57 protein-coding genes and 2 pseudogenes (1 of these 59 only partly in view) are annotated in these 56,508 nt (G+C 58.3%); 24 read left to right on the top strand and 35 right to left on the bottom strand.

Annotated elements, in window-relative coordinates:
- Positions 1-853: the 3' portion of a hypothetical protein gene (locus tag FJ145_17810; protein MBM4263272.1), read on the top strand. The gene continues 164 nt to the left of window position 1, outside the view; 853 of the gene's 1,017 nt are visible here — the last part of the coding sequence; its start codon lies beyond the left edge, outside the window; its stop codon occupies positions 851-853.
- 13 nt (positions 854-866) lie between these two features.
- Entirely contained in the window at positions 867-1,904 is a 1,038-nt protein-coding gene (locus tag FJ145_17805) for an ABC transporter substrate-binding protein (GenBank protein MBM4263271.1), read from the top strand.
- A 39-nt stretch (positions 1,905-1,943) separates the two neighbouring features.
- Here FJ145_17805 and FJ145_17800 read toward each other — a convergent pair whose 3' ends face one another.
- The 5 genes from FJ145_17800 to FJ145_17780 all read right to left on the bottom strand — a co-directional run bounded on the left by FJ145_17800 (position 1,944) and on the right by FJ145_17780 (position 7,488).
- On the bottom strand, positions 1,944-2,711 hold the full coding sequence (locus FJ145_17800; protein ID MBM4263270.1) for an ABC transporter permease: 768 nt from the start codon (positions 2,709-2,711) through the stop codon (positions 1,944-1,946).
- On the bottom strand, positions 2,708-3,652 hold the full coding sequence (locus FJ145_17795) for an ABC transporter ATP-binding protein (GenBank protein ID MBM4263269.1): 945 nt from the start codon (positions 3,650-3,652) through the stop codon (positions 2,708-2,710). The genes FJ145_17800 and FJ145_17795 overlap by 4 nt, the downstream gene beginning before the upstream one ends.
- A gap of 401 nt (positions 3,653-4,053) precedes the next feature.
- A complete protein-coding gene (locus tag FJ145_17790) occupies positions 4,054-5,034 on the bottom strand; it encodes a hypothetical protein (protein ID MBM4263268.1) in 981 nt (326 codons plus the stop codon).
- Between the two features lie 85 nt (positions 5,035-5,119).
- Positions 5,120-6,109, bottom strand: a complete 990-nt coding sequence (locus FJ145_17785) for a c-type cytochrome (GenBank protein MBM4263267.1) — start codon at positions 6,107-6,109, stop codon at positions 5,120-5,122.
- Positions 6,110-6,177: 68 nt separating this feature from the next.
- Positions 6,178-7,488 (bottom strand): MFS transporter, encoded by a 1,311-nt coding sequence (locus FJ145_17780; GenBank protein ID MBM4263266.1) that lies wholly within the window; start codon positions 7,486-7,488, stop codon positions 6,178-6,180.
- 132 nt (positions 7,489-7,620) lie between these two features.
- Between FJ145_17780 and FJ145_17775 the strand changes: the two genes are divergently transcribed.
- Both FJ145_17775 and FJ145_17770 read left to right on the top strand, forming a co-directional pair.
- On the top strand, positions 7,621-7,947 hold the full coding sequence (locus FJ145_17775; GenBank protein MBM4263265.1) for a hypothetical protein: 327 nt from the start codon (positions 7,621-7,623) through the stop codon (positions 7,945-7,947).
- 61 nt (positions 7,948-8,008) lie between these two features.
- Entirely contained in the window at positions 8,009-8,236 is a 228-nt protein-coding gene (locus tag FJ145_17770) for an FAD-dependent oxidoreductase (GenBank protein ID MBM4263264.1), read from the top strand.
- 160 nt (positions 8,237-8,396) lie between these two features.
- Here the strand turns inward: FJ145_17770 and FJ145_17765 are convergent, their stop codons facing one another.
- The 7 genes from FJ145_17765 to glpE all read right to left on the bottom strand — a co-directional run bounded on the left by FJ145_17765 (position 8,397) and on the right by glpE (position 14,714).
- Entirely contained in the window at positions 8,397-9,461 is a 1,065-nt protein-coding gene (locus FJ145_17765; GenBank protein MBM4263263.1) for an agmatine deiminase family protein, read from the bottom strand.
- Positions 9,462-9,632: 171 nt separating this feature from the next.
- On the bottom strand, positions 9,633-10,514 hold the full coding sequence (locus FJ145_17760; protein ID MBM4263262.1) for a carbon-nitrogen hydrolase: 882 nt from the start codon (positions 10,512-10,514) through the stop codon (positions 9,633-9,635).
- A gap of 92 nt (positions 10,515-10,606) precedes the next feature.
- Positions 10,607-11,326 (bottom strand): dienelactone hydrolase family protein, encoded by a 720-nt coding sequence (locus tag FJ145_17755; protein ID MBM4263261.1) that lies wholly within the window; start codon positions 11,324-11,326, stop codon positions 10,607-10,609.
- A gap of 72 nt (positions 11,327-11,398) precedes the next feature.
- Entirely contained in the window at positions 11,399-12,367 is a 969-nt protein-coding gene (locus FJ145_17750) for a hypothetical protein (GenBank protein ID MBM4263260.1), read from the bottom strand.
- Between the two features lie 81 nt (positions 12,368-12,448).
- Positions 12,449-13,261 (bottom strand): DUF427 domain-containing protein, encoded by an 813-nt coding sequence (locus FJ145_17745; protein MBM4263259.1) that lies wholly within the window; start codon positions 13,259-13,261, stop codon positions 12,449-12,451.
- A 100-nt stretch (positions 13,262-13,361) separates the two neighbouring features.
- Positions 13,362-14,309: a hypothetical protein gene (locus FJ145_17740; GenBank protein ID MBM4263258.1), complete on the bottom strand. Its 948-nt coding sequence runs from the start codon at positions 14,307-14,309 to the stop codon at positions 13,362-13,364.
- Between the two features lie 96 nt (positions 14,310-14,405).
- Positions 14,406-14,714 (bottom strand): thiosulfate sulfurtransferase GlpE, encoded by a 309-nt coding sequence (gene glpE, locus FJ145_17735; protein ID MBM4263257.1) that lies wholly within the window; start codon positions 14,712-14,714, stop codon positions 14,406-14,408.
- Positions 14,715-14,855: 141 nt separating this feature from the next.
- Here glpE and FJ145_17730 point away from each other — a divergent pair, with 141 nt between their 5' ends.
- Complete coding sequence (locus tag FJ145_17730; GenBank protein ID MBM4263256.1) at positions 14,856-16,118, top strand: MFS transporter; 1,263 nt, start codon at positions 14,856-14,858, stop codon at positions 16,116-16,118.
- A gap of 60 nt (positions 16,119-16,178) precedes the next feature.
- Here the strand turns inward: FJ145_17730 and FJ145_17725 are convergent, their stop codons facing one another.
- Positions 16,179-17,030: an isochorismatase family protein gene (locus tag FJ145_17725; GenBank protein MBM4263255.1), complete on the bottom strand. Its 852-nt coding sequence runs from the start codon at positions 17,028-17,030 to the stop codon at positions 16,179-16,181.
- A 180-nt stretch (positions 17,031-17,210) separates the two neighbouring features.
- Between FJ145_17725 and FJ145_17720 the strand changes: the two genes are divergently transcribed.
- Positions 17,211-17,591 carry an Hpt domain-containing protein gene (locus FJ145_17720; protein MBM4263254.1) on the top strand — a complete coding sequence of 127 codons (381 nt, stop codon included), beginning with the start codon at positions 17,211-17,213 and terminating at the stop codon, positions 17,589-17,591.
- A gap of 4 nt (positions 17,592-17,595) precedes the next feature.
- Complete coding sequence (locus FJ145_17715) at positions 17,596-19,836, top strand: response regulator (GenBank protein ID MBM4263253.1); 2,241 nt, start codon at positions 17,596-17,598, stop codon at positions 19,834-19,836.
- 261 nt (positions 19,837-20,097) lie between these two features.
- Here the strand turns inward: FJ145_17715 and FJ145_17710 are convergent, their stop codons facing one another.
- Positions 20,098-20,526, bottom strand: a complete 429-nt coding sequence (locus tag FJ145_17710) for a hypothetical protein (protein ID MBM4263252.1) — start codon at positions 20,524-20,526, stop codon at positions 20,098-20,100.
- Between the two features lie 146 nt (positions 20,527-20,672).
- Here FJ145_17710 and FJ145_17705 point away from each other — a divergent pair, with 146 nt between their 5' ends.
- The 6 genes from FJ145_17705 (at position 20,673) to FJ145_17680 (ending at position 27,207) form a co-directional block, all read left to right on the top strand.
- The gene (locus FJ145_17705) at positions 20,673-21,188 is read left to right on the top strand and encodes a 3-hydroxybutyryl-CoA dehydratase (GenBank protein ID MBM4263251.1); all 516 of its coding nucleotides are present in this window, start codon (positions 20,673-20,675) and stop codon (positions 21,186-21,188) included.
- A gap of 125 nt (positions 21,189-21,313) precedes the next feature.
- A complete protein-coding gene (locus FJ145_17700) occupies positions 21,314-22,090 on the top strand; it encodes a hypothetical protein (GenBank protein ID MBM4263250.1) in 777 nt (258 codons plus the stop codon).
- Positions 22,087-22,938: a hypothetical protein gene (locus FJ145_17695; GenBank protein ID MBM4263249.1), complete on the top strand. Its 852-nt coding sequence runs from the start codon at positions 22,087-22,089 to the stop codon at positions 22,936-22,938. Before FJ145_17700 ends, FJ145_17695 begins: the two co-directional genes overlap by 4 nt.
- Positions 22,939-23,107: 169 nt before the next feature.
- Positions 23,108-24,241, top strand: coding sequence for a hypothetical protein (locus tag FJ145_17690; protein ID MBM4263248.1), 1,134 nt, complete (start codon positions 23,108-23,110; stop codon positions 24,239-24,241).
- A gap of 70 nt (positions 24,242-24,311) precedes the next feature.
- Positions 24,312-25,367: a hypothetical protein gene (locus tag FJ145_17685; GenBank protein ID MBM4263247.1), complete on the top strand. Its 1,056-nt coding sequence runs from the start codon at positions 24,312-24,314 to the stop codon at positions 25,365-25,367.
- Positions 25,368-25,692: 325 nt separating this feature from the next.
- A complete protein-coding gene (locus tag FJ145_17680) occupies positions 25,693-27,207 on the top strand; it encodes an AsmA family protein (GenBank protein ID MBM4263246.1) in 1,515 nt (504 codons plus the stop codon).
- An 8-nt stretch (positions 27,208-27,215) separates the two neighbouring features.
- On the opposite strand, the pseudogene FJ145_17675 reads toward FJ145_17680, so the two are convergent.
- Positions 27,216-28,295, bottom strand: a pseudogene (locus tag FJ145_17675) (cupin domain-containing protein).
- A 134-nt stretch (positions 28,296-28,429) separates the two neighbouring features.
- Entirely contained in the window at positions 28,430-28,774 is a 345-nt protein-coding gene (locus FJ145_17670; GenBank protein ID MBM4263245.1) for a hypothetical protein, read from the bottom strand.
- Positions 28,775-28,938: 164 nt separating this feature from the next.
- Here FJ145_17670 and FJ145_17665 point away from each other — a divergent pair, with 164 nt between their 5' ends.
- On the top strand, positions 28,939-30,633 hold the full coding sequence (locus FJ145_17665) for an NAD(P)/FAD-dependent oxidoreductase (protein ID MBM4263244.1): 1,695 nt from the start codon (positions 28,939-28,941) through the stop codon (positions 30,631-30,633).
- 381 nt (positions 30,634-31,014) lie between these two features.
- A complete protein-coding gene (locus tag FJ145_17660) occupies positions 31,015-31,497 on the top strand; it encodes a nucleoside deaminase (GenBank protein MBM4263243.1) in 483 nt (160 codons plus the stop codon).
- On the opposite strand, the gene FJ145_17655 is transcribed toward FJ145_17660, so the two are convergent.
- Complete coding sequence (locus FJ145_17655) at positions 31,487-32,404, bottom strand: ABC transporter substrate-binding protein (GenBank protein ID MBM4263242.1); 918 nt, start codon at positions 32,402-32,404, stop codon at positions 31,487-31,489. The genes FJ145_17660 and FJ145_17655 overlap by 11 nt on opposite strands.
- Before the next feature lie 111 nt (positions 32,405-32,515).
- Between FJ145_17655 and FJ145_17650 the strand changes: the two genes are divergently transcribed.
- Entirely contained in the window at positions 32,516-32,905 is a 390-nt protein-coding gene (locus FJ145_17650) for a cupin domain-containing protein (protein ID MBM4263241.1), read from the top strand.
- Positions 32,906-32,922: 17 nt separating this feature from the next.
- Positions 32,923-33,888 carry a TIGR03619 family F420-dependent LLM class oxidoreductase gene (locus tag FJ145_17645; protein MBM4263240.1) on the top strand — a complete coding sequence of 322 codons (966 nt, stop codon included), beginning with the start codon at positions 32,923-32,925 and terminating at the stop codon, positions 33,886-33,888.
- Here FJ145_17645 and FJ145_17640 read toward each other — a convergent pair.
- Complete coding sequence (locus tag FJ145_17640; GenBank protein ID MBM4263239.1) at positions 33,853-34,107, bottom strand: hypothetical protein; 255 nt, start codon at positions 34,105-34,107, stop codon at positions 33,853-33,855. The genes FJ145_17645 and FJ145_17640 overlap by 36 nt on opposite strands.
- Before the next feature lie 125 nt (positions 34,108-34,232).
- Between FJ145_17640 and FJ145_17635 the strand changes: the two genes are divergently transcribed.
- The 3 genes from FJ145_17635 (at position 34,233) to FJ145_17625 (ending at position 36,925) form a co-directional block, all read left to right on the top strand.
- Positions 34,233-35,450 (top strand): Rieske 2Fe-2S domain-containing protein, encoded by a 1,218-nt coding sequence (locus FJ145_17635; GenBank protein MBM4263238.1) that lies wholly within the window; start codon positions 34,233-34,235, stop codon positions 35,448-35,450.
- Positions 35,451-35,460: 10 nt separating this feature from the next.
- Positions 35,461-35,973 (top strand): 3-phenylpropionate/cinnamic acid dioxygenase subunit beta, encoded by a 513-nt coding sequence (locus FJ145_17630; GenBank protein ID MBM4263237.1) that lies wholly within the window; start codon positions 35,461-35,463, stop codon positions 35,971-35,973.
- 163 nt (positions 35,974-36,136) lie between these two features.
- Complete coding sequence (locus tag FJ145_17625) at positions 36,137-36,925, top strand: SDR family NAD(P)-dependent oxidoreductase (protein MBM4263236.1); 789 nt, start codon at positions 36,137-36,139, stop codon at positions 36,923-36,925.
- Positions 36,926-37,176: 251 nt separating this feature from the next.
- Here FJ145_17625 and FJ145_17620 read toward each other — a convergent pair whose 3' ends face one another.
- Together FJ145_17620 and FJ145_17615 are read right to left on the bottom strand one after the other, a co-directional pair.
- A complete protein-coding gene (locus FJ145_17620; protein ID MBM4263235.1) occupies positions 37,177-37,935 on the bottom strand; it encodes an MBL fold metallo-hydrolase in 759 nt (252 codons plus the stop codon).
- Between the two features lie 48 nt (positions 37,936-37,983).
- The gene (locus FJ145_17615; GenBank protein MBM4263234.1) at positions 37,984-38,349 is read right to left on the bottom strand and encodes a hypothetical protein; all 366 of its coding nucleotides are present in this window, start codon (positions 38,347-38,349) and stop codon (positions 37,984-37,986) included.
- Positions 38,350-38,631: 282 nt separating this feature from the next.
- On the opposite strand from FJ145_17615, the gene FJ145_17610 reads away from it, so the two are divergent.
- On the top strand, positions 38,632-39,738 hold the full coding sequence (locus FJ145_17610; protein MBM4263233.1) for a Gfo/Idh/MocA family oxidoreductase: 1,107 nt from the start codon (positions 38,632-38,634) through the stop codon (positions 39,736-39,738).
- A 184-nt stretch (positions 39,739-39,922) separates the two neighbouring features.
- Positions 39,923-41,386: a hypothetical protein gene (locus FJ145_17605; GenBank protein ID MBM4263232.1), complete on the top strand. Its 1,464-nt coding sequence runs from the start codon at positions 39,923-39,925 to the stop codon at positions 41,384-41,386.
- Between the two features lie 127 nt (positions 41,387-41,513).
- On the opposite strand, the gene FJ145_17600 is transcribed toward FJ145_17605, so the two are convergent.
- Entirely contained in the window at positions 41,514-42,662 is a 1,149-nt protein-coding gene (locus FJ145_17600; protein MBM4263231.1) for an extracellular solute-binding protein, read from the bottom strand.
- A 120-nt stretch (positions 42,663-42,782) separates the two neighbouring features.
- A complete protein-coding gene (locus tag FJ145_17595; GenBank protein ID MBM4263230.1) occupies positions 42,783-43,412 on the bottom strand; it encodes a glutathione S-transferase family protein in 630 nt (209 codons plus the stop codon).
- 154 nt (positions 43,413-43,566) lie between these two features.
- Here FJ145_17595 and FJ145_17590 point away from each other — a divergent pair.
- Positions 43,567-44,323: pseudogene (locus FJ145_17590) on the top strand (SDR family oxidoreductase).
- 87 nt (positions 44,324-44,410) lie between these two features.
- Here FJ145_17590 and FJ145_17585 read toward each other — a convergent pair.
- The 7 genes from FJ145_17585 to truB form a co-directional block, all read right to left on the bottom strand.
- Entirely contained in the window at positions 44,411-44,887 is a 477-nt protein-coding gene (locus FJ145_17585; GenBank protein ID MBM4263229.1) for a hypothetical protein, read from the bottom strand.
- Between the two features lie 25 nt (positions 44,888-44,912).
- Positions 44,913-45,389, bottom strand: coding sequence for a hypothetical protein (locus FJ145_17580; protein MBM4263228.1), 477 nt, complete (start codon positions 45,387-45,389; stop codon positions 44,913-44,915).
- Positions 45,390-45,604: 215 nt separating this feature from the next.
- Positions 45,605-46,243 carry a nitrile hydratase subunit alpha gene (gene nthA, locus FJ145_17575; protein ID MBM4263227.1) on the bottom strand — a complete coding sequence of 213 codons (639 nt, stop codon included), beginning with the start codon at positions 46,241-46,243 and terminating at the stop codon, positions 45,605-45,607.
- A gap of 13 nt (positions 46,244-46,256) precedes the next feature.
- Positions 46,257-46,559 carry a nitrile hydratase subunit beta gene (locus FJ145_17570; protein MBM4263226.1) on the bottom strand — a complete coding sequence of 101 codons (303 nt, stop codon included), beginning with the start codon at positions 46,557-46,559 and terminating at the stop codon, positions 46,257-46,259.
- On the bottom strand, positions 46,556-46,867 hold the full coding sequence (locus tag FJ145_17565) for a nitrile hydratase subunit beta (GenBank protein ID MBM4263225.1): 312 nt from the start codon (positions 46,865-46,867) through the stop codon (positions 46,556-46,558). The genes FJ145_17570 and FJ145_17565 overlap by 4 nt, the downstream gene beginning before the upstream one ends.
- 25 nt (positions 46,868-46,892) lie before the next feature.
- Positions 46,893-48,665, bottom strand: a complete 1,773-nt coding sequence (locus tag FJ145_17560; GenBank protein MBM4263224.1) for a phosphoenolpyruvate carboxykinase (GTP) — start codon at positions 48,663-48,665, stop codon at positions 46,893-46,895.
- 173 nt (positions 48,666-48,838) lie between these two features.
- A complete protein-coding gene (gene truB / locus FJ145_17555) occupies positions 48,839-49,738 on the bottom strand; it encodes a tRNA pseudouridine(55) synthase TruB (GenBank protein ID MBM4263223.1) in 900 nt (299 codons plus the stop codon).
- 296 nt (positions 49,739-50,034) lie between these two features.
- Between truB and FJ145_17550 the strand changes: the two genes are divergently transcribed.
- The gene (locus FJ145_17550; GenBank protein MBM4263222.1) at positions 50,035-50,511 is read left to right on the top strand and encodes a hypothetical protein; all 477 of its coding nucleotides are present in this window, start codon (positions 50,035-50,037) and stop codon (positions 50,509-50,511) included.
- A gap of 151 nt (positions 50,512-50,662) precedes the next feature.
- On the opposite strand, the gene rbfA is transcribed toward FJ145_17550, so the two are convergent.
- The 6 genes from rbfA to FJ145_17520 are packed head-to-tail and all read right to left on the bottom strand — an operon-like array spanning position 50,663 to position 56,268.
- Complete coding sequence (rbfA, locus tag FJ145_17545) at positions 50,663-51,004, bottom strand: 30S ribosome-binding factor RbfA (GenBank protein MBM4263221.1); 342 nt, start codon at positions 51,002-51,004, stop codon at positions 50,663-50,665.
- An 11-nt stretch (positions 51,005-51,015) separates the two neighbouring features.
- Entirely contained in the window at positions 51,016-51,303 is a 288-nt protein-coding gene (locus FJ145_17540; GenBank protein ID MBM4263220.1) for a DUF503 domain-containing protein, read from the bottom strand.
- 21 nt (positions 51,304-51,324) lie between these two features.
- Entirely contained in the window at positions 51,325-54,171 is a 2,847-nt protein-coding gene (gene infB / locus FJ145_17535; GenBank protein MBM4263219.1) for a translation initiation factor IF-2, read from the bottom strand.
- Positions 54,172-54,177: 6 nt separating this feature from the next.
- Positions 54,178-54,435, bottom strand: coding sequence for a YlxR family protein (locus tag FJ145_17530; GenBank protein ID MBM4263218.1), 258 nt, complete (start codon positions 54,433-54,435; stop codon positions 54,178-54,180).
- A 29-nt stretch (positions 54,436-54,464) separates the two neighbouring features.
- Positions 54,465-55,799: a transcription termination/antitermination protein NusA gene (nusA, locus tag FJ145_17525; protein ID MBM4263217.1), complete on the bottom strand. Its 1,335-nt coding sequence runs from the start codon at positions 55,797-55,799 to the stop codon at positions 54,465-54,467.
- Between the two features lies 1 nt (position 55,800).
- Positions 55,801-56,268 (bottom strand): ribosome maturation factor RimP, encoded by a 468-nt coding sequence (locus FJ145_17520; GenBank protein ID MBM4263216.1) that lies wholly within the window; start codon positions 56,266-56,268, stop codon positions 55,801-55,803.
- Positions 56,269-56,508 lie beyond the last annotated feature (240 nt).

The raw sequence follows: 56,508 nt of genomic DNA, 5'->3' as shown, positions 1-56,508 counted from the left end.
CAAGCACATCCCCGGCAACCCAGCCGTGCTAGTCGACAACATGCCGGGCGCCGCGAGTTTGTTGGCCACCAATCATCTCTACAAAGTCGCCAAGCCCGACGGCCTCACCATCGGCAACTTCGTCGGCGGCCTGGTTATGCATCAACGCTTCGGCGCGCCGGGAGTGGATTTCGACGGCGTTAAGTTCGAATACTTGGGCGCGCCGGCGCAGGACAATTTCATGATCGGCCTGGCGAAGTCAACCGGCATCACCAGCTTGGAGCAGTGGATGCGGTCGGGCACAGTGATCAAGTTCGGCGGCGTATCCCCCGGCGGCGGCACCGATGACCTGCCTAAAGTCCTCAAGGCCACCCTCGGCTTGCCGCTCCAGTTGGTCACCGGCTACAAAGGCACCGGACCGATCCGTCTGGCCTTCAACGCCGGCGAGGTGCAGGGGATTTCCAACTCCTGGGAGTCGTTCAAATCGACTTGGCCCAACGAAATGGAAAAAGGCGAAGTGACCATCGTGCTGCAAGCGACCGTGAAGGCCCATCCCGAAGTGCCGAAAAATATTCCGGTCGCTTACGATCTCGCGAAGACTGACGAAGCGCGCCGGCTGATTCGCACCCAGGCAGTGGTCAACGGCGTCACCAATCGGGTCTACGCGCTGCCGCCGCGCACGCCAAAGGACCGGGCAGCGCTGCTGCGCAACGCGTTCGACGCGACTTTGAAAGATGCGGAGTTTCTCGCCGACGCCCAGCGCGCGCGGCTGGATATCAACCCCATTTCCGGGACGGAGATTGAAAACGAAGTGAAGAGCATCTTCAGACTAGAACAACCTTTGGTCGACAAGCTTAAAGAAATCCTAAAGTAGACTGGAATCGGCTGTGAACAAATTTGGTCGCTCGCTCGCATTACTATGGTTGGCGTTTGACGCCGCCTTGGCCTCAGCTAATCCGTATCTCGCAAAACCAGGGGAAGCCCCCATCCCAGTTCGGGTCGCCACCTGCGCCATCAGCGGCGGCTTCATGCATCTCTACACTGCCATTGACAACCGTTTGTTCGAAAAGTACGGCCTCAAAGTCGAGTTTCTGCTGGTGCGCGGCGCCGGTGTTTCGGTGGCGGCGCTGGCCTCCAACGAACTCCAGTTTCTGTATTGCACCGCAGATGCCATCATTCCCAGCCTCGCCGCCGGCGCCGAAGCCAAGATGATCGCCTCGCCGCTCGTCGGCTTGCCCTGGGTCATGATCGCGCGCAAAGAGATCCGCCGCATTGAAGACCTGAAGGGGAAGATTTTCATCGCCACCCGTCCCGGCGGCACGCCGGACACGCTGATCAGAGTTTTAATGAAGCGGCTCAATTTCAGCGCCAACGACTTGAGCATTCGCCACATCGGCGGCGCCGGCCAAACCGAAGTCTACAACGCTTTGTTGCAGGACCTGGGGCACGCCACCATGGTCACAGCGCCACTCGACGCTCGCGCCAAGCGCGACGGCTTGAACGTGATCTATCAACTCGACGATCTCAACCTGCCGGCAATCTACAGTAGCCTGTTCACCAACCAGCGCCTGCTCAAGGAACGGCCGGAGGCGGTGCAGCGATTCACCGCCGCCATGGCCGAGGCGATCCACTTCGTCGAGAAAAATCCCGAACGGGCGAAAGCCTCGGTGGGTAAAGTTTTAGCGCTCAAAGATTCCGAGTCGCTACAAGCCGCCTACGACGCTTACGCCAAACAGCTGGTCAACCGGCGCGTCACGGTGCCGGTTTCTCGCGTGGTTGAGACAATTGAGGCGGCCCGTCAGGCGGGGGCCCAAGTGCGTCGCAAAGCCAACGAAACCTACGACAACAGCTACGCCGAACATCTGGAAAAGAGCGGCTTTTTGAAAGACCTCTGGGGCGGTGAAGTGCCGGGCAAGAAGTGGTGAGGCATGACGGATCGGACCGAACGGTCGGTTCTGACTTCGCTAATTGGTGAGTCTTCGCCGCACGCTGTAGCGCCCCCACCAGAGCAGCAGCGCCGACAAGCCCAGCGTGTAAACCAAATCCCACAAAACCACAAGCGACCACTGACCGCTAAACGCCGCGCGCGCTAGGCGCACCGGGTGGAGCAATGGCAATATTTCGGCCACCCACAGCCACACGCCCGAGAGTCTTTCCTTGAGAGGAAAGAAAACGTCGGAAAACAAGAACAGCGGCGTCACGAACAAAGTGAAGTAGAAACTGAACATGTCGATGTTGGGAATGCGCAGCGAAAAGACAATGCCGATGGCGGCGAACAGCAAGCCGGCGATCGGAATGACGAACAGAGCCAGCAATGACGACGGCCACGGCGTCAAACCGAACAGGGCCAGGACGATGAAGAAACAGCCGCCGTAGATGCAGGCCCGCGTTACCGCCCACAGCACTTCGCCTGCTAGTACATCGTCGGGCTCGATCGGCGTTGTCAGCATCGCGTCGTAGGATTTCTCAAACGTCAGTCGCACAAAAATATTGTAAGTCACCTCGAAACTGGCGCCATTCATCGCCGCGACGCAAACTAACCCTGGCGCGAGAAACTGGATGTAGCTCATACCCCCCATCTGTGAGACGTAGGCGCCGACGCCGAGGCCGATCGAAAAAAGATAGAACACCGGCTCGAAAAAATTCGGCAAAATATTCCACTTCCAGGTCCGCTTGTACATCGCCGCGTTGCGGCGCCAGACCGACAGCGCGTAAGGCAGCGAGAGGCTCATGGATTATTCTCCAGACCGGTGCCGGTGAGCGAAAGAAAAACATCTTCCAAATTGGTCGGCCGCACGATCAATGACCGGCGGTCGCCTTGGTCGTGGCGGCGAATATGATCGATCAGCGGCGTGGCGTCATTGAGGTAGACCATCAGGCGCTTGCCGGCGCGCAGGCGTTTTTGCGAATACGCGGCGCCGTCCAAAAGCGATTCTTCTTCATGCGGCGTCGCGTCGAACTCGACCGTTTCCGCCGCCAGGCGCGTCTCGATCAGCTCTGCCGGCGCTCCCTGGCCGATCATTTTTCCCGCCGCCATGATTGCCACCCGATCGCATAGCCGCTGCGCTTCGTCCATGTAATGCGTCGTAACAAGCACCGTGGTTCCTGTGGCGCGCAGCTCGCGGATGCGCGACCAGAGGGCGAGCCTGACCGCAGGATCGAGCCCGGTCGTCGGCTCGTCGAGAATCAATAAATCCGGACCGTTGATCAGGGACTGGGCAATCGCCAGCCGCCGCTGAAACCCGCCCGACAACTGCCGCACTGGCACGTTGGCGTGCGAACGCAGCTCAAGGAAATCAAGCAACTCCCCAGCGCGGCTCGACAAGTCCGGCTCGCGTAAAAGATGATAGCGGCCAAATACCCGCAGATTTTCTAGGGGCGAGAGCGCGTCAACCAAGACATTTTGTTGCAGGGTTACACCGAGACGCTTGCGAATCGCGCGCAACTCTTTGGCAATATCCAACCCAAAAACATGAATAGTCCCGCTGGTCGGCGCCGTCACGCCATAAATCATGCGCAGGGTAGTCGTCTTGCCGGCGCCGTTGGGCCCCAACAGACCGAAACAAGTATGCGGCGGGACTTGCAGGTCGACACCATCGACGACCGAACGGCTGCCGAACCGCTTCGTGACCGCCCGCACACCGACAACAGGAGAGTTATCTGGAGACTCCATCGAGGATGATCAACCTTCTTCGGCTTTAAAGAAAAATCTGACGCAATCGCTGAGCAAGTGCAAGATCGGCAGCGAGAAGAGCTTTGAGATTTGAACCTAGCCCGAATTATTCATGCGACCGGCAAAACCCATGACACTGTGTCGATCGAAGTGGAACTCTGGAGGAGCGAAGGCATCAGCGCAAATCGTTCGGTTTAATTCGCCGATGCTGGGCATCTCTTCGACCTTTTCACTGCGATTCGCAGAGCAGGGCGACGCCGGTCGCCTCTACAAGGCGGCGTCGAAGCGGATGTCTGTTGCCTTCGCTCCGGAAGAGTTTCACTTCGATCGCGCCGCAGCGATGAATAATCCGGGCTAGAGATCGGAGTTCGCATCCCGGCTCCAGGCAAGATTCAATCGGCTCAATGTTTCGGCAATACCGCGCGGAGCACGCGCAGAATATTGCCGCCGAGAATCTTTCCCGCGTCGGTGTCGGAATAGCCGCGGCGCTTCAATTCCACCGGCAGATTCTCCGGATCGAGCAGACCGGCGCCAATACCCGGGCGGCGATAGCTGCGGTCTTCGCTCCAGTCGCGGTTTTTCAGCTCCTTCTCATAGTTGGGCACGTAGGGAGCAATCCGCTTGGTGTCTTTGTAAGAGCGATGGAAATCGTCCTGCGCCGAGACGCCGACGTGATCGATGCCAACCAGCTTTACGCAATAGTCGACCCAGTCGACGTAGTCGGCGACGCTCGTGTTAACCCGCACGTCCTGGCAAATCACGCCGCCCTTTTTGGCCGCGGCGACGATCAACGGATCGGGCGCGCTGCGCGGCCGCTTGAATAATGTCCGGCTGGTCGAGTGGCTGAAGATCACCGGCTGCTCGGAGAGATCCAAAGCCTCTTGCGCGGTGCGATCGCCGGAGTGGGAAAGATCGACGATGATCCCCAGTTGATTCATCCGCTTGATCGCTCGCCGGCCGAGTGTCGTCAACCCGGTGTCGACCTCACAAGCATGGCCGCAACCGTAGTAGCTGTTCTCGCTAAAGGCCAAGGACAAGCAGCGCAGACCGAGATCGTAGAAGGCTTCGAGAAAATTCAAACTATCGCTCAAGGCTTTTGGATTCTGCAGGCCGAGTAGCACGCCTACTTTGTCGCGATTCTCCGGGCGGTCGAGATCCTCGGCGTTGCGAATGAGATAAGCCTTGGGATGATCGCGCACCACCGCCTTGACGACCTCGAAGTTCTCGAGGCTCTCCATCGTGTCGTCCCAAGTCTCGTTGGCCGTGCAGCCGGCGACTCGAATGCCTTGCTTGTGCATACGATCGATAAACGCGGCCGACAAATCCTCGGGCCACGGCGCGCCCAAACAATTAACGACGGGCAAATTTCCAGTTGCTTCCATCAACGCACCTCTATGTAGAAAATTCTCTAGCTCAAAAAACGCCGTTCATCCTGAGTAGCCCCGAAGGGGCGAATCGAAGGACGCCCTACGGCAGCCGCGGCGGACTGGAGATCTCCGGATCCACGACTCCCGTCAGCGATTTCAAAAACTCGATCAGATCTTTCTGCTCCGCGGCAGTCAAGTTCAGTGGCCGGATCGTCTCCGAAAGCCATGGATTTTTCTTACCGCCCTGATTGTAGAATGCGATGACCTCTTCGAGAGTCTTGATGCTGCCATCATGCATGTACGGCGGCCGCGGCGCCACGTCACGCAGGGTTGGAGTTTTGAACTTGCCGCGGTCCGATTCCACTTTGGTCGTGGTAAACAGCCCCCAATCAGTCTTTTCCTGCTCAATGCCGACGCCCAGGTTGTGGTAGCCCTCGTCGGTGAAATTGAAACCCGCGTGGCACGGCTGGCAGTTCGCTTTGCCCTTGAATAGCGCCATGCCGCGCTGCGCGGCGGGAGACAGCTCTTTTTTATCCCCGGCCTGGAAACGGTCATAGGGAGAATTCCCCGAAAGGATCATCCGTTCATAAGCGGAGATCGCTTTGGCAACCCCCTCGGGATTCAAATCGGTGCCGAAGACTTTACGAGGGCGCTCTTGATACTCTGGGATGGCGCCGAGATTTTTCACCAAGAGATCGGGCGATTGGTCCGAGGCTTTCATCGCCTGGTCTTCAAGCGAAGTGCGCGCGCGCGCCCACTGCTGCACATCGCTAAACAGGCGATTGACCAGCGTCGGCGAATGGCGCAGCGTAGGGTTGCCGTCAAAGCGCACGGAAAATTGCCGTGGGTCAGCCCAACCATGCTCGGGCAAATGGCAAGTCACGCAGGCTATCGTGCCGTTGCGCGACCAGCGCTTGTCCCAAAAAAACATTTTACCGAGTTCGACTTTTTCTTTGGTGATCGGATTATCGTCGGGAATGTAGGCCGCCTGTTCTTGCAAGCCTAGCGGTAGTTTGAGGTTGAACTCCGCGGCATAGTTGACGGCTGGTAAAGCAACAACTAAGAGGAATAACAGCAAGCTAAACTTCACATTGCCTCCAACGACAAACAAGTCACCCCACCCGTAATGAACAGCGACAACTCTGTCAAGATGGGGAGTCAGGTAATTTTCCACGCCCGCGGGAGCGTCCAGTGAATCGCCAACACCGACAGGATGCCGGCTCCGGCCATCAGCGCTGTGGCCCAAGTGGCGCCGCAGAAAGCAGCCAGGGAACCGATGATCATGCTGCCAACCGTCATGACCACCTGGCTCTGTTGAAAAAGCGATACCACACGGTCGCGAAATTCTGACGGCGAATACGTCTGAATCACCGTCTGCACCAGCGCGTGAGAACAGACGTTGGTAAAGCCGACGATCACCATCAGTGCCAACGACACGCCGAACCACGGCGACAGCGCAAAGCCCGCCACGCTGAGGCCGTAGACGGCGAGGCCGCCGAGCATGAACAAACCGCGCGGCATGCGATCGCCGAAGCTGGCGATCGCCAGCGCGCTGCCCAGCGCGCCGATGCCCATGGTAGTTAATAACAAACCCTGCCCAGTGGCTCCGACTTTGAGAATATCGCGGGCGAACACCGGTAATAATGTGACGAACGGCACAATGAACAGCGACGCCAACATGACAACGAGTAAGCCCGTGCGCACCGTCTCGTTGCGCCAACTAAACTTCCACCCCTCGACAATGTTCCGACGCAGCGACTCCCGCTGTGCCGTAGTTGTGCCTGCCTCCGTCCTGCCGGCACGCAGGCGCGTAGTCCAGAAGGTCGCAAGAAAATAGAAGCCCGCTTGAACGCCAAACGCGCAGCCGGTGCCAACACTGGCGATCAACACCCCGGCCAGTGCCGGCCCGGTGCTGCGCGCCACATTGAAGATCATCGAATTGAGCCCAATGGCATTGGCCAGCCGATCGCGCGGCACCGCGTCGGCGATAATCGCCGCGCGCGCCGGTTGATGAAACGTGTCGCTGATCGCCACCAACACGGCGGTCACATAAACATGCCAAGGTTGGACTTGGCCCACGATCACCAGGAACGCGAGAATGGCGTAAAGGACACCGTTGGCAACTTGTGTCGAAATGATCTGCAACTTGCGCGAATAGCGATCGGCGATACTGCCCGCTATCGGCGACAAAAGAAAAATCGGAATCGCTTGGACGCCGCGCACCATGCCCAACTGAACGGTCGAATTGGTGATTTCATAGATCAGCCACCCCCGCGTCACCTGGTCCATCCAGAACGCCATGGACACAAACACATGGCCCGACCAAAGCAAGCGAAATTCCCGGTAACCAAGCGCTTCGAGCGCGCGCAGGCGCAGTAAAACGGCCCGCGCACCGCTGGTCGCGGTGCGTGATTCACTCGCGCCGGCACGCCGCGGTGGCGCGTCCTCTTCTAGGTTTTTCGGCGTCACGCCGCCATCCGATCTAAAGACAGCATATTTACTTCACGAGTTTCTTCCATATCACGCGATTTTTGCGCAGGTCTACCATTGCGGCGTGCAGCCTCTCTTGACACCACAAGTTGTAAACCGTAAATCAACCAAATGGCACCGTTGCTTCCACTGCACACCGGCTATTTTGTCTTGAACATTTTACTGCAGATTTTCGACGGGCTATTCACCTATCACGTTTTGTCGCGCGGCGTGCCGGAGGCCAATCCCATCGTCCGCATGGCGATCATTGAGTGGGGCGCTTTGTGGGGATTGTTGTACTGGAAGGGCATCGCTTGCATGCTGCTGGTGTGCATTTTCGCTTTGCGTCACCGGCGTCGCAAACTCACGATTCGCGCCTTCAAGATTACCGGCGCGGTCTACGGGTGCCTGGCCGCTGCCGGCATGTACGCACTCACCATCGAACTCCTGCACTACTAAGGCGAACCGCGGCTCCGGGCGTGCGCTTCCGACGAGCGAAATAAATCTCGGCATAAATTCTATGGCGGAACCGAGCCACTTTGACGTTGCGATCCTTGGCGGCGGGCCCGGCGGCATGGCCGCCGCCATGAGCGCGGCCACTCGCGGCATGCGAGTCGTCCTCGTCGACGGCGGCAACTTTCTTGGCTACGGTCTGCAAGGGGCGTTCAAATCGAAGGCGTTGTGGGAAGCGGCGCGCGACTGGCTCAGCGCCCGGGTGATCGCCGGGATCTTGCCGCCAACAGTGTAGAATCGCCAAAAGCCACGGCAGCGGTGCGCACGGCGCACCCTACGGACTTCTGAATTGCATGGAGTTGTCATTCTGATGAGCCAACGGCGAAGAATCTGCTTCCTGCAGGTGCGCGAAAAGCAGATCCTTCGCTGGCGCTCAGGATGACACTAAGGCTTGGCTAGAGCACCGCCGGCTCCTGCTGCGTCACACAGTGGATCGCGCCTAGTCCGGCGACAACTTCGTTGCAGCGCAGGCCGATGACTCTCCTTTTTGGAAAACAATCCTGCAGCGTGCCGAGCGCCGCCTTATCGTTCGGATCGTCGAAGATCGGCACGAGGACAACTTCGTTGCCAATATAAAAATTTGCATAGCTGGCGGGCAATCGAACGTCCTCGTAATAAACCGGTCGCGGACAGGGCAAGGTGATGAGATTGAACTTGCCGCCATCGAGATCGCGCGCGCGCTGCAACCGCTCACCGTTGTCCTGCAAAAAATGATAATTATCGTCTTTGGCATCGCTTTCCAGAATAGCAACCACCGTGCGCGCATCGACGAAGCGGGCGATGTCGTCGATGTGGCCGTCTGTGTCGTCGCCGACAATGCCCTCGCCCAGCCAGATCACCTGTTTTACTCCCAGCGTACCTTCGAGAAACGTCTCAAGCTCGCTGCGGCTTAGATGCGGATTGCGATTCTTGTTGAGCAGACATTGCTCGGTCGTCAAACAAGTGCCGGCACCGTTCACTTCGATCGAACCGCCTTCGAGGATCAGCTTGTGGTCGAAAACTGGCACCTTCAGCAATGCGGCGATGTCGCGCGCGATGCGGTCATCTTCTTCGTAAGCTTTGTACTTCCCGCCCCAGCCGTTGAAGATCCAGTCGTTGAAGGCCAGCGGAGCGTCTTGGGAACTGCGCGTGACAAAGGTCGGGCCGTAGTCGCGCATCCAAACGTCGACGGTGGGAAAGCGCAAGAACGTAACGTTCGCCATCGCCGCCTTCGCCGCACGCAAACGGCTACGCACTTCCTGCTCCACCGATTCGTCGTTGACCAGCAGATAGACTTGCTCGCCCGGCGCGAGAGCGCAGATCATCTGAATCCAGATTTCTCGGACTCGCTCCAAATACGTCGGCCAGGTGTCCAGATTGTGCGGCCACGAAAGCCATGTGGCGCGGTGCGGCGCCCATTCGGCGGGCATCGCATAGCCAAGCGCTGCTGGCGTAGTGGAGCGAGGAGGAGCGTGGGCCATAGGTTTCAACTTGAGTCTATTCGCAAACCCCGGAATGCTTCGACAAGCTCAGCATGACCGGACCTTTTCGCGAACCGGCGCGACTCCGATTCCGTTCGTCCTGATCTCCTCGAAGGACTCCGAATGGGCTTTCAGTGGAGCCTCCTATTTTCTCAAATGTTTTTACCGTTGTCAGTCGATGGCGCGGCTTAATAAAGAGCCGTAGGCATCGATGCGCCGATCGCGCAGAAACGGCCACGCTTGCCGCGTCTCTTCGATCTTCGCCAGATCGCAGTCGGCGACGACAATTTCGTCTTTCTCGCCCTTGGCGCGCGCGACGATCTCACCAAACGGGCCGGCGACAAACGAGTTGCCCCAGAATTTGATCTTGCCTTCGTTGCCGACGCGATTGACCGACGCAACGAAAACACCGTTGGCCACCGCGTGTGAACGCTGGATCAACTCCCAGCCGTTGCGCTGGTTGAGCGCCACGGACTTAGGCTCGTTGGGAATCCAGCCAATCGCCGTGGGATAGAACAAGATCTGCGCGCCGGACAGCGCCGCCAGCCGCGCGCCTTCGGGGAACCATTGGTCCCAGCAGACCAGCACGGCGATCTTGGCGTAGCGCGTCTGAAAACTCGGGAAGCCCAAATCGCCCGGCGTGAAATAGAACTTCTCGTAATAAAGCGGATCGTCGGGGATGTGCATCTTGCGATATTTGCCGGCGACAGAACCATCGGCGTCGAGCACCACCGCCGTGTTGTGATAGATGCCGGCGGCGCGCCGCTCGAACAGCGACGCGACGATCACGACATTTTCGCGCCGCGCCACATCGCTCAAAACCTCAGTGCTCGGCCCGGGAATCGGCTCGGCAAGCGCGAACTTGCGATGATCCTCGCTCTGGCAAAAATAGCGCGAGCGAAATAGTTCCTGCAGACAAACAATCTGCGCCCCTTTGCGCGCCGCGGCTTCGATCCGGTTAACAGCCTTGGCCAGATTGGCGTCGAGGTTGTCGCCCGTGCTCATCTGCACCAGGCCTACCTTGGCACCCGTCGCTGATTTTCGTTGCGCCATGAAGTCACTTTAGCGGAAATGTTTTGCCGACACAAAAAAGGGAGAGGGAAAGCACACGCTCCTCCTCTCCCTGATGCTAACTTTAGATCGAACTATTTCAGATGTTGGGCGAAGAACGATTTGGTCTTGTCCCACGCATCGGTGGCCGCTTTTTCATTGTAGCTGCCGCGCTCGTCGCAGAAAAAGCCATGGCCCGCGTCCGGATAGATTTTCATCTGGAACGCAACCTTCTTCGAGGTCAGCTCAGTATTGATCTGTCCCACTTGATCCATCGGAATCAGCTGGTCCTTGGCGCCGAAGAACAGATACATCGGGCACTTGATCTCACCGGTGCGCGCGAGCGGGCTCGGGTTGCCCATCGGAATGCCGCCACCATAATAGGGCACCGCGCATTTTACGTCATTGGCGTGGTGCGCCGCGGTCAAATAGGTCAAACGACCACCCATACAGAAGCCGATGACGCCCAGGGAGCCGGCTTTAACGTTGCTCTGCGATTTCAGTTGAGCAATCGCCGCGCCGACGTCTTCCATGGCCTTCGGGTCTTGCACGCGCTGCAAAGTCGCGATCGCCTTCTGCATGTCGGAAAACGGAATCACGCGCTCGCTTTCACGATGATAGATATCCGGGCAGATCGCCACGTAACCTTCAGCGGCGATGCGATCGGTAACCTTCTTCATGTGTTCGTTAACACCGAACGCCTCTTGAATGACCACAACGCCTGGATAGCTGCCGCCGTCTTTGGGCTGGGCAACATAGGCCTCCATCTTGCCGTCCGACGTGTTTAGTTGAACGGTTGAATTTGTAACGTCCATTACAAACCTCCTAGGAATCTTTTTCGCACGATTTTGAGTGAATTTTCCTCTATCAGATTTTCCGGTCTTGGTTCAAGGCCGCAGCAATATCTTGCGCGCACCGGGCCGGGAAGCGCTCGCCACTGCGTCAACGCCATCCGCCAACGGGAAAATTTTCTCGATCAACGGCGTTATCGATACCTGGCGCTTCGCTAAAGCTGCTAATGCGTCGGAAAACGGCCCGCAGCGCGAGCCGATTAGATTGATCTCGTTGATGACGACGGGTGCCAGCGAGACCTGATGGGCGCCGGCAATCGTGCTTTTGAGCACGAGCGTGCCGCGCGGCCGAGTCGCTGCGAGCGCCAGTTCCAAACCGGATGCTGAACCGCTGGCTTCGACGACCATTTCGAACTGGCGTGTTTGCCAATCCTTCAAGAGAAGCGTCCGCACGCCGGCTGGCTTAATCAACTTGAGTTTGTCCTCGTGCTTGCCAAGCGCAGTTATCTTGGCGCCGGTGCGTGCCAGGACCTGGGCACAGAGGTTCGCGAGCTTACCGTCGCCAATGACTAGAACTTCATGACCGTGATCGACCTGCACTTGCGTCAAGATTTCAAACGCCGCAGCCAAGGGCTCGGTGAACACCGCATCTTCGTCGACAACGCCATCGGGCACAACATGAAGATTGCTCAGCGGCACCGAGACATATTCCGCATAAGCCCCGTCGGCGTTGAGAATGCCCATAACGCTGCGCGTCGGGCAATGGCGCCCCAGGTCGCGCGCGCAGTAATCGCAGCGGCCGCAGGCGAAATTGATTTCACCGACGACGCGCTTGCCGAGCCAATCTTTCGGTCCCTCGCTCACTGTGCCGACGAACTCGTGGCCGGGCACACCGGTGAAGCCCATGTAGCCTTTGAAGATTTGCAAATCGGTGGAGCAGATGCCCGAGAGGTGGACTTTGACGAGGGCTGTTGATGACGAGAATGAAGGATCGAGGATGGAAGATGGCGTCGGATAGGAAGATTCCAGCGCCAGTGTTTTGCCGTTCCAGTGCAGGGCTTTCATTGTTGCGAGGTCGGGCGCGATGAATCGCGCCGCTACGGTCACACCCCTTTGCGTTCTCTGCGTTTTTTGCGGCTATGCCGATCAGCTCCGCAGCGGCCGCGCCCATTTATTTTGTGGCTGCGCCACCAACTCACCATCGACGTAAATATCGCAGCCGCGCTCATGCCAGAAGCAGACGAGCCCTTTGATCTTGGGACACTCTGGAATGGTGTCTAGATAGCCCCAGACAAGATCGTTGAAGGTCTCGTTGCCAAGCTGCACCGACCAATAGGACGCCGGTCCTTTGTACGGACAGCGCGATTTGGTCGCAGACCGAATCAGCAAATCCATCCGCACGTCGCCCTGCGGAATGTAGTAGCGCACCGGATGGTTAGTCTCGAAAACCAGGCACGGCCGGCGCGTTTCGGCGACGGTCTGGCCGTCGATCACGACGCGCACATGGCGCGCGCTCGGAATCGCATCGACCCGCTTGTACGGGTCGCGGGCGTGGATGTAAAGTTCTTCCTCTTCTTCCATCCACTTGTCCATCTTGGGCCAAACGAAAGCAAAATGATCTTTGATAGCGCTCGCAGCCGGCGACGGATTTCGGTAACTCCATGCCCCGGCTTCTTCGACTTTGCTGCCGGCGCGAATCGAATAGTAGTTTGCCGTGCCCTTGTGCGGGCACTCACTAATCTCGGTGGCCAGCGATAGCAGTTCGGTCCGCACATCTTCCTTGGGAAAGTAATAACAGGGCAAAACTTCCGCCTCGCGCACGAGTTTGGCGCGCTTGCTGCTGGCAATCGTCTCCCCGCCGAGGAACACCCGCACATGACGCGGGCTCTCGCTCACGTGCACCCAGTGGCCCTGATCGCCATGCACCGGCACGCGTTGTTGTGTGACGTTGCTTTGCATACGGCAGCTCCTTTCTGACACGCGGAACGCGGGCGGGTTGCAAACCTGCCCCTACGAATCAAAATCCTCTGCGGCCTCCGCGCCTCTGCGCGAGATATTCTTAACTTAACTTTTTCAATTTCTGCAGACTGCGCAGCTCGCGCGGCGGCTGCAGGCGCTGACCCATGATGGTCCACGACACCTCCGCGACAAAGATGTCGCCGCCGGCGCTGAGCGCGATGCCATGCGGCGCGATGAACTGGCCCGGTTTTTCGCCGCCGCGAATGTCACCCAGGCGCGCCAGCCGCTTGCCGCGTTTATCGTAAATGTCGACCCGGTTGCCGAGATTGGGCGCTTCCATGTTCACACCCAAGCCCGGTCCCAGCTCACCGATGTAGCAGATCGGTTCTTGCTTGGTCGTATCCATGTAGAGCGCGCAGGGCCGGTGCATGTTGTTCCACTGGGTTTCGTACTTGCCGTTGCCATCAAACACTTGCACGCGATTGTTCTCGCGATCGGCAACGTAAACCCAGCCGTCTTTGTCGGTGCAGATATTGTGCACGATGTTGAACTGCCCGGGATCGGAGCCGGACTCGCCCCACGACAATAGTAACTTTCCGTCGGGCGAATATTTGTGCACCCGCGAGTTGCCATAGCCGTCGGAGACGTAGATATCACCGCGCGGCGAAAACGCCACGTGGGTGCAGCGGTTGAAAGGCTCGCCGCCTTGATAGGTCGCCGGCTTGCCGGGAATGCCCAGCGTCATCAGGACTTCGCCGTCAAACGTGCACTTGCGCACCGTATGATCGCCATCGTCGGTCAGAAAGATAGTGTCGTCCGGTGCCATGGTCACGCCGTGGGCGCGCTTAAACGTCCCCTCGCCCCACGAGCGCACAAAGTTGCCGTTCTTGTCGAAAACAATCACCGGATGAATGCCGCGGGTAAAGCAATAGACGTTGTCGTGATTATCGACGCCCACCGCCGCAACTTCTTTGAAGTGCCAACCGTCCGGCAGCTTGCCCCAGCTCTCGATCACTTCATAGCGGTAATCGCCGCTGCCTAATATCACCGACGTAAATTTCTCCCTTCGGTCGAAGCCGTTTCGAGTTTCGCGTTCCGAGTTTCGGGTTGGAACACGAAACCCAAAACTCGAAACCCGAAACCCCTATTCCGACTCATACACCTGCCGCCACGCCTCAAAGCCGCCGGCCATGCTGCAAACGTTCTTGAAGCCGTTCTCCATGAAATAGGCCGTCGCGCCCATGCTGCTGTTGCCGTGATAGCAATAGACCACCACCGGCTTTTCTTTATCGGTCTGCTGCAAAAACTCCTGCACGTTGCCGTCGCTCAGATGTATCGCGCCGGGAATATGCGCGGACTGGTAAGAACCGGGATCGCGGATATCGACGAACAAACAGGTCTTCTCGTCGAGCTTTTTCTTGGCGTCTTGGATTTGGATCTGCGGAATCTCCATGCACAGGCTCCTTCCCTACGGTTGCCGTTTTATCAACCTCGCTCGGAGCTGTCTACATGATTGTTGTCATCCCGAGCGCCGCGCGAGGCATCTCGTCCCCTGAGCCGGATTCGACGAGGAGATTCTCGGCAAAGCCTCGGAATGACAACTTTGGGCGCCCTCTGTAGGCGCGCCCAATTTCCACTGCTATACTTCGGCGCGATGAAACTCTCGCCGATCGCTTACTACGTTACCGCCGCGGTTTGTCAAACCGCGGGCTCCTCCGGCGCTGCCATGCTCGCGCCGTTCTTTATGAAAGAACAAGGCTATTCGATCGCCCTGGCCGGCATCCCTCTGGTCGCCAACGGTGTCGGTCGCGTCTGTTCCGACCTTTTCTCCGGGGTGATGGCGACCTATTTCAGCTCGGGCACACTGCTGATCGCCGCGGTGAGCATCGGCTTCTTGATGAGCGTGATCGGCTATCTGTTTCTCGACAGCATGCCGGTGTTTCTTTTCGTTTTTGCCGTTTACGGCCTCACCGAGGCGATGTTTGCGCTGTCGCTGAGGAAAATCGGCTTCGACCAATCCGCGCCGGAGCAACAGGGAAAAGTTCAAGGCCAGATGGCATCGGCCTTGGGCATCGGCTTTACACTCGGCCCGCTGCTGGGAGGTTTTGTCGGCAAATGGCTAGGCTCTCAGGCGCTGTTCCTGCTCTACGCCTTACCGGAAGTTCTGGGATTGATACTCGTGCTACTCGGCGGCGCCCATCGCTACCGCAAGACCGCGATCGACGCGTCGACGACCTTGTGGCGTGAAGGGTTGAATCTCGTCAAGCAGCCGCCATTTCTTGCGTCCTGCCTGGCGATCTGTCAGTCGTTCTTTTTTCTTGTTGGCGTCACCCGCGTGGCCTTTCCCTTTCTCGCCGTCAACCAGCGCGGCATCGGTCTCGAGGTTGTCGGCACGATGGTGGCATTCTCGCGGCTGACAGATACCTTGGGCCGCTTCACCGGCGGCTTGCTCGCCGACCGCATCAAAGCATCGCGGGTAATTTTGCTCGGCGTCGTCCTGGGAATCCCGATGTTTCTCGTACAAGTCTACGGCAACACTTTTCTGACGCTACTTTTGCCGCTGGCGGTGATGACCATGGGATTCGGCTTCAGCAATGTCGGATCGACAACCTTCGCGCTCCAATGCGCGCCGCCGGCTGCCAAGGGGCTCGCCCTTGGCCTTTCGCGCGCGTCGACTTCGCTGGGGCAGATGATCGGCCCGCTGGTTTGCGGTGTTTTGATCGAATCGCTAGGGTACGAGCAAGGATTTCAGATGATGGCGCTCAGCTCCGTGATCGTGCTGACGCTCACTTGGTGGGGCCTCCGGCGCCGACCGACGCCGCCCGTTCAAGGTTCAACGTTCAAGGTTCAAGGTTGAAAGCTCGGTTTTCCGCAGAACCGAGCGAATCCGAACCTTGAATGTTGAAGGCTGCGCTTCCTAGCGCAGCCCCTTATACGTCTCGCCGATCGCCAAATCTTTTAAATACTCCACGCTATTGTTGGCGTAACCCACCTGGCCGGCTTTCTCGGCGCGCCAGGCATCGAGATATTTGATGATGTCGTCCAGCGGCAGCACATCGGCGTATTTTTGGTTCATGTCGAACAGGTTGATCGCGTGGCAGGCCTCGTGGCGGTCGAAAACACATTCTTCGGCGACGACCATGCGCAGGCGATTGGTCGTGCCATCGACCACGCTGGCGCGCACGCAGCCGCTCGTGCTCTCACCGCAGGTGATGATCGTATCGACGCCGAGAAAATTAAGATGGCCGACGAGCGGCGTGCCCCAGAAGGCGCTCGGTGAAACTTTTTTGAAAACCGTCTCGCCGGGAATCGGCTTTACTTCGTCGACGATGTCGTAGCGGCGGCGGAAACGGTCGAGCTCTTCGGCGCTCATGGTGGCGCGTTTCTTGGTGTCGCGGCGAAACGCCCAGGGCTCGACGGCGACGCCATCCATACCCGTTACGTGAATAATCGGGATGCCCACCTCGCGGCACTTGGCGAGTAGTTTCTGTATATGCGGCAGCGCGTTCCAACCCGACAGCCCGCAGCTGCCCGGCCAGGTTTTGATCGCGTCGGTTACCGCCTCGGGCTTATCGCCAAAAACCCAACGGTAAAGATCGATCAAGAGCAGCGCCGGCCGCTCACCGAAACCGATTCGGCGCTCGCCTTTGCCTACCAAGGTAGCCTTGTCCTGCTCCGTCAAAAACTTGTCCCAAACCCGTTCAGCCATAACTTTCTCCTTTTCTTGAGAACGTTGCGCCGATCGCTCCCGCCGTTCTAGTTGCGCCATTCCTATCACTGCAGCCGCTGCAGCGTCAAGAAAACCTCGCGTCACCAGGTTTGACACGGGAGCGGTCGCAGCGTGCCATGAATATCTAAGACCCTCGGTGACTTGCCGATCTAGAACATGAAGCTCGTGTGCGTTCGGTAACTATTAGGTCGCGCACAACAAGAGAATACGTAAAAGCAAATGGAATACTGCGAAGTCGCCGCACAACTGCGCACCAAGGCGCGCAAGTGGATCGCCGATTTCGACGTCGATCTGCTGCTCGGCCTGGCCGATGACTTTCTCAGCGACGCGCCCGGCCGGGTCGAAAGAATGCGCCTCGCCGTCGGCGCCAACGATCATCGCGCCCTCACCCACGAGGCGCACACGTTGAAATCCAGCTGCACCCACGTCGGTGCCACCGAGCTCGAGGCGATGTCCAAAGCGCTCGAAGTTGCCGGCCGTGCCGGCGAGGCAGCCTCGCTTTCGGATCAAGTGGCGCAACTCGAACAACACTTTATTTTAGTTCGTCAAGCCGTCGAACGGATGGTCGACAATCTCGACGAGTTCCTAGTCGAGAACTAAGGCAATGATCAGCAGCCCGACCAGCGCTGACAGCTCAACTGAAGCTGTCGTGGAACCGAAGACCCCGCGCTGGCACTACATCTATTACATTCTTGCCGCCATCGACCTCATCACGGTTGGCGTAAGCCTCTACTTAAGCCACCAGATGGTGGCAATTCACACCGATTCGTTGGTTGCGGCCGATGCCTTCGCCGCGGTGCGCCGGCTTGCCGGCGACGTGAACGCGCCGGGCAACGACGTGTTCGACAGTAAAGATCCCGCGGCGGAACGGCGCCGGTTGCAGCCCAAGCTCGACGAATTTTTTTCGGCGCTCAACAAGGCTCGCACGACCACGGTGATCCCCGACGCCGATATCCGCGCGGTGGAAACCGCCATGGCGCGGATGGTTGCCGAAGCCAACGCGATTTTTCAGCTCTTCACGGCCGACCGCGCCGACGAAGCCGGCACCCGCATGGCCACCATGGACCGCCACTACGCCGACTTGAATGGCGCCATCGCCACCATGGAGTCCCACGTGCGCCAAGCCCAATTTGCCGATGCGCAAGCGAAACAAAAAATCGAACGGCTGATCGCCATTTTGGTGCTCTTGATGGTCGGCGGCGCTCTCTACTATGGCCACAAACTGTCGCGCCAGGTGCAAGCCGACCGCTGGAAAGAGCGCTACACCAAAGAACTGGAAGTCGCCCGCAACCAAGCGCTGGCCGCCGCCCGAGCCAAGTCCATGTTTGTCGCCAGCATGAGCCACGAGATTCGCACGCCGATGAACGGCGTCATCGGCATGACCGATCTGTTGCGCGGCACGCCGCTCAACGCCGAGCAGCTCGACTATGTAAATATTCTAACCCGTTCGGGCAACGCGCTGTTGGCCGTCATCAACGACATTCTCGACTTCTCCAAGATCGAAGCGGGCAAAATGTCGCTCGAAACCATCGACTTTAACCCGCACGAATTGATCGAGCAGGTGGTGGAGCTGCTCGCCGCCAGCGCCCATAGCAAGCAGATCGAGATCATCCCCATGGTTAACAATGACGTGCCCGAGGCGGTGCGCGGCGACCCCGCGCGGCTGCAACAAGTGCTCACCAATCTGCTCGGCAACGCAGTCAAGTTTACCGAGCAGGGCACCATCACGGTCAGAGTTCTGCCGCTGCCCGCTGACGGCTCGCTGCGCTTGCGCTTTGAAGTCAAGGACATCGGCATCGGCATCGCGCCGGAAGCCAAGCTGCAACTCTTCGATGCCTTCACCCAGGCGGACGGCTCCACCAGCCGAAAATATGGCGGCACCGGCCTGGGGTTGGCGATCTCCAAACATTTGGTCGAGTTGATGGGCGGCGTCATCGGCGTCGACAGCGTCGTCGGCGAAGGCAGCACGTTTTGGTTTGAGTTGCCGTACCAGCCGGCGACAGCGGCCGTCGATGATAGCCACACCAGCGTGGAGCTCGCGGGAATATCGATTCTTTGCGTTGACGACCGTGAAGAAAACCTGCGCGTGCTGCGCCAACACCTCGCCAAGCCCGGCGCGCAAGTGGAGTGCGTCGATTCGGGGGAACAAGCGCTGGAACGTCTATTGGAAGCGCGCAATCGCCAAGATCACTACGACATCATGATCGCCGATCACAAAATGCCGGGCATCGACGGCGTCGAGCTGGCGCGCTTGATCAAATCGTCGGCCGGCGCGTTTGGTTCGCTATCGATTATCTTGCTTACCTCCAACGACATCGCCGCCGCCGAGGAATCGTCGCGCAATCTGTTCGCGGCGCGGCTCCACAAACCGGTGCGGCGCGACGCCTTGCTGCAGACCATCCTGCGCGTGCGCGGCACCATCAACCCGTCTCAACCGGTCACTCAAACGACCCGCGCCCATAAATCGATCTTGCAAACCCGAGCGCTCCTCGCCGAAGATGAAAAAGTCAATCAACGCGTCGCCGTGCGCATGCTGCAAAAGTTGGGCTGCCAAGTCGACGTCGCCGTCAACGGCAAGGAAGCTCTCACCGCCCTGGAGAGCAAACCCTACGACATCGTGTTCATGGACTGCCGCATGCCGGAAATGGACGGCTACGAAGCCACCATGACCTATCGCAGTCAAAACAAAGAGCTGCGCCGAGTGCCGATCATCGCGCTCACCGCCGACGCCATGCCCGACATCCGCGAGAAATGTCTCGAAGCCGGCATGGACGATTATTTGGCCAAGCCGATCAAGTCAGAAGAGCTCGCCGGCGCATTGGAGCGCTGGTTGGCGGCGCGCTAAGCAGTTTGCCAGCCCGTCGTTTTTTCGACGCGCGTAAAACGATTACCCTAAGGCGCAAAGGTTTGAAGGGGGAATATTCACCACGAAGGCCACGAAGACCACGAAGGTAAGAGAAGAAAAAAATATCTTTTCCGAACTTCGTGACCTTCGGGTGCTTCGTGGTGCGAGATAGAATTCTTGTATTTGACAAGTCTTCGCAAGCCGCGCAAATTTTCAACTATAAGGGTACGGGTTCAGGCGATGCGGGGGCCGAAACCCATCTCAACTCAGCTGAATCGCCCGCAGTGCCGTGACCAACGCGGCGCGATCATGCACGGACAATTTCAGCAATTCTAAATCTCCAGTCCGGTGCCGGTAGCGAATCGCGACGGCGCCGAGGCGAGAAGTCTCACGAATGTCCACGATCGACCGTCCCGGCACACTGTGATCCCAGCCGAAAGCTTCTGCGACAAACAGCAGGTTGAGCGGAAAACGCGGCCCGACTTCCAATGAATCTTTCGTAACCGCCACCCAGAGAACCGGCAGAGCGCTACCCAACCAACGCCCCAGAAGCCGTCGGTCCGATTGCCCCGCGCGCCACGTTTCAAAAAAGCGCAGCTCGGCAAGATCGGGTTGAAGAATCGGTTTGCCTCGCTGGCTGCGGAAGAGAATGGAACCGCCAGCCAATAGGCAAACAGTAATCACCGCCATCGAAATTACTCGGGAAAGCATTCGCACGCTCTTTCGTACAGCGTATCCGTCCACCCTACTTTGTGTGTGGTCATTTGCAATCCTATTTACAACAAACCTTGCTCCGGCGCTTTCGCTCGCGCTATATTCGCCACACGGGAGGCGTCATGGAAAAACTCATTCCCATCGATCTCAACGGTGTCATCGAAGCGGTCAAAGCCGAAGGCAAAACCCGCCGTGTGCTTTGGCAAGATTCCGAATCCATCGCGTTTCTCAGCAGCGGGCGTAAGGAGCGCTGGGATTTTCACGTCGATCCCGCCGACGAGGTCACGCTGCAAGTGACCGGTGTGCAGCATCTGGTTTATCGCGATGAGAATGGCAAAGAACACACCGCCGACATTGAAGCCGGGCAGATCTTGCTCTGCCCCGCCGGCGTGCCGCACTCGCCGCGATTGGAACCCAACTCATGGTTCATCGTCTTCGAGCGCAAGCGCAAAGCCGGCGAGATCGATTATTTCAAATGGTACTGCAACAAGTGCGGCGACAAAGTCTATGAGACGTCGGCCGAAGTCGGCGACTACCGCGCCGACCCGGTGGGGCAGGTGTATCAGATATTTTCCAGCGACGAGAAGCTGCGCACGTGTAAAAAATGCGGCACGGTGATTCCGGCGCCGCCGAAATGATTCGGAATGCCTCGCGCAGAGACGCAGAGGGCGCAGAGAAAAGGCGTTTTCCGAACTTTGCGTCCTTTGCGCCTTTGCGCGAGGACAATCTTCTCTTCGTGACCTTCGTGGAGACAGATAGTCCTGTGAATGCCTACGCAAAAAAACTCACTTCGCTTGCCCGCGCCTACGCCGATGGCGAGCGCGCCGTGATCGCGGCGTTTTTCAAGAAGCCGCGCAAGCCGACCGATCATGTGCGCTGGCTGAAAGCGCAAGGATTCAAAGAATACTCGGCGATCAAGCCGATTCTCGATGCGCTGGCGGCGCTTTATCCCAAAATCGGCAAGGGCGTCGAGCGCCATGCCTACGCCGAGCTCACCGAAAAGCTCGCGGACGAAACCAAGCACGCGCAGCTGGTGATGGATTTGCTGCAGGAGATCACCGGCAAAACAGTTCATCCCAAGGACCTCACCTGGCTGCCGGAAGATAAAAAGCTCGCCAAAGTCAGAGCAAAATATTCGAAAAGCTACGCCACGCTGTTGCACGGCTCGGGCCGAGTTCGCTCCAAGGAGATTCATCGCAAGGACGAAAACCTCGAGCGCGCCGCCATCACTCTGACCGAAGGCGGCGGCGGCGCTTTGTACCTGGTTTGCAGCAAGCTCAAGAAACACGGCATCGAAGGCAAGATCGCCAAAGTCTTTCACGAGATTTTGCTCGACGAAGTCGGCCACAAAGACTCCGGCGGCAACGCGCTTGCATCCTTGTTAACCGACCGCGAGTCCTTTGAGCGCGCCGCGCAGATCATCGGTGAAGTTTCCAATCAACGGCTGCGCATGCGCAACGAGCAATTTGGCTTTCCGCTCCGCGCTCGGCAATTGGCGGTTCTCGATCAAAACGCGCAACGATCATTGCCGGCACGATGAAAATTTTCTTTCTGCTGCTCTGCTTTGCTTTTTGCGGCTATGCACGAGCGGTGGAGCTGCCGGCTCTCAACACCTCGGTCAATGATCTCGCCGGGCTTTTTCCGCCGGCAAGCATTGAAGATCTCAACACGCGCTTACATCGCTTCAAAACTGAAACAGCCAAGCAAGTCGTCGTCCTTACCGTCAAGAAGCTGGACGGCCACGACGTTAACGACCTCGCGCGCACCGCCTTTGCCAAGCTGCCTTTGAGCGATGACGAGAGGCAGGCGACCCTCTTGTTCGTGGTCGCGCGCCAAGAACATCTCGTTAGCTTGCACGCCGGCACGGCGCTGCACAGTTTATTGCCACAACCAAGAACCAGCGAAAAACTGCGCGCCCAGTACGTCATGTATGCCGACGGCTTGCGGCCGGACCTGGGCATTCATGGCGCGGTGCATTATCTGTTTCGGCTCCTGCGCGGCGATGCGGTTTCCGACGAAGAAAAACTCGAAGCGGCGTCACTGCGCGGCGCCGGCGCCGGTCCGATCTTTGCCGTCTTCCTCGGCCCCTTCTTGGCTTTCTTCATCGGCGGGCTTTGGGGCGTTTACGCCACCCAATACGGCGTCGAGCGCCGCCTGCGTCTACTGATGGGTTCGGTCTTCGGCGGCGCCACGGCAAAGCTTGTCATCACATTGATGGCCATGCTCGGGCCGATCAGCAACGGCGCCTGGTATTTCATCATGGCAATTGCGATTCCCCTCGGCACGTTTGGCAGCCTGACGGAGTTCTGGATGTCGGGCAGCGACTGGCGCGGCATTCCGCGCGATAAAGAACGGCGCGGCAAGCCGGAAGATAATATGGGAATCTGACAAGACAACTCACCACGAAGACACGAAGGTCACGAAGGGAAGAAAAAGAAAATCTTCTTCTCCGAACTTCGTGTTCTTCGTGCCTTCTTGGTGCAATGAAATTTTCCAAAAAATCGCGCGATTGTGATACATCTCGCTCAATTTGTCGGTTCAGAGAGGATTTTTTCCAATGGCCAACGATGAACGGATCAAAATGTTGATGGCGGCGTTTGAGAAAACGACCTATTTCAAGTGGATGAGAAAGCAAGGCATTCCCGTCGTTGACGGCTTTGGCATCGAAGACGTCCGTGAGGTCGCTACCGCGCCGTGGCAGCGCACCGGCGGCAAGGCGGCGTTTTTGAACCTTTATGGCATGGAAGGGGTCACCGGCATGTACGTCGGCGAGATTCCCGCTGGCGGCGCGCTTAGTCCGGAGAAACATTTCTACGAAGAAGTCATCGTCATACTCGAAGGCAACGGCGCCACCGAAGTCTGGCAAGACGGCGGCAAGAAGCAGGCCTTCGAATGGGGACCCTGGAGTCTGTTCGCACCGCCGATGAACACCTGGCATCGCCTGATCAACGGCGCACGCACACCGGTGAAGTTTTTGGCCGTCACCAACGCGCCGCTGGCCTTCGACATCATTCACAACGAAGAGTTTATTTTTAACTGCCCCTACAACTTCACCGATCGCTACTCGGGCGGCGACGAATATTTTAATCAAGGGCTGAAACGCTATGAACAAGGCATGCAGCATATTTGGGAGACCAACTTCATCGCCGACATTCAGACCGCCAACGTCGACAAGCGCGAAGTCAAAGGCGCCGGCGTCGGCATCACCCAGTTTGAAATCTCCGGCAATAGTTTGATCGGCCATCTCGCCACCTGGCCGGCGGCGCGCTATCACAAAGCGCACTACCACGGCGCCGGTGCGATTCTGCTTGGCTTGCAATCATCGGGCTACGTCCTGCTGTGGAACAAAGAACTAGGCACGCACCCGTTCGCAGCGAGCCGCGGCGACGATGTCGTCGAAGTAAAATGGAAAGCCGGCAGCGTCTACTGCCCCGGCGGCGGCTGGTTTCATCAACACTTCAACACCGGCGCCGAGCCGGCGCGCCATTTAGCTTTGCGCTACGGCAGCCGCATCCATCCCATCGGTTTTAAAATCGCCGACAAACGCAGCGAAGACGGCGTCTATATCGATGTCAAACAAGGCGGCACGCTGATCGAGTACGCCGACGAAGACCCCTACATTCGCAAGCACTACGAAGACGAATGCGCCAAACGGGGCGTGAAATCGCAGATGCCGGCGCTCCCATCGTGACCAGGTTCCAGCCGTTCAAACCGTTCAACCGCGGTTTGAACGGTGCGCCAGTATTTTGAGGGGAATCCATATGATCAAGAATCCGCGAATTCATCGTTTTGCGCTCGCCATCGCCCTGGCTTTGTTACAACTCGGCGCCGCGACATCACTGGCGGCGCAAACAGCCCCCTTCTACAAAGACAAAACTATTCGCATCATCGTCGGCTTCACTTCCGGCGGCCTCTACGATCAATACGCGCAGCTGCTGGCGCGCCACATGGGGCGCTATCTCCCTGGCAATCCGAACATTCTCGTGCAAAACATGCCCGGCGCCGGCTCGCTGACATCGACCAATTACGTCTACGGCGTTGCCAAACCGGACGGCCTCACCCTCGGCATGCCCGGCAGCGGCATCTATCTCGATCAAATGCTCGGCCGCAAAGAAGCGACCTTCGACGTGCGCAAGCTCCACTGGCTCGGCAGCGTCGACCAGCGCGATCTCGTGCTCTACATGAGGGCGGACGCGCCGTGGAAATCGATTGAAGACATCATGAACGCCAAAGAGGCGCCCAAGTGCGGCGCCACCGGCACCTCGGATTTGACCTCGATCCTCGCCGCTATTCTAGAAGAGACTCTGGGCGCCAAACTCCAAGAAGTGCGCGGCTACCCGGGCGGCGTCGAGATCGATCTCGCCCTGGAGAAAGGCGAAATCCAATGCCGCGGCAACGGCATCACCACGCACTTTGCGCGCGAGCCCTATTTTACCTGGCACAAGACCGGCTTCGACCGCCACATCGTGCAAACCGAAAACAAGAAGGACCCGCGCCTCCTCGACGCGCCGACACTGCTCGAACTCATGGACAAACGCAAGACGTCCAACTTCAGCCGCAGCGTGGCGCGCGCCATGCTGGTGTCGGCGACGTTGGGCCGACCGATCATGACGACTCCCGGCACGCCGGCCGATCGCGTCGCGCTGCTGCGCGAGGCGATCGCCAAAACGCTCAAAGATCCCGCGGTCATCGAAGAGGCCAAGAAAAGCCGTCTCGATCTCGAAATCCTGAGCGGCACAGAAGTTGAAGCACAGATACGCGATGTCATGGGGCAGCCCAAAGACGTCGTCGAACGCGTCAAAAAATTGTCCGAATAAGACGCACCGCTCCTATGAGTTTGACAGAGCACCAAGCGACCGAACTCATCAAACGGCTTGGAATCGAGGCAAAGGCGGCGCTGCGGCGCTATGGGATCGGGGTGATCTTGCTTGGAATCTTCAATCAGCCACGATTCCTTTTCGGCGTGATGTTGGCGCGTTGAGCTCGCTGCCTATCGCAGGGGTTCGCGCTCGCATTTGACTCTAACATTGCAACCCCCTGGCCGGGGATATACACTTTAATAGCCATGGTTCACGACATGACACAGGCTTGGCTCCCTGTCGCTCATGCCCCTTGGTTGCAACTACGCCGGAGCGCGCGCCGATGAAGAAAGCTTGGTGGATCGGCCTGGCCCTGTTTGTTTCACTGGCTGGAATCGTTCTGGCGGTTCCCTTATTTGTCGACCTCGGCGTTTTCAAAAACACCTATCTGCCACTTGTGGAAGACGCCCTCGGGCGGCGCGTCGAGGTTGGCGAAGTGCGGCTTGGCTTGGTTCCCGCGCCGTCGATACGGCTCGCCAATCTGAAAGTCTCCGACGGTCCGGCGTTTCCCAACAACACGTTCTTTGCCACCGATCAGCTGCAGCTGCGCTTGCGGCTTTGGCCGCTCATCCGCGGCCGCTTCGAAGTCACCGAGTTGGTTCTCAAAAACCCGACGATCAATCTGCTCAAGCGCGCCGATGGCAGCTTCAACTATGCCGACTTGGCCGGCAAGAAACTTCCGGTCGCCAAGAGCGCCCCGCGCAAGGCCAAAGCGGCGCCGAGCAAACCCGCCGAGGGGACATATATTCCCTTGGTGCTGCCGGTGCGCATGCGCATCGACAACGGCCAGTTGAATTTGCAGACCGTCGGGCAAAAGCCGGTGCGCATCGACAACATTGAACTTTCTTTGGAAGAGTATGCCGAAGATCAGCCGTTTCCTTACCGGGCCGCGTTCAACTACCCCGGCTTGCGGCGCGTAACGCTGGAGGGACAGCTCGACTACCGCGAAGATCAGGCGACGCTGACTTTCACTAACAATCGTTTGAAAGTACTCGACCTACAGTTACCCATCGAAGGCAACGTCAGCCATCTTTCGACGACGCCGCGGGTGAATTTGAAATCGCATAGCGAGCGCATCGACGCCAAGCCGGTGTTCGAGCTGCTCTCCGTGTTCGGCTTGGCGCCCAAAGCGACGGAAGTCTCCGGTCCCATGAGCCTTGCGCTGTCGGTGAGCGGTCCGTCGAACCAACTGGTCACCGAAGCGCGCGGCCATTTGATCGACGTCAAAGTCAATGGCAAGCGCGCTCTCAAGGGCAACCTGACCGGCGACGTCACGATCAAGCTGCCGCTCGGAGCCGGTTCCGCGACGCGCCGCCTACAAGGCAACGGCAAAGTGGCCGCCCGCGATGGCGAGCTGACCAACGTGAATCTGATCAAGAAAGTTCAGCAGGCCACGGGGTTGATCGGTCTTTCTAAAGAACAGGGAAAGCAAGCCACCACCTTCAAGAATCTTGAGAGTGAGTTTGCCATCGCCGGCGGCAGCGCCGATTTCAAGAGAATTTCCTTGACCAACACGCAAGTGGAAGTGAACGGCAACGGCACCCTGACGCTCGATCAACCCACACTTGACATGGTGCTGGAGACCAAACTGCTCGCGACGCCGGCAGCGCGCAACATCCGCGGCCGCACCGCGGCGTTATTCAAGAATGCCCAGGGCCAATTAGTCGTGCCGCTTAAAGTGCGCGGTCCGTTGGAAAACCCCAACGTCGACGTCGACATGACCAAAGTCGCCCAAAACACGCCGGCACAAGCCGTCGAGAAGCGGCTCGGCACTTTCCTGAAAAAATTCTTCAGATAACGCGCCGCCTACAACGACTTCTTCCCCGGGTGCCATTCGTAACTTTTGACGGTGTAGGCCTCGGGCGGCATCAGCGTGCTCAAGCCGCGCTTGCCCAACTCGCCTTCGAACTTCTGGCGAATCCACGGATCCTCGTCAATATATTCGATCATGTCCTTGGCGCGGTCTTCGATCTTCTCGGCGTGGCCGCGAAACTGCCGCGGCGGATGCAGCGCCAGATAACGCGCCGGCGTGCCGCCGGCGTTGAAGTGTTGGTGGAACCATTTGTTGGGCGGCACGAACATGCTGCCCTCGTGCCAGGGCGCGACGATTTTTTCTTGGCCCTCTTCCCACAGCACCGAGTAGCCTTCACCTGCCGGAATGACGATCACGCGCCCCGGGCCATGGCGATGGGCTTTCTTGTACGTGCGCGTCGGAAACACCGACATGTGGCAGGACATCTCTGAGTTGGGAAACATGATAATGACGCTCATGCCGCCGCGTGAGTTGGTCGTCAATTTATCCCAGGCGGCCATGTCGGGGAAAAAATTACCATACCAATAGACGCGGCTGCTGCCCCAGGCCAGCGCTGGGTCGCCGTTCTCGACCAGCTTGGCCTCCGAATAGGTCTCCGCTTCGGGCGCCGAGGCGCCGGCACTCACGAAAGGATTGTTGAAATAGAATTGCGGCTCCGTCACCAGCGACGTCGCCAACGGCAGATAACTATAGCGCAGGATGCGCACCGGCTTATCGCCGCGCATGTTGGTCATCTGCAAATAGCAGTTAGACGGCACGTGGAACAGGCTGCGATCTTGCCATTCAAAAGTTTTCTTCGGCATATTGTCGGCGCGCCAAACCGTGCTGATGCCGCGCCCCTGCAGCACGTAAACGATTTCGTCAAGCGCAAACTTCACCGGTGGCAGCGATTTTCCCGGCGCGATCTCCATAACGATCGCCGAAGTAATGCCCTCCTGCCCGGTGAGCTGAATAAACGCCGCATTGCATTGCCGCTCGTCCCACCAACCAAGCTCCACCGTGCGCAAATCTTGGATGAAAAAGCCGCGATGAATCGGAATACCCACCGACTCCATCCAGTGGTCGTAGGTAAAGGCTTTGACCTCGTTGCGCTTCTCGTCGCCCTGATAAGGGTTGGTGGTAACTTCAAAATTTGCCGTGGCCATTCTTAGAGTCTCCTTTTTCCGAACTTTGCGCCTTTGCGTCTCTGCGGGAGATAAGCCGGGAGCTATTTCCCATCGTCGATACTTACCAGGATAATCGCATTAGCAATCAACCAGCCGTCTTTGCCCGACTCGTTGAGTACCTGCAGCCCGCCTTGCACGACGTTGATGCGGCCGCCGCCATGCGGCAGCGTCGCGAGCACGGCCTGCTTGTCGACTGCGTCGGGCTTCGGCACACCGATGGTCACTTCGACATGCATGTCGTCGGCGGTCTTGCCGACCAACTTGGGAAAACCCAAGCTGCTATGATGAATTGCATCGAAGACCGCTCTCTTAGCGGCCTCGGTATAATTCAACCCGTGCACGTCAACTCCCATCCCCATTTCTGTCACGCATCGTACCAAAGCCATCGTGAGCTACCTCCAGTGGAACAGTTCTCTCTGGTTTAGTCATTAGCAACGCTGGGACTGGTCCGTCAAGTAACCCATAGGCACACGCGCCGGTAATTTTTGCTTGACGAAGACAGTCCGTTGGCGCGATGATCGGAGGACGCCAACGTCGAGAGCCCAGGCAGATGTCCGAACCTGAAAACATTCATCATTCCGTCGATGCGGTGGTCGTCGGCGCGGGGTTTGCCGGGCTCTACCAGCTCCATCGCCTGCGCGGCCACGGGTTTTCCACGCGGATGTTCGAGCGCGGCGGCAACGTCGGCGGCACCTGGTACTGGAACCGCTATCCCGGCGCGCGCTGCGACGTCGAGAGCATGCAGTACTCCTATTCCTTCGACGAAACGCTGCAGCAGGAATGGCGCTGGCCCGAGAAATTCTCAGCTCAGCCAGACATTTTGGCCTACCTGAATCACGTCGCCGACCGGTTCGATCTGCGTAAGCACATCGATTTCAACACAACCGTCACCGCGGCGCATTTCAACGAACCCGCGCGCTGCTGGGCCATCGAGACTGACAAGGGCGAACGGGTCTCCGCGCGTTTCTTGATCATAGCGACAGGTTGCATCTCCACCGCGCAAACGCCGGAGATCCCTGGCCTCCCGGACTATCGCGGCAATACCTACCACACCGGTCAATGGCCGCATCGCAAAGTCGACTTCACTGGCCAGCGCATCGCTGTGATCGGCACGGGTTCTTCCGGTATTCAATCCATTCCCATTCTCGCCGAGCAGGCGGCTCACCTGACGGTTTTCCAGCGCACAGCACATTATTCCGTACCGTCGCGGAATTTTTCGATGACTCCGGAGTATGAGCAGGAATGGAAGGCCAACTATCGCGCCCGGCGCGCCGAGATGCGCTACACCAACAGCGGCAGCATGAGTAAACCCAACGACCTAGCAGCTCTCAAAGTAAGTGATGAGGAGCGCCAAGCCATTTATCGGAAGCGTTGGGAGATCGGCGGGCTGCAGTTTCTCAGGTCCTTCACCGACATTCTGACCAGCAACGAGGCGAACGAAACCATGGCGGAATTTGTCCGCAGCCAGGTTCGCTCGATCGTCAAGGATCCGAAGACCGCTGAATTGCTGGCGCCGAAAAGTTTTCCCATCGGCGGCAAACGGCTGTGCGTCGACTCCGACTATCACAACACTTTCAATCGCGACAACGTCGAGCTGGTCGACATCAGCGGTGCCGGTATCGAACGGTTCACGCCAACCGGTCTGGTGGCCAACAGCCGCGAGTTCCAGTTCGATAGTGTCATCTTTGCTACCGGTTTCGATGCCATGACCGGGACACTTTTTAGGATCGACATCCGCGGCCGCAACGCGCTTGCGCTCAAGGAGAAATGGCGCGCCGGGCCGCGCAGCTATTTAGGTATCATGTCAGAGGCTTTTCCCAACCTGTTCACCATCACCGGACCTGGCAGCCCTTCGGTCAAAAGCAACATGATCACTTCCATTGAGCAGCATGTCGACTTTGTTACCGACGCGCTGCTGCATATGCGAGAACATGGCTTCGAGGTGATCGAGCCGGAGCTCGACGCCGAGAACAACTGGGTCGACTTCGTCCAAGACGCAGCGAGCAAAACGCTCTTCCCATACGCCGACTCCTGGTACATGGGCGCCAACATTCCCGGCAAGCCGCGTCTCTTCATGCCCTACATCGGCGGTGTCGGAAAGTATCGGAGAATCTGCGAAGAGGTTGTCGCGCAGGGATATAAGGGATTTCATTTTCATGCACAGTGCGCAACCGAGCAACGCAGTACTTCAACCGCATCGAGCGAAGTACTTGCTTCCTCGCCCTCTGGGAGAGGACTGAGATGAGCGTACATCGTGGCTCGGTTCCGGTGTGCTTCGAGTCTGCCCTCACCCTCGCAAAGGGCGAGGGGATAGGAAACCCCATGTCGATTTCTATAAATGCAGTCCATTTGTCCGTTCGTTGCAAGTTTCAAGAGCAGCCTATGAGATTTCTCACCGCAATTTTCGCATCGATATTGTCGATCCCATTCTTGCTGCCTGGATGGGCGCGGGCTCAGGGGTCAGGCCAATGGGCGCCCCTTGCGCGCAAGCATGGGAGGTAAAGACTGTTTGCAGCCAGGCTGCCCTGTGGTGTAAAAAGTGAATTGAAGCTTTGCTGCGGCAAGCTTCAACGCTACGGAAATCCAACAGCTAGGCACAACCTGAAAGGACATTCGGAGGTGCTTTATGACCGGATCTGATTTGCGTTACCTGCGTTACGCCATCATGATCGCCGACCGCGCCCGCGAACATGGCAGCCCTCCGTTCGGCGCTGTCTTAGTCAGCAGCCGAGGGTGGATCCTTGGCGAAGCCGAATGCACCCAAGGCAAAACCCACGATTGCACCAGTCACGCGGAAACAAACTTGCTGCGAGACGCCACCCAGCGTTTTTCACCAGGGCTTTTGTCTCATTCGACCCTTTATACGAGCGCCGAACCCTGCCCCATGTGCGCGGGCGCCATCTACTGGAGCCGAGTGGGTCGGGTCGTGTATGGCTTAAGCCAAGAGCGGCTGCAGGCCTTAACGCAGAACCAAGCCGAATACCTTTCCGAGCATTGCTCCGAACTGTTGGCTAAGGGGCAACGGCACGTGGACGTGTTCGGCCCGATCCTCGAGCAGGAGGCCGAAGAGGTTTTTAAGAAAGCTTTGCCGGCTGTGATCAATCACTAGCATCGACCTTCGACAGTGCCTCTTGGTAATACGAAAGATCGCAATATTTTTTAGCTCGCGGTATTGGTTGCGACAAGTAGCCAAGCTCCGCTCGCAACGCCATGGCGGCGCGCACGCCGGCGATGTTCAGCTCGGCTTTCGGATAAAGCCCACGCTGCGGATGCAGCAAGGCCTCCAACGTTTTGTCCGCCGCGCTTCCTGTAACACCGCTGTGGCGGCCAAGGATGGCAAGGCACGCCTCGTGATGAGCGCGCTCGAAACACCATTGTGTTGCCTCGACATAGCCGCGCATGAAGCGCAACAAGAGATCTCTATGCCGCTCGGCCCAAGCCCGGCTGGCCGCGCCCACCGTGCCTTGATAAGCCGGGATCATTTCAAGATCGCGCGCCAGCAAGTGGCAGCCCGCTGCCAAGGCGTTGCTGAGGAAAGGTTCAGTCAATAGCGTTGCACTGATCTTTCCTTCAGATAGTGCGGTGTAGCGCCGTTCCCACCCGCCAATTTCGATCAGATCGTAACGGCCGCGCGGCAACCCTCTGTCATTGAGAAATTTCTCTAGCACCAAGACAAAGCCGGTGTTCTTCGCGTCGACGCCGATGGTGGAATTGGCGAGCGCTTCCACGGTGTTTACGTTCGGCGCGCTAACCAAGGTAAATAAACCGCCGTGCAGGCCCATGAACATGAATAGATCGGAACGCCGATCGGCTTCGACATCGGCGATGATATCATCGGCCGCGGTGAAGCCGATATCGGCGCCGCCGTCTTTCAGCGCCCGGCAAACAAAAGCGGAGCCCGGCGTGTATGCGATCTCGAGCGCGAGCCCATGGCGCGCAAAAATCCCCTGCTCAACCGCCGCATGAATCGGCAGATTGTAGGCGGCGCGAAACTGGATGAGTCTGAGTGTCTCCATATCTTTCACTAGCGACTACCACGCTGGAAATGAAAAGTGCAAATCTGCTGTTGCTAGAACCGCGAAATACCCATATACGGCAATAGAACGCTACCCATCGGAGGTGAAATCATGCCGGTAAAAGTCATGCGCATCGAAGACGCGCCAATCAAGCTTATGCGCTGGGATCGCGGCAAAGCGCTGCGCTTGGTCGACGAAGCCGACGGCGCCAAGAACGTCGACGTGCATATAAACTTAATCAACGTCAACTCCGGGCCCGGCCCGACGCACTATCACGCCAAAGCCGAGAACATTTATGTCGTTCTCGAAGGTCAGGTCGAAGCCATCGTCGAAGGCAAGAAAATCCGCCTCGGCCCAGGCGAAGTGGCGTTCATCCCACCCGGCGTGCGCCATCAAGCCGGCAACTGCGGCGACACCGTCGCGCGGGTTCTGGAAATCTACGCGCCGGCGGGCGAAGACTTTCACATCGTCGACGACTCGGAAAACGCGCCGCGCGATTAGTTTCTCGGACAACACCCATGGCAAGAATTGAGTTTGGCGTTTTACTGCCCCACTTCGGCAAAGAGTGCTCGCCAGCGCGCATCGTCGACGGCGGCCGCATGTGCGAGGAGCTGGGGTTTGACTCCATCTGGGTGCGCGACCATTTGATCTGGAACCCGCACAGCATGGAGCGCGCCGGCCTGCGCTTCGTCGAACCTCTGGTAACGCTTTCCGCCATCGCGGCCGTGACCAAGAAAATCAAACTCGGCACCGCCGTGCTCGTGCCGCTGCGCTGGCCGCTAAAACTAAGCCAAGACTTGGCGAGCCTTTCCTACGTCGCCGGCGGCCGCGTCATCGCCGGCATCGGTTTGGGCTTCAACCCCGCCGAGCTCGCCACCGTCGGCATGCGCATGGAGGACCGCGTCGACATCATGCGCGAGACGATCGAAATCTGCCGGCGCATCTGGCGCGAGGACAACGTCAGCTACCAAGGCAAAGTATTTTCTTGCGACAACGTCACCATCGAGCCCAAACCGGTGGAGCCGATTCCGTTTTTCTGCGGCGGCAGCACCCGCGCGGCGATCCGGCGCGCAGCAGAATACTGCGACGGCTGGCTGCCGGGCCGCGTGCCGATGACAACTTTTGATGATCGGGTGAAATACCTAAGGCAATTAACCGACCGAAAAATTATCTTGGGCAACATCCCGATCACCCGCATCGAGCTCGATCGGAAGAAGGCGCGCGATTCGATCAACGTCGAAGCCCTTGCCGAAAGCTCGGAAGGCGCCAGCCACTGGATCAGGCCGCCGTCCGGCAAGTTTCAAACCATCGAAGATTTGGAAGGACTGCTGATCGTCGGCAACCCCGACGACTGCGCCGCCGAGATCGAGAAATTCTGCGCCCGCGGCGTCGAACAACTGGTCTTCGACCTGCGCCTGCAATACGACCGCTTCGAAGAGAGCCTGGAGTTAATCAGCAAGGAGCTGCTGCCGCGCTTCCGTTGAGTCTAGATTGCATCGATGCGCCCCATTTGTGGCTTGCAAGCGAAATCCCTTGTAGCCTTGCGCAACGACGTCTTCACAGATACGCCGATATTTTCCCACGCCGCCGATGTAGGGCATAAACAGGCGCGGCTTACCGGGAATCGGGCCCATGTACCAGGAGTCGGCCCGCCGATAGAGCGTCGCGTTGGCATCAATCTGAAAGTTTCCGAGTCGTGCCAAAGACTGGGCGCTTCGATCTGAGGCTTTTCTCGCTTACGCTGTTGATTTTGACTGATCGAAGAAACATTGATATGCACAAACCGTTCATTGGAGAAAATGCGATGAACACACCGACGGTCAATCAGATGAATCGGTTCGTCGATCCCGAGCGCGGGCTCCTCGACCGCCAGATTTTTTCCTCCCAGGAGATTTACCAACAGGAGCTGGAGCAAATCTTTGCGCGCTGTTGGCTCTATCTCGGGCACGAGAGTCAACTGCCCAATCCAAACGATTTCATCACCACCTACATGGGAGAAGATTCGATCTTGCTCTGCCGAGATTCGGACGGCAAGATCCGTGCGTTCTTGAACATGTGCCGGCACCGCGGCAATCGGGTGTGCCGCGCCGACCGCGGCAATGCCAAAGACTTCATGTGCACCTACCATGGCTGGACGTTCGACACCGGGGGGCGGCTTACCGGCGTCCCCGGCATGAAGGAGATCTACTTCGGGCAGTTAGATCCGAATCAGTGGGGACTCGTCCCGGTGGCCCAGCTTGATCATTTCAACGGCCTCATTTTTGCCACCTTCGATCCAAAGGCACCGCCCCTTCTCGAATACCTCGCCGGCCAAGACAAAGAACTCGGCATCATGTTCGACCGCCGGGCCGGCGGCACTGAAGTAATCGGCGGTGTCCACAAATGGGTCATGAACGCCAACTGGAAATACGCCGCCGACAACTTTATCGGCGACGACGGCCATCATACGATTACTCACATGTCGGTGCGGCGTGTGACCGTCGACAAGCGTTATTACGCGCGCACCAATGACGACGGCCCTGATGCCAGCGATGGCCGGATGGCACGCGTCGCGGAGGGCATCATCCGTGACTACCACTTGAAGCATTTCGATGAGCTGGTCGAACGCATTGGCCCTGAGCTAGCGAATCGACCGGGTTTAGTCACGACTATTTTCCCCAACGCATCGCCGAACTTCACTCGTCACATGATCCGCGTCTGGCACCCCAAGGGCCCGGACAAGACCGAGATTTGGTCCTATTGCGTGGTCGACAAGGAAGCGCCGGCCGAGGTCAAGGAAGCCATACGTCTCCATCTGACCCAAACCTTCGGCCCGGCCGGCAACCTGGAACAGGACGATATGAATAACTGGATCCAGTGCACCGATACAGCGCGTGGCTTGGTCGCGCGGCGCTACCCACAAAACGTGCAGGCGCATCTCGGACACGAGGACAAGGCGGGACACATCGGCGGTGGCCGGCGGCTGCGGGCTTTTTACGCCCGCTGGGAAATGATGATGAAGGCCAACGACTGGTCGCAAGTAGACCTCCAGAGCAAATACTACTGACGGCGCACCTGTGAATCACCACGATCTTTGGCATGAGATTCATGATTTCCTCGTCCAGGAAGCGCGGCTTTTGGACGACCGGTCATTTTTTGCATGGCTCGATCTTTTCACCGATGACGTCGTCTACTGGATGCCGGACCGGTACAATCCGCTAGATACGACGAGCCCAACGGATGGCGTCTCCAAGCCCGGCGAGCTGGCGCTGTTTGAAGAGACCAAAGAGACGCTGCACACCCGGGTAGCGAGATTGGCCACCGGCCTGGCATGGGCAGAAGTCCCGCCCTCCCGCACTCGCCACCTCATTACCAACGTGCAAGTCGAGCAGAGTCAAACCGAGTCTGAGGTATCGGCTCACTCGAATTTTTTGATCTATCGGACCCAGCTCGAACATAGCCAAGACTTGTTCGTCGGCACACGCGACGATGTGCTGCGCAAAGTGGACGGCAAATGGAAGATCGCCCGGCGCACCATCCTGCTCGACCAGGCGGTACTGTCATCGGCGAACTTGAGTGTGTTTTTCTAGCAAATTGCTGAAAAAGTCGTAAGAATGCTTCGACAATCTCAGCATGAACGGATTCTTCTCAACGATTTCAACCTCCGATCGGTTCGCCCTGCCTGTCGAAGGGCTCCGAGGAGTTTTTCAGTAGCCTGCTAGCATCTGCCGTTTATCTAGAGGAGATACCCCAATGCAATGGCTTGAGAACGAAGTTGCCGTGATTACTGGCGCAGGGTCGGGGATCGGCAAAGGCATTGTGCATCGCTTCGTTGAAGAAGGAGCCAAAGTCGTGGCCTTCGACCTGTCCGAAGAGCGCTTGAAGACACTCAAGCAAGAGCGCAGCGAAGTCGTGGTCGTCCAGGGTGACGTACGAAAACTCGAAGACAACCGCAATGCGGTCGCCGCGGCCGTCGCCAACTTCGGCAAGCTGTCGGTTTTCGTCGGCAACGCCGGCATTCACGACGGGCGCCGCAAACTCGAGGGCCTGTCGGATGAAGAAATCGAGCAAGGCTACGATGAAGTTTTTGGCGTTAATATCAAAGGCTACCTGCTCGGCGCCAAAGCCGCCTTGCCGGAGCTCAAAAAAACCAAAGGCCGCATGGTTTTTACGCTCTCCACTTCGTCTTTCTATGTCGGTGGCGGGGTGCTCTATGTCGCTTCCAAGCACGCTGCGTTAGGAATGATGCGTCAACTGGCTAACGAGCTGGCCCCGGACATCCGAGTCAACGGTGTTGCTCCTTCCGGTACCGCGACCAATCTCAGAACCGCGCCGTCGCTAGTGGGCAATAATCAAGCTTCAGTTACTGCGTTCGGTGCGGGCCGTAGTGCTGGAGTCGCCAATAACATACTCGATATCAACATCGCTCCCGAAGACCATGCGTCAGCCTATGTGCTACTCGCGTCGTCTCAGTCGAAAACCATGACGGGGACCGTGCTACACACCGACGCCGGCCGCGGGGTCATGACCTTCAACCGGTGATATTCTCGCTGCCAACGCAGAGATCAAAATATCCGGGGTCAGACTTTGAAACATGATTCTACTGAAAAACCTCTCGGAGTCCTTCGACAGGCAGGACGAACGGAATCGGAGTTGAAATCGTTCAGCAATAATCCGTTCATGCTGAGCTCGTCGAAGCATTCTTAGGGTTTTTCCGCAGAATCGAAACATTGACTATCTTGACGCGCCCTTCACCGGCCGCAATCCTTATGAAGCAACGCGTGCGCAAGCACCTATAAGGCACCCGCCAACTTGGCGATCGCCTGCGCGGCACCTTTGTCGATCGGCTCGCCGTCGCCGAAGACGGCGCGCTCGAATTTGAGCTTCGCTAATTTCTTCACACTCTGGTGCGCCTGCGCCATGTCGGCGGTGTACTGCGGATTGGGACCGGCAAGCTTGTTGTCCATGTTGTTCATCGCGTCACCCAAGACCAGCAGCGAACCGACCGGATCGTACACGCAAATGTGTCCAGGTGTGTGGCCCGGCGTGGCGATCATGCGCAGGCCGAACACTTCGTCGTTGTCGCCGACCGCTTTGACTGGGCGCGGCGATTTGATTTGCGGAATATCCGCGGCACCGGCGTAGGCCGTCGCCTTGGGAGCCGCCGTCAACACTTCTCCGACGCTGCCGATATGATCGGGATGGTAGTGCGTCAGGATCACATGCTGCACCGCATCCCAACTGAGTCCGGCGCTGCGCACGACATCGGCGATTTTCGACCCATTGTTGGGCGTGCCGGTGTCGACCACCGCCGCCTCCTTGCCGCGCACCAAAACATAGGCGTTGACAAAACCAAGATTGACCTGCAGCGCCTCGGCGGCGGCCAACTTCTGCGCCGCATGGGCGACGCCGATAGCAAGATCTTGGTTGCCTAACGCGACGCCCCATCCTTTGCGCCCGAAGCCAAAGTTGAGCTCGTTCCAAACGGCAAAACTGCCTAAAGCGACCTGCGCCAACCAGGTTCGTCGACTGACTTGCTTGATGTTCTGCATCACGTACCTCCAGTCTTAAAGAACTCTGTGTGAATGCTTCGATCGATCTCAACGATCCCAACCGTAAAGCCGGATCGCGTTGTCTTGTAGAACCTTCTGCTTGTGAGTCTCTGTTATATCATTTCGCTCGCGCACAGTGGAAACCATGTAGGGAGAGTTGCCATCCCAGTGCGGATAGTCGGAGGCGAACGGGATCACCGCTTCACCAATCTTATCTGAAACATAAGGCAGCGTTGTAGCCGCGGCAATAGGCGGTCGCGTAGTCGCGCTCGGGCAGGTGGGTGACGCCAAAGCCGCTGGTGGGAAACAAAACCGAGATGTCGATGCCCTCCTTGTCCATGTCGCTGAGCCGCGTCGCCACGTCGTTGACGCGCAAGCCGAGCTTACCGTACATGCTCGAATCCCAAACGTCATTGGGCAAGAGCCCGCCCTGGCGCCGGCAATAGGGCTCGGCGATGAACTTTCTCACATCGCCATCGCGATCGCGCACATGGCCATCGGCATCGATGACTTTGACATTACTAACGTTCGGCATGCTCATGGGAGGCCTCTTTTCGTTTTCCGCTTAACACGGCGCTATTTGCCGCGTCAATGTCGAGCCCGCACGGCGATTTTTGTTGACGGCTGATCGGTGCAGCGATAGCGTCGGCGCAAACGGAGTTGCAACGGTGAAATTATATTCGAGGAGACTATGCCATGGCTCAATCCAACCCATTACGTGTAGGTCTTATCGGTGCTGCTGGCCGCTGGGGACCAAGGGCCCATGTGCCGGCGCTACAGGGCATCCCCGAAACTGAGCTCTTCGCCATGTGCACAGCGCACGCGGAGACCGCGCAAGCCGCTGCGCAAAAGTTTGGCGTCGAGTGCGCCTACGGCAGCGACGCGGCATTGAATGCCGATAAGCGCGTCGAAGCGGTCGTCGTCGCGGTGCGCGTGCCGGCGCATTATCAACTGACCAAGAATGCACTCGAAGCCGGCAAGCATGTTTTTTGCGAATGGCCGCTTGGCGCCAACACCAAAGAAGCCGAAGAGCTCGCCGCGCTGGCGCGCAAGAAGAACGTCCGCACGATGGTCGGGCTGCAGCGCCGCGCGGCACCCTCCTACCTGTACATGCGCGAGCTGATCCAGCAGGGCTATGTCGGTCAAATAACCGCGGTCAACATGATGCTGATGAACAGCGGCGTGTTGACGCGCCCATCCGACCGCACCTGGCAGCGCGATGTCACGCTCGGTGCCAACACACTGACGATCACGTTTGCCCATGTCTTCGACGCCATGTGCATGGTCGTTGGCGAGCTTGGCGAACTGTCCGCCATGGTGACAACCCAGGTACCGCAATGGTTCGAAACCGATACGAAAAAATATGTCGAAGTCACTTCGCCTGACAACGTCACGGTTCAAGGACGATTGGCGAATGGGGCGGTGGTGAACGCCTACTGCGGCGTTCACCCTTATCTCGGCAGCGGCCACCGCCTAGAGATTTACGGCAAAGAGGGAACCTTAATGATGATCGGCGGCGGCGAGGGCGGCGAAGAGAAGAGCCGCAAGCTCATGGGCGGACACAAAGACGATAAGACGTTGCAAGACTTGATCGTTCCAGAGAAGTTCAAATGCGTGCCGGAAGCCGTCCGCACCGGCGGCGCAGCCTATGACGTCGGCCAGATGTGGGTGAAATTTGCCGAGAGCATTCGCACGGGCTCGCCGATCGAATCCGACTTCGATCACGCAGTGCGCCGGCACCGTTCACTGGATGCGATCGTCCGCGCGTCCGAGACTGGCCAGCGGCAGAAGCTCACGTTGTAAAACTAGGGGCATTCGGAATATCTCGCGCAAAGGCGCAAAGGACGCAAAGTTAAAGGATTCCGATCTCAGCGTTCTCTGCGCCTCTGCGAGAGGAAAGTCGGCAAAGAAAATGCGATTGACAGACTCGCCGCCTTAGCGGTAGCGTGAGCAAAAAATCGATTTCCTTCGCGGGAGGAGAACTGACATGGCACATCGAGCAGTGGAAATTCATGACAGCTTGAAACATCCGGTGATTGACGGTGATGGTCACTGGATGGAGCCGATTCCGGTTTTTCTTGAATATCTGCGCGAGGTGGGCGGTGCCAAAGCCGTCGACAACATTCGCAGGCTCTGGCGCGGCCGCGACGCCTGGTATCGCGCGACTCCCGAGGAGCGCCAACACAATCGCATCCGGCGCGCCATCTGGTGGGGCATCACGACCGATACCTACGACAAGGCCACCGCGCTGCTGCCCAAACTGTTGAACGAGCGGTTGCCCGAGCTGGGCATCGATTTCGCGCTGATGTATCCGACCTTCGGGCTTAGCGTCAACGGCATGTCCGAGACCGAGCTGCTCCTGCCCTCGGCGCGCGCTTACAATATGATGACCGCCGATATGTTCGCGCCCTACACCGAAAGATTCGCGCCGGTGGCGATCATCCCATCCCAGACACCGCAGCAGGCTCTGGAAGAATTGGAATACGCCGTGGTGCAGCGCGGCTATCGCGCGATAATGCTGCGCGGCAACCAGGAGCGGCCGATTCCCAGCGCCGCCGACGGCATCGATGCGAAAAAGGCCTCGTGGTACATCGACACCATCGCCCTCGACAGCCCCCACGATTATGAACCGGTGTGGAAGCGCTGCGCCGAGCTCGGCGTCGCCGTGACGCAGCATTCAGGCAGCGGCCGCTGGATGGACCGCGCTTCGATCAACAACTTCGTCTTCAATCACGTCGGCCACTTCGCCGAATCGAACCATGCCTTTGCCCGAGCGGTTTTCCTGGCCGGCCTGGTGCACCGCTACCCTAATCTCAATTTTGGTTTCATGGAAGGCGGCATCAGCTGGGCCTGTCAGATGTGCCTCGACATGATCGAGCATTGGGAAAAACGCCGCCGCGAAGGCTTGCAGTATCCCAGCAGCACTAGCATCGCCGACATGCACAAGTACATCGAGCAATACGGCGACAAACGGCTGAAAGACAACGCCGAGGCGATCATGGGCAGCCTCGACGTTTTTCGCCCGGAATGCAGCATTGAAGAGCTGAGCCGCGCCGAGTTCGTCACCGACGATTTCGCGGCCACAGGAGTCAATTCCAAAGCGGACATTCGCAAGGTCTTCAATCAAAACTTCTTCTTCGGCTGCGAGGCCGACGACCGCGCCACCATGTGGGCCTTCGACAAGCGCATGGGCGTGCGGCTGCGGCCGGTGTTTAGCTCCGACTTCACCCACTTCGACGTGCCGAGCTTCGCCGAGGTGATCCCTGAAGCTTACGAGCTAGTCGAGCACGGCTGCATCAACGACGAAGATTTTAAGGAATTCATTTTCACCAACGCCGCGGCATTGCACACGCGCAACAACCCTAACTTTTTCAAAGGCACCGTGGTCGAGAAAGCCGTGGCCGCGGAGCTGGGGCTAAATAGAACAGCGAAGGTGGCCGCGAGGGCGTAAGTCATATTTCCCCTCCTCAAGGGGTCTCGAGCGCTCGACAAAGGGAATCGATGTTGCGTGCTTGGGCACCCCTTGGAGAGAGTGGGACTGACCTCGCCCATCCAGGTTATTTGCAAAAAAGTCGCTTTTACTGCTTGCCTTTTTCCTGCCCCGCTTTGCTAATGAGTTCCGCATAAAATTTACTCATCGGCTTAGGGTCGAGATAGCCCATCATCTGGTACTGCTTGCCTTCCTTGCGGCGGTAACCCGGGAGCACGTCATCTTTGGGAATATCGATGCGCATGGAATCGGACCCGCTGACGACGATCTTGTTCAACACTCGCTGCCAAGTCGACTGCCCTTCACGAGAGAGCAGCCAATTGATAAACACGATGGCCGCGTTCGGGTGCGGCGCCTTATCGAAGAACCCTAAAACGCTGCTGTTGCCGCTGCCCAGTACACCGGCTTCTTTGATCTGATCTCCGGTTAAAGCCTCCACCGGGATGCCGACTTTTTGCGCTTCTTCGATGCCGCGGCAAAGAAAACAAAACGTGTATCTCCCCCGGGCGAGCCAATCGGTCGATTGGCGCCGGTCCCGCGAGATGACGATTTCCATGTCTTCGAAGAGCGTCTTGAGAAACTTGGCGCCGATCTGCTCGTGGTAGTAGAGCGCGACCATCGGCGTCGGGATCGTCGCCCCGGCGCCATCGTTGAAGAAGCCGATCTGACCTTTCCACTTCGGTTTGACGATGTCCCAGTACGACTGAATCTCCTCGACATTGGCGAGTTTGCTGGTGTTGTACGCGACACTCGCAGAGCCGGGCGTTCCCTCAAAGATCAGGAGGTACTTCTCCTCGGGATCGCTCCAGAGGTGCTTGCCGCCGTACCATTTCGTGGTGTCGACAACCTCGGGCAGCATGAGAATCGGCCGCAGCGGCTGCAGGTACTTGGCCTCATAGGCTTGCCGCAGAATCGATGGTCCCGATGCAAAGACGTCGCCGACGTACTTGTTGGCGCGCCGCTCGGCAATGATGCGCTGAATCAGCTCGGTGTGGCCCAACACCGTGACGACTTTGATTTCCGGATAGCGCTTGTTGAACGCCTCGACAATAGCGGGATGGGTGACATCGGGCAACCCGTAGGTGTTGAGCTGCCCTTCTTTCTTCGCTGCGGCAACAATGCGTTCCCACGGGTCATCGGCTTTGACCGCCGCGTCGAGGTGACAATTGAAGTGGCCGATTAACCACAGTGCCGCGCTCAGAACAAGCAGTTGATGCCGATTTCGCATCGTGCGCATTCTCCTACCTTCTCTTACGCCTCAGTTCCGCGACACACCAGATTCCCTGCGACGTCACAAGCGCCGTTTAAAACCCCCGGCGAGCTCGACATCGGCACCGGACATCGCTCCCGATCTCCGCTACGAAGCCGCGACCTTTTCTTCTTGCTCAACGCTTTTGCGCACCGACGGCCGATTCATCATGCGCTCGCGCCATGCGCTATACGCCTTGAGATCTTGTACCGGCAAGCCGCTGCGCGCCGCCCAACCATAAAAGACCAGCGCGTAGGGATCGGCCGCAGTGAACTCTTTGCCCATCACCCAGTCGTTGCCCTGGATCATGGAATCGATCTCTTGCAGATTGGCGAAGAACATTTTCTTGCCGTTTTCCTTGACGCCGGCGTAGGCCGCTTCACCTTCGGCGAACCGCTCGGGGCGATGCAGGCGCTGGTATGACGGATGCACCACGCTGGAAAACCAGCACATGGTGCCGACGCAACGACCGGCCTCCGCGGCGTCGCTGGGCAGCAGCTTGCTCTGGGGAAACTTCTGCGCCAGAAACGTGAGAATGCCCGTATTCTCTACGAGCACCTTTCCGTCGACGCTCAGCGCCGGCACTTTGCCGCGCGGGTTGATCTTCTGGTAGGCCTCGGTGCGCTGCTCACCCTTGGCCAGTAACACCGGCTTGAGCTCATAGGGCGCGCCGGTTTCTTCGAGGCCGATGTGCGAAGCCAGCGAGCACGCGCCGGGACTAAAATAAAGCGTCATCATGTTGAAACACCTCCTGAACGGTCAGTTGATTCTAGGGCAACAGTAATCGCTGACCGGTCAGCCTGTCAAACCATTATCGGTTGAATCAACATCGGCCTTGCACTAGCATGACCGCGAATCATTGCGACCATCGCCAACGGAGATGCCCATGCGACTGAAAGACAAAGTGACCATCATCACCGGCGCCGCCCACGGCATCGGCAAGGCCTACGCGCGCCGCTTCGCCGAAGAAGCGGCTCATGTGGTCATCGCCGACATCGATGCGGCGGGCGGCGAAGCAACCGCTAAAGCGATTCTGGATGCCGGCGGCTCAGCCTGGGCGCGCACCACAGATGTTACCAAGCTGCCCAACATTCAAGGGCTGATGCAGGAGACGGTGAAAAAAATTTGGCCGCATCGACGTGCTGCTCAACAATGCGGCGATTTACGTCACGCAGAACCTCTGGAAGGGGCCGGTGGAAGAGCTGGCGCTCGACGAATGGGACCGGGTCATCGAAGTCAATTTGAAAGGCGTGTTTCTTTGTTCCAAGGCGGTGATCCCGATCATGAAGCAGCAAAAGAGCGGCAAGATCATCAACATCGCCTCGGGCACGTTCTTCAGCGGCTCGGGCAACATGCCGCACTACACGACGGCCAAGGGCGGCGTCGTGGCGTTGACCCGCGTAATGGCGCGCCAACTGGGCGAGTTCGGCATCAACGTCAACTGCATGACGCCGGGCTCGACCATGAGCGAAGAAAATGTCTCAGATGAAGTATTAGCGCGGCGCGAAGGCAGCGTCGGCAAGCGTGCTTTCAAACGTGTCGAAACCCCTGCCGATATCGTCGGCACAGCGCTTTATTTGGCGAGCTCGGACAGCGATTTTGTCACCGGGCAACTACTTGTCGTCGAGGGCGGCGGCGTGATGCACTAAAGCGCGAAGGGCAAAGAGGTAAGTGCAAAGCGTAAGATACACATCTGGAGTTCGTGCTCTTTGCTCTTACCGCTTCGCTCTTTGCCCCTAACCCGAGGTGCCTGCCACGCCGTAGACGTGGCCGCACTGGTCGCAGAAGATCACTTGAAACGGGCTGGAGATAAACTGTTTGCCGCGCGCCGGGCCACTGCTGCTTTTGCGCGCGATGACATGTTCGATCCCGACTACCGCGCATTTGGGGCAGCGCGGTTCGGGCTCCAGTTTTTGCTTAAACTCGTAGTTGAATCGATAACCGTTGCTGCCGGCTTCCTCCTTGGCCTCCTCTTCTTCCTCCTGCTGAAAGGCCGACCAATTGGCGCGATCGTAGGAGGCGCGCTTTTCGTCGTTGGAAAGCACGTCATAGGCTTCCATGATCTGCTTTAACTTTTCTGCCGCGTCGTCGTCGTCGGGGTTGCGGTCCGGATGGTATTGAAAGACGAGTTTGCGATAGGCGCGTTTGATGTCGTCAGCACTCGCGCGGCGCTTCACGCCCAAAAGCGAATAGTAGTTTGCGTCGCTATCCAATGCTCACCGTGCCCCGTGCCCTGACTCAACGCCGCCAGCGCGCATAGCGTTCCGTCGCTCGGCCCCGCTGCTTGTACATATTGACGCCCATATCGTAGATCGCCGAGGCGCTCCGTTCGTCGGTGAGACGCTCACCACGCTCGGTCTCACCTTCGATCTTGAAGCGGGCTTCGGCGCCAGCGCTTTCCACATTGGAGATCCGCACCAAGTTGATATTCTTGCCGTCGAAATAGCCGCCTAAAGAGCGCAGCATCTGGGAGAGTGAAAGAAGATCGAGCGGCGCCGTAGCATCACGCCGGTTGCTTTGAGCGCGGCTTTCCAATTCATCGATGTCGGCGGCGGAATATTCCAGCAAAACCGGCGTCGGCGCCGGCGGCGCTTGGTAACCGCAATGGACCTCGAAACGATCGCGCTGGCGGCGAATGTCGAACGTTTTAAGTCCGCGTGTTTCCAAGTCTTGACCGATAACGCGCAGCGCTCGCGCGTTAGAAAGAGCGGGCATGCGAGAATGCCTCCACGAAAACCCGTTGAGTTCCTGGGCGGGTTCCATCCTACCCTCGAGCCAAATATCCTTTGGCTCCCATCCTGACGGCTGCCACGGGCGGACCGTCTCCACTCAATTTGGCTAGCAACTGCGGCCGGACCTGAGAGTCTCTAGCGAGGTCGTATTATAAGAGCGCTGCGATTCGCTGTCAAAAAAAATTTACTCGCCGGGCCTTAGGCGGCGGGCACTGCTGACAAAGCGTCCATCACGCCGATCATGCTGTCGCGGGTCACCAACTTTTCCAACTCCGCTTGGCTCAGTTTTTCCGTGCCTTTGGGACGAAGCGGTAATACCAGGTAGCGAATGTCCGCCGTGCTGTCGTGGACCCGGACCTGCACATCGTCCGGCAAGACCAGACCAAACTCGCGCATCACGCCGCGCGGATCGACGACTGAGCGCTGGCGATAGTTCATGCTTTTGTACCAGTCGGGTGGGCGGCCGAGTATGGGCCTGGGATAACACGAGCATAAGGTGCAGACCACCATGTGTCGCACCTTCTCGGTGTTTTCCAAAACGACAAATTCGTTGATGGCAGTGGCGTCGATGCCCATTTCCGCGCAAGCCGCTTTCGGATCGGCGATGAAGCGTTGCTTAAACGCAGGGTCGGTCCAGGCACGGGCCACCAGCTTGGCACCATTAACCGGCGAGCGCGCCTCTTGATATTCGATCTGGCATTGAATGTCTTTCTCGCTAATAACACCCTTCTCGACCAAGAGCGCGCGGATCGCATAGATTCTTTTGGCGGTGGCGCTCAATTCATGTTTTGGATGGTCATGGCCGTGATCGTCGGCGGGGGTAGCTGTCGTAGTCATTGGGATAGACCTCCTACGCGGCTTTTTCCAGCCAATGGTCGTAAATGTCGACCAGCAATTTGTCCGGTGTATTTTGGCGATACCCTTCCCAGAGGTCGGACTGCGCAAACGCGATTAGATACAGAGTCCGCTTGGGCAAACCATCGCCGCCGTGGCCGAGCGATTCCGGATTGAGAAAATCACCGTAGACCCGTTCAACAAAGCCAGTCTTGCCGCGGACGTACCACGGCGTGCGGATGTGGCCCGGGCGATCTTCGAAGCGCACCTTCACGCGATCGCCAGGACGAAACCGGCCGGTCGCCGGTGCAAAGGTCATGGCTCACCCCACTTTTTTTCGAACTCGGCAACTTTGCGGTCAATTTCTGCGCGCGTCAGGATTTTTTTTTCGATCAGGATGCCCTCGATGCTGGCAATCCAACGCTCGTAGTAGGAAGAATTTTTATAGGCCGCCGCATCCATCTCCTCGCGCAGCCGGCGCAGCTCATCGGTGCGCTTGACACCGCGTGCGCCCAACGCCTGGTTGACGGCGTCTGCGAGAATTTCCCAGTCGGCAAGTTCGTGCTGGCTCTGATCGATCGGCCCGGCGCCTGGCAACCCACCGACATCATGATGTCCTCGTGCCATTCGAACCTCCTGGAGATCCCTTAGATCAGCCCTTTAGGCGATTGGCTAGGGAGTTGTGTTCTTCTTTGATACCGACCGGCAAATGATCGCCGTAGGTGTCAAAGTATTCGCTTTGGCTCTTGAGATTGTTTTTCCAGCCGTCGCGATCGATGGCGACGAGCTGGTTCAGGTCGCTTTGAGAAACATTCAACCCATCGCCGTTCAGCGCGGCCGCTTTGGGCACGTAGCCGATGGGCGTCTCATCGGTGGCGCCGGCACCCTTGCAACGCTCAATCACCCAGCGCAGCACTCGCAGATTTTCGCCGAACCCCGGCCAGATAAACTTGCCTTGGTCGTTGCGCTGAAACCAATTGACGCGGAAAATCTTCGGTGGGTTGGTCGCCCGCTTCGACATCGACAGCCAATGGCCCCAATAGTCGCCCATGTTGTAGCCGCAGAAGGGCAGCATCGCCATTGGATCGCGGCGCACAACGCCGACGGCGCCCGTGGCTGCAGCCGTCGTCTCCGATGCCAGGGTCGCACCGAGGAACGTGCCGTGCTGCCAATTGAACGATTGATAAACCAGCGGCACGAGCTTGTTGCGCCGCGCGCCAAAAAGCATGGCGCTGATCGGCACACCTTCGGGCTTCTCCCATTCGGACGAGTAGGTCGGGCATTGCTTGAGCGAGACTGTGAAGCGCGCATTGGGATGGGCCGCCGGTTGTCCGCTCGCCGGGTCCCAGGCTTTGCCGCGCCAATCATGCGCGTTGTTCGGCGTCGGATCGTCGTGGCCTTCCCACCAGACGGTGCCGTCGGAGCGCAGCGCCACATTGGTAAAGATCGTGTCGTTTTTCACCGTGGCCACGGCGTTCGGATTGGTATTAGAGCCAGTGCCGGGAGCGACGCCAAAGAAGCCGGCTTCCGGATTGATCGCCCACAGCCGACCGTCCGAGCCAACCCGCAGCCAAGCGATATCATCGCCGACGGTGTGAATCTTCCAACCTTTCATACCGGCGGGCGGCACCAGCATGGCGAGATTGGTTTTGCCGCAGGCGCTCGGGAACGCGCCGCAGACATAGGTAACTTCGCCCTCGGGGCTTTCGATGCCAACGATCAACATATGTTCGGCCAACCAGCCTTCTTTTTGGCCGAGCTTGCTGGCGATACGCAACGCCAAACACTTCTTTGCTAGAAGCGCGTTGCCGCCGTAGCCGGAGCCGACGCTCCAAATCGTATTATCCTGGGGATAGTGGCAGATAAACCGCCGCTCCATATCGAGATCGGCTTTGGAATGTAAGCAGCGCGTAAAGTCATCGGAGTTGCCGAGATGATCGAGAGCGACTTTGCCCATGCGCGTCATCATGCGCATGTTGAGCACGACGTACACGCTGTCAGTGACTTGAATGCCGACCTTGCTAAATGGCGACCCCTGCGGCCCCATCAAGAACGGGATCACGTAAAGCGTTCGGCCGCGCATGGCGCCGCTGAAAATTTTCGAGAGTTTATCGTAGGATTCCGATGGCGCCATCCAGTTGTTATTGGGACCGGCATCCTCCTGCCGCTCGGTGCAAACAAACGTCAGATTTTCCGTGCGCGCCACGTCGTTAAGCGCGCTTCGATGGAGATAACAGCCCGGTAATTCCTTCTGATTGAGCGGCATCAAATCGCCGCATTGCACCGCGATCTGTGTGAGTTTCTCCTTTTCGGCTTCCGATCCATCGCACCAGTAAACATTGTCGGGCTGACACATGGCAGCCATGCTTTTAACCCAGTTTTGGATGTGCGGATTGGCAGGTACCGTACCAGATGAATTACTCATGAGCAAAACTATCTCCCTTTTCCAAACTTCTCGGTGGTTGCTGAGTTAGATCCAAAGACTTCATGGACGACTCGAGGTCATACGCCGGCCTGCGACCGGGTCCTAGCAGTCTGCGTAGGCTATCCGATTGGACACCGGAATGTCAACCGAACCTGCGCGCTGCGTGCCGCATCTTAGACTGCGAATACCCGCGCCAAGCGCCATCGGCCAATACCGCCATCGGTGCCCCACTGCGCCAGCGCGACCAGCGTGTCATGGCCATCGGTAATCCGCACGAAGCTTGCACCATCAGCGGGCCGGGGTAGCTTGTGCAAAGTGTCTTGCTGCCCTTGGCGCAGCTTCGACAACGTTGCGCTGTCCCATACAATCACCGATAAATGCGCTAGCGCTTGCGACAATCCGATCAGCGGCACCGTGCCGCTCGAACAAAGCGCTTCCAATCGATCGACCGTCACCGCTTGCTCAACCGTTAAGTGCTCACAGGCGGTCCGGCGCAGTTCGCGCAGATGGGCACCGCAACCGAGCGCCTGTCCCATGTCGTGTGCCAAGGTCCGGACGTAGGTACCGCGCGAACAGCTGACGTCGAACTCGATCTCCGTCGCGCCGGCGCGCCGCAAGCTCAATGAAGATATGGTAATTTGGCGCGCTGCCCGGTCCACTTCTTTGCCCTCGCGGGCCAGTTGGTAGAGCCGCATGCCGTCTTTTTTCAACGCCGAGAACATCGGCGGAACCTGCTCAAGCTCACCGGTAAATTTTCTTTCAAGCGCCTCGATCTCTTGCGCGCTTAGATCCGGCACAGGACGCTCGGCTAATACCCGACCCGTACAATCCTGAGTGTCGGTCTCGGTACCCAAAACCATCAGCGCGCGGTAGCTCTTGACCCCGCCAAGAAAGAGATCGGCGATTTTGGTGCCTTCGTTCACGCCCAGGAGCAGCAGCCCCGAAGCAAACGGATCGAGCGTGCCAAGATGACCGATCTTTTTCACACCGAGCAATTTTTTGACCCGATGTACGACCTGCGCTGAGGACGGTCCGACAACTTTATCGATGAGTAGAATGCCGCTTTGAGTCATGGTGAACCAATACGATGACTAGCACCCTACACCTTTCGCGTAAAGAATTTCTAATCACCACGGCAAAGCAGGTTCTCTAGGATGGAACTGCGCGTTGAAGATACTCTGATAGAATTCGTTGGTCGCTTTTGCGCGAACAAGCCTGCTATCGGCGGCGCATCTGGAGCCCCATAAGACCGCCCGGGCCGGCGGAAAGAAGTTAGAGGCTCGCCGGCTCGGGGACTCCCGCCGTCGGTGCATCATAGGTGTAGGCGACCGACACCGTACCGTTCCAACTTGCGCTGAGCGTGCCATTGATGGCCGTGTTCAGTGGAAAAACCGGTCCTGCGTCAGGAATGGTTTCGGGAACGACATCGCCGCTAAGTGTAGCGATAAGGTTGAAGATGCCTGGGCCGCTAAACGATGCGAGCGGCAGTGCCAACGCCGCTGTTCCATTGAAATTGCTACCATTGGTGGTGCTGGCATTACAGTTGGTGGTTGTCGTGCAGCTGGCACTAAAGGTTTGCGGTGAGGTTTGCGAGACGATGCCATTGCCGCTGAGCACATGCCCGACCGTAGCGTCGGAAACAAACCGCGAACTGAACCTGCACACTGGTCAGGTTAAACGAGACCTGCTGTTGTGCTACCCTGTTGCGGAACAGTTGACTAATTTTAAACCCGTCAAAGCAAACTTCAGACCGTTTTTCCCTGCAAGTAAAATCAACTGCTTAGCTAAACAAACAGCATCGGGAAATATCAGCATAGCTTACAGATTGCGCGGCCTTGTGGATTAACCCGAAGCGCGTCGACATATTCGCAAAATTCGTTGTAATGCCAGCTACTTGACAAAACTGCGCGCGGTTCAAGTTCGTAAAAAACTTTTACACAAAACAGGAACGCAGCAGTTTTTTGGGAGCGAAGGCTCTCAAGCTTGCGGGCAAAGGATTATGAGCGAATTTGCTTCAACAGTGAATCGATCCGCTGCGCTTCATCTTGGGATTCGTCGTAGGTGAACTCGATTGCCGGGACAAATTTCAGTTTCAGCTGCTTGGCGACTTTCGAGCGGATGAAACCCGTGGCACTCTTCAACCCGGCTAAAGCTTCTTTAAGATCGCCTTGGCCACCCAAGCGATTGAAAAAGATCCGCGCGTGGCGCAAATCTTTGCTGACCTTGGCGCCGGTCACCGTGACACCGGCGATGCGCGGATCGCGCAACTCTTCACGCAGTACTTCGGCGATCAGCTCGACGAGCAGATCGCCGACTCGATCAGCGCGCTGGTAATCCATCGATTGTTAATTCAACAGAAAAGAATGTCGGTTTCGGCGGCGCCCACTTCGGCAAGGCCTAGATCATCGACGAAGTCGACAATCTTATTCAACGTCGCTTCGATGATCGGCCGGCTGCTACCCGCCAGGGCGAAACCGAGCACGGCGCTTTGCCAAAGATCGTGCTCGCCGCACTCGGTGACTGACACGTTGAACTGGTTGGCCACCCGCGCCTGAATGCGTTTTAACACGCCGCGCTTGCCTTTGAGCGAGTGGTTTTCCGGCAATAGCAAATTAAGCTTGAGCACCCCGATGACCATCAGCTTTACTTGCGGCCCGCATTAGCGCTGCTCGGCGGCCGTCGCCCGCTGCGCTTCACGTCCGGTTGGCGTGGGCGCAATGCGCCGAATGACCGGGATGCGCTCAAACGCTTCGAGGACGTCGCCCTGCTTGATATCCTGGAAGCCCTCGAGGCCAAGACCGCACTCGTACCCCGCCGCCACTTCGCGCGCATCGTCTTTGAAACGTTTGAGGCTGGCCAGTTTGCCTTCGTGCACAACCACCTGATCGCGCAGCAAGCGCACCTGGCTGCCGCGGGTGATTTTGCCTTCGCTCACATAACAACCGGCGATGGTGCCAACGCCTTGAATATTGAAGGTCTGGCGAATTTCCACCCGCCCATGGGTCTGCTCGCGGAAAGTCGGTTCGAGCAAGCCTTCCATGGCGGCGCGCACATCGGCCACCGCCTCGTAAATGATCGTGTAGAGCCGCACATCGACACCCTCTTTGGCCGCCAATGCCGCGCCCTTCGATTCCGGGCGAACGTTAAAGCCGATGACCACCGCATTGGATGCGGCGGCAAGCAAAATATCGCTCTCGGTGATGCCACCGACCGAGCCGTGAATAACGCGCAGCTTGACTTCGTCGGTCGACATACGCGTCAGCGCATCGGTCACCGCCTCTACTGAGCCCTGCACGTCGCCTTTCAACACCACGCGCAACTCTTTGACATCGCCGGTCTTGATCTGGTCGTAGAGCTCGTCGAGTGAGACCTTGCTGGTCTTGACCAGTTCGGTTTCGCGCTGTTTGCTCTGGCGGAACTCGGCAACCTGGCGCGCCTTCGATTCGTCGGCCACGGCGACAAAGGAATCGCCGGCCAGCGGCACGCCCTGCAAACCGAGAATCTCGACCGGAAACGCCGGCGGCGCTTCTTCGACTTTTTGCCCATGATCGTCGATCATGGCGCGCACTTTGCCGTGGAACACACCGCAGACAAAGGCGTCGCCGACGCGCAGCGTGCCTTCTTGAACGAGCACGGTGGCAACTGGGCCGCGGCCGCGGTCGAGTTTGGCCTCGACGATGGTGCCGCGCGCGAGCTTGCCCGGGTTGGCTTTCAGCTCCAGGATATCGGCCTGGAGCAAAAGCATTTCTAGAAGATGCGGAATGCCCTCTTGGGTTTTGGCTGAGACCGGTGCAAACACCGTGTCGCCGCCCCAGTCTTCGGCCGCCAAGCCATGCTCGGCGAGACCGCGCTTTACTTTTTCGAGATTGGCATCGGGCCGGTCAATCTTGTTGACCGCGACGATGATTGGCACCTCGGCGGCGCGCGCATGATTGATCGCTTCAATCGTCTGCGGCATGACACCGTCGTCGGCAGCGACAACCAACACCACGATGTCGGTAACCTTTGCGCCGCGGGCGCGCATGGCCGTAAACGCTTCGTGACCCGGCGTGTCGAGGAACGTCACACTGCGGCCCTCGACGGCCACGTGATAGGCACCGATATGCTGGGTAATGCCGCCATGCTCTGAAGCCGTCACGTTGGTGCTGCGAATCGCATCGAGTAACGAAGTTTTGCCGTGGTCGACGTGGCCCATGATCGTCACCACCGGCGGCCGCGGCTCAAGGGCCGACTCTTCTTCTTCGACCTGATGCTCCACTTCCAAGGCGCTGTCGGCATCGAAGGCGACGTTTTCCACCGCGTGATCGAACTCCGACGCGATCAATGTCGCCGTGTCAGCATCGAGCACCTGGTTGATGGTCGCCATCATGCCCATGCTCATGAGCTTCTTGATGACCTCGCCCGCTTTAACGCCCATTTCACGCGACAAATCACCGACGGTAATGACTTCGGAAATCTTGATAACGCGCTTGCTCGCCTTGGGAACCGTGATTTCGGTTTTACGCTGCTCCTTGCCGGGCAAGGCTCGTTTCTTTTTCGGCACCCGGCCGCCGCCACGCAACTCCTTCTCACGAAACTCAAGCACATCTTGCTTCTTAACGACGCGTTTCTTATGCCGGCCGGACTTAGGCTTATCGCCGTCGGTGGTTACCGGCGGTTGTGCGGCACCATCGCGCAATGCGCCTGCAGTGCCATTGGGGGCCTGCCCTGCGCCTGGCGCGGGACGCCGTCCCGGCGGTGGCGGCGCAGGCGTTACCGTGCGCCGCAAATCGATACGGCCGATGATCACCGGTCCGCGTGGCGCATCTTTGGCCGGCGCCGCAGGTCGCGGCGCGGCGCTCACAGTAGCTGGAGCAGGCGCTGCAGCGGGCGGCGGCGGTGCTGCTTGCGGCTTTACTTGTTGAGCCGGTGCTACTTCAACGGCTTCCTGTTGCTTGGCCTCCAATGGGGCGGCCTCAACAGCGCTCGCCTCCACCGGCAACTCAACGATCGGCTCGGGCTCGGGGACAAATTCAGGTTCTGCCACTTGTTCAGGCAAGACCGCGGCAAACTCTTCCGCGGTCATTTCGACGGGAACCTCGTGCTCGGGCTCCATCACTTCCACCGCCGGCCGAGTTTCCGTTGCAAGCGGCGCTGGCACTGCGTCCTCTACCGGCTGGGTTTCGGCAACCACCGCCTCGGCCTGCGGCACCTCTTCGCGCTTGGTGCGGCGGCGAATAACGCCGACGCCGACGCGCCGCTCAACCACAGTTTCGCGCGCCTGCACTTCACCGTGACTTTCGTCTTCGGTTTTGACGACCCGGTCGGCGACGACCTTCTCTTCGCCGACGTGCACCTGCGGCTTCTCCAAAGCGGCGAAAACCGCGCGCACACGCGCGACTTCATCGTCCTCGAGCGTGCTTTGCGACTTGCGGCCGCGCATGCCCAATTTGTCCAACTGAGCGACCAGATCTTTGGTTTCGACACCTAAGTCTTTTGCCAGCAGGTGGACTCGCATTTTTGCCATACTCGTTTACTCCCGGTCCCTTACCTGTAACGCCTGAATCAATGCTTCTTTGGCGTGCTTGCTCAACTCCATGTGAAACGCGCGGTGGTGACTCTTCTTGCGCAAAAACTCCTGCCAGCAGGACGGCGTTGCGTGCAGGTAACCGCCGCGTCCCACGCGGTCCCTACAATCGATCTCAAGCCGCCCGTCATCGCGCGCCGTCAAGCGAATCAAGCCTTGCTGCGCGGCGCGCTGGCCGCAGCCCAAGCAAGTGCGCAGCGGCACATGACCACTCTTGGCGACGACGCGCTGCGTTACGGCTTCTCCTCCGCCGGAGCTTCGGCCGGCGCCGCGCTCGCGGCTTCAGCCGCCGCGGCCCGCGCCGCCTCCTCTTCGGCTTCTTTACGCTGCTTCTCAGCGATATATTCCAGCGCCGATTTATGCAGTGACGCCGCCTTCTCCGGGCTGATGCCCTCCACATCCATAATTTCTTCCAACGTGCTGGCTGCCACTTCCTCGGCCGATTTGAAGCCCTCTTGGAAGAGCAGCTCGGCGGCAAAATCGCCGATGCCGGGAATCGCGCCGATCGACGCGCGCGCGATGCGCGTCTCTTCCTCAGCTTCCGCTTCGCTGCGCACGTCGATGCGCCAGTTGGTCAACCGCGAGGCCAGCCGCACGTTCTGCCCCTTCTTGCCGATCGCCAAAGAGAGCTGGTCGTCGGGCACAATCACTTCCATGCTGTGGTCTTCGTCGTCGATAATGATTTTTGAAACCTTCGCCGGCGCCAAGGCACGGCAGACATATTCCGCCTGATCGGGAATCCAGTGCACGATATCGATCTTCTCACCGCGCAGCTCCTGAACCACCGCCTGCACGCGCGTGCCCTTCATGCCGACGCAGGCGCCCACCGGATCGACATCCGGGTCATTGGAAACCACAGCGATTTTCGCCCGCCCGCCGGGCTCGCGCGCGGCGCCCTTGACTTCGACGATGGCTTCGTAAATCTCCGGCACTTCCTGGGTAAACAGTTGAATCAACATACCGGGGTGAGTGCGCGAGAGAATGATCTGCGGCCCGCGGCTGGTGTTATCGACGCTGACGATGTACGCGCGAATGCGGTCGCCCTGGCGGTAGCGCTCACGCGGCACCTGTTCTTTTTCCGGCAGGATCGCGTCGGTGCGGCCGAGGTTGACGATAATATTGCGCTTCTCGAAACGCTGCACGATGCCGTTGACCAATTGGCCGGCACGGCCTTTAAACTCGTTGTAAATAATCTCGCGCTCGGCGTCGCGCACTTTCTGCACGATGTTTTGCTTTGCCGCCTGAGCGGCGATACGGCCAAACATACTCGAATCGAGCTTGGACAAAAGCTCGTCGCCGACTTCGGCGTCGGGGTCGAGCAGCTCGCGCGCTTGGCCCAGCGTGATCTCGGTGGCCTCATCTTGCACCGTGTCGACCACCGTCTTGGCTTCGAACAGCTCGACCTCGCCGATTTCGGGATTGAACTGCGCCTCAATCTTGCGCTGGTGGCCGAAGGTTTTTTTGGCCGCCGAGACCATAGCGTTTTCCAGGGCACTGATGAGGATCGATTTATCGATGCCCTTTTCTTTACTGACCTGTTCGATGACGCGATTGAGATCTTGCTGCATACTAGGCGCTCCAGTCGTGCTCATAATTTGACTTTTCGATCTGCGCGAAGGGGATTTCGTGCTCCACTCGATCTTGCATGACTTTGATCTTGTCCGCCCCCGCTTCCTGCAAGATGCCGAGGAACGAACGGCGGCCGTCGATCATGTCGCGTGTGCGCACGCGAATACGCTTACCGACAAATTGCGAGAAATGCTCCGGACGGCGCAGTGGTCGGTTGATGCCCGGCGAGGACACTTCCAAGGTGTAGGCGCCTTCGATGCAATCAGCTTCATCGAGCCGCTCGCTCAAGAGCCGGCTCATCCGACTCAAGTCGTCAACGTTGGCGCCGCCCGGCTTATCGAGATAGAGCCGCAACACCCGGCCGCTTCGCCTGCCGTCGCGATGAAACTCGATATCGACGATCTCCATCCCTTCAGTTTCGGCTAATGAAGCTGCCAGTTCCCATATCCGGGTGAGCGTGGCGTCCATGTTTTTTGAGCCTAGAAACAAAAAAAGCGGGCAGAGCCCACTTTGAGTCAACCTCCTAAGTGTAGAAAATTTCTACCATAGTGGCAGTTACGATTGCAAGCCTGCCGGCCCATCCATAACTCCGCTCTAAGGTTCCGCACCGACGGTCAACGGCACATACGTAGACGCGGATGCTGGGCGGCAGTTTGGGGCGGTATAATCGAGCGGGTGACCCGGCGACTGGTCAGCGCCGCTGTTCGT

The sequence above is a fragment of the Deltaproteobacteria bacterium genome (assembly GCA_016874755.1).
GTDB lineage: Bacteria > Desulfobacterota > Binatia > UBA9968 > UBA9968 > DP-20.
The sequence above is the reverse complement of the archived record's forward strand: the minus strand, read 5'-3'. Positions and strand labels throughout refer to the sequence as shown.

Bases quoted from the DNA above. Each gene is read 5' to 3' on its own strand.
- FJ145_17695 (MBM4263249.1), top strand. From the start codon at position 22,087: ATGAAAATTTTCTTTCTGCTGCTCTGCTTTGCTTTTTGCGGCTATGCA.
- FJ145_17665 (MBM4263244.1), top strand. From the start codon at position 28,939: ATGTCCGAACCTGAAAACATTCATCATTCCGTCGATGCGGTGGTCGTC.
- FJ145_17710 (MBM4263252.1), bottom strand. From the start codon at position 20,526: ATGGCGGTGATTACTGTTTGCCTATTGGCTGGCGGTTCCATTCTCTTC.
- FJ145_17570 (MBM4263226.1), bottom strand. From the start codon at position 46,559: ATGACCTTTGCACCGGCGACCGGCCGGTTTCGTCCTGGCGATCGCGTG.
- FJ145_17775 (MBM4263265.1), top strand. From the start codon at position 7,621: ATGGCACCGTTGCTTCCACTGCACACCGGCTATTTTGTCTTGAACATT.
- FJ145_17715 (MBM4263253.1), top strand. From the start codon at position 17,596: ATGATCAGCAGCCCGACCAGCGCTGACAGCTCAACTGAAGCTGTCGTG.
- FJ145_17595 (MBM4263230.1), bottom strand. From the start codon at position 43,412: ATGATGACGCTTTATTTTAGTCCCGGCGCGTGCTCGCTGGCTTCGCAC.
- FJ145_17765 (MBM4263263.1), bottom strand. From the start codon at position 9,461: ATGGCCCACGCTCCTCCTCGCTCCACTACGCCAGCAGCGCTTGGCTAT.
- FJ145_17635 (MBM4263238.1), top strand. From the start codon at position 34,233: ATGAATCGGTTCGTCGATCCCGAGCGCGGGCTCCTCGACCGCCAGATT.
- FJ145_17790 (MBM4263268.1), bottom strand. From the start codon at position 5,034: ATGGAAGCAACTGGAAATTTGCCCGTCGTTAATTGTTTGGGCGCGCCG.
- FJ145_17620 (MBM4263235.1), bottom strand. From the start codon at position 37,935: ATGCAGAACATCAAGCAAGTCAGTCGACGAACCTGGTTGGCGCAGGTC.
- FJ145_17565 (MBM4263225.1), bottom strand. From the start codon at position 46,867: ATGGCACGAGGACATCATGATGTCGGTGGGTTGCCAGGCGCCGGGCCG.
- FJ145_17685 (MBM4263247.1), top strand. From the start codon at position 24,312: ATGATCAAGAATCCGCGAATTCATCGTTTTGCGCTCGCCATCGCCCTG.
- FJ145_17755 (MBM4263261.1), bottom strand. From the start codon at position 11,326: ATGGACGTTACAAATTCAACCGTTCAACTAAACACGTCGGACGGCAAG.
- FJ145_17690 (MBM4263248.1), top strand. From the start codon at position 23,108: ATGGCCAACGATGAACGGATCAAAATGTTGATGGCGGCGTTTGAGAAA.
- FJ145_17560 (MBM4263224.1), bottom strand. From the start codon at position 48,665: ATGAGTAATTCATCTGGTACGGTACCTGCCAATCCGCACATCCAAAAC.
- FJ145_17615 (MBM4263234.1), bottom strand. From the start codon at position 38,349: ATGACGTTTGGGATTCGAGCATGTACGGTAAGCTCGGCTTGCGCGTCA.
- FJ145_17680 (MBM4263246.1), top strand. From the start codon at position 25,693: ATGAAGAAAGCTTGGTGGATCGGCCTGGCCCTGTTTGTTTCACTGGCT.
- FJ145_17645 (MBM4263240.1), top strand. From the start codon at position 32,923: ATGGCAAGAATTGAGTTTGGCGTTTTACTGCCCCACTTCGGCAAAGAG.
- FJ145_17650 (MBM4263241.1), top strand. From the start codon at position 32,516: ATGCCGGTAAAAGTCATGCGCATCGAAGACGCGCCAATCAAGCTTATG.
- FJ145_17795 (MBM4263269.1), bottom strand. From the start codon at position 3,652: ATGGAGTCTCCAGATAACTCTCCTGTTGTCGGTGTGCGGGCGGTCACG.
- FJ145_17730 (MBM4263256.1), top strand. From the start codon at position 14,856: ATGACAACTTTGGGCGCCCTCTGTAGGCGCGCCCAATTTCCACTGCTA.
- FJ145_17605 (MBM4263232.1), top strand. From the start codon at position 39,923: ATGGCACATCGAGCAGTGGAAATTCATGACAGCTTGAAACATCCGGTG.
- FJ145_17770 (MBM4263264.1), top strand. From the start codon at position 8,009: ATGGCGGAACCGAGCCACTTTGACGTTGCGATCCTTGGCGGCGGGCCC.
- nthA (MBM4263227.1), bottom strand. From the start codon at position 46,243: ATGACTACGACAGCTACCCCCGCCGACGATCACGGCCATGACCATCCA.
- FJ145_17520 (MBM4263216.1), bottom strand. From the start codon at position 56,268: ATGGACGCCACGCTCACCCGGATATGGGAACTGGCAGCTTCATTAGCC.
- FJ145_17655 (MBM4263242.1), bottom strand. From the start codon at position 32,404: ATGGAGACACTCAGACTCATCCAGTTTCGCGCCGCCTACAATCTGCCG.
- FJ145_17660 (MBM4263243.1), top strand. From the start codon at position 31,015: ATGACCGGATCTGATTTGCGTTACCTGCGTTACGCCATCATGATCGCC.
- FJ145_17720 (MBM4263254.1), top strand. From the start codon at position 17,211: ATGGAATACTGCGAAGTCGCCGCACAACTGCGCACCAAGGCGCGCAAG.
- FJ145_17610 (MBM4263233.1), top strand. From the start codon at position 38,632: ATGGCTCAATCCAACCCATTACGTGTAGGTCTTATCGGTGCTGCTGGC.
- FJ145_17550 (MBM4263222.1), top strand. From the start codon at position 50,035: ATGGCCGTGTTCAGTGGAAAAACCGGTCCTGCGTCAGGAATGGTTTCG.
- FJ145_17705 (MBM4263251.1), top strand. From the start codon at position 20,673: ATGGAAAAACTCATTCCCATCGATCTCAACGGTGTCATCGAAGCGGTC.
- rbfA (MBM4263221.1), bottom strand. From the start codon at position 51,004: ATGGATTACCAGCGCGCTGATCGAGTCGGCGATCTGCTCGTCGAGCTG.
- nusA (MBM4263217.1), bottom strand. From the start codon at position 55,799: ATGCAGCAAGATCTCAATCGCGTCATCGAACAGGTCAGTAAAGAAAAG.
- infB (MBM4263219.1), bottom strand. From the start codon at position 54,171: ATGGCAAAAATGCGAGTCCACCTGCTGGCAAAAGACTTAGGTGTCGAA.
- FJ145_17725 (MBM4263255.1), bottom strand. From the start codon at position 17,030: ATGGCGCAACTAGAACGGCGGGAGCGATCGGCGCAACGTTCTCAAGAA.
- FJ145_17750 (MBM4263260.1), bottom strand. From the start codon at position 12,367: ATGAAAGCCCTGCACTGGAACGGCAAAACACTGGCGCTGGAATCTTCC.
- FJ145_17540 (MBM4263220.1), bottom strand. From the start codon at position 51,303: ATGGTCATCGGGGTGCTCAAGCTTAATTTGCTATTGCCGGAAAACCAC.
- FJ145_17670 (MBM4263245.1), bottom strand. From the start codon at position 28,774: ATGGCTTTGGTACGATGCGTGACAGAAATGGGGATGGGAGTTGACGTG.
- FJ145_17745 (MBM4263259.1), bottom strand. From the start codon at position 13,261: ATGCAAAGCAACGTCACACAACAACGCGTGCCGGTGCATGGCGATCAG.
- FJ145_17800 (MBM4263270.1), bottom strand. From the start codon at position 2,711: ATGAGCCTCTCGCTGCCTTACGCGCTGTCGGTCTGGCGCCGCAACGCG.
- FJ145_17760 (MBM4263262.1), bottom strand. From the start codon at position 10,514: ATGGCGCAACGAAAATCAGCGACGGGTGCCAAGGTAGGCCTGGTGCAG.
- FJ145_17580 (MBM4263228.1), bottom strand. From the start codon at position 45,389: ATGCCCGCTCTTTCTAACGCGCGAGCGCTGCGCGTTATCGGTCAAGAC.
- FJ145_17625 (MBM4263236.1), top strand. From the start codon at position 36,137: ATGCAATGGCTTGAGAACGAAGTTGCCGTGATTACTGGCGCAGGGTCG.
- truB (MBM4263223.1), bottom strand. From the start codon at position 49,738: ATGACTCAAAGCGGCATTCTACTCATCGATAAAGTTGTCGGACCGTCC.
- glpE (MBM4263257.1), bottom strand. From the start codon at position 14,714: ATGGAGATTCCGCAGATCCAAATCCAAGACGCCAAGAAAAAGCTCGAC.
- FJ145_17600 (MBM4263231.1), bottom strand. From the start codon at position 42,662: ATGCGCACGATGCGAAATCGGCATCAACTGCTTGTTCTGAGCGCGGCA.